Source organism: Streptococcus sp. HMSC034B03 (assembly GCF_001838575.1).
Classification (GTDB): Bacteria; Bacillota; Bacilli; order Lactobacillales; family Streptococcaceae; genus Streptococcus; species Streptococcus anginosus.
In genome coordinates, this window is sequence record NZ_KV837637.1 from 59,928 (window position 1) to 109,946 (window position 50,019).

The following is a 50,019-nucleotide window of genomic DNA, read 5'->3' on the forward strand; positions in this document are numbered from 1 at the left end:
AAACCTAATTTTTCCCGACGGAAGCTCGAAGCCTGACTGTTTTTGATTGTCGCGGTGTCGGTGCCATTAAGAAAGACACGTCCTTCGGTTGGCTTGTCTAGCATGGCAAGAATATTGAGCAGAGTGGATTTCCCAGACCCCGACTCACCCATGATAGCGACATAATCACCTTTGTCCACCGTAAAATGAATGTCTTTCAGTGCTTCTACTTGGTTGCCTTGAAAGCGGGTTTTGTAAATTTTCTTCACATGTTGTACATCTAATAGTGTCATCATTTTCTCCTTTTTTAAAATCTAAAATATAACTGTTGCGCTGATTGACTCACTTCATAGCCAAATTGTGCTTTTTCAATATCTTTTACGTTTGGCTGAAGCAATTGCCTGTCTTGTTTCAATAAAATTTTACCATATTTCATCTTGTTCTCCTTTTTTGATACTACTTTGCAGCGAATTGCTCGCTGCAAGACTATGATTTACTCATTTTTGAACGAGGTAAGCAATGCAAGTAATCAACCATAAGTGAGCTGGATAAAAGATATAAAAGAAATACTTGCTCCACTTGGTCACAGGACCGCGTTCGCCATTATAGAGTGAAATGAAAGGCAGTACTGTGATAAAAAGCCAATCGGAATTATAAAACATCATTAACAGCGTATCGCTCCATGTCGGGTAAATCTGAATACTCATACAAAATAGGACAACCGCTAAAATACCATACAGAAGATTGCGGAGATTTCTCTTTTCTCTACAAGTATAGGTGATCAACATAAATGGAATAATGACCATGCCACCTTCTGTCACAAAACCAGCAAGCAAGCAAACAACAATTCCTAAGATAAAGCGAATGGGCTGGCGTTTAATATCAACTGGATTGCTTGTTTGTTTTATGCCAAAAAAGATATTGAGGACAAGTACACCGCAAGCCAAAGTTAAGAAAATATTATTATATATCTGAACTCCTTTAGACTGAAACAGCAAATTGAGAATCGTATTTCCAGCAAACATGATAGCTGACCAGAAAAAGAGACGTACATTATAAAGCAAGCGGCTCCGTGTATATCGAAAACCTTCCACTGCTGCAAAAGCAAACCAAACTGCTACACAGCGTGTTAAAGCATGAAAAATGCTCGCCCATTCACCTGACAGTAAGCCTGGTATTTTTTCAAGGTGATCAAAGACCATTAAAACAGCCATTAAGAGCTTGAGCTGAAAAGCGTTCAATCCTTTTGTTTTCATAACTGCCTCCTCTATGAAACATCATTCATTTTCTAATCTTATGATACAAAAAAAGAAAGGCTGCTACCATAACATAACCTTTCATTTTTAGAGGCGAACCTTACAATTTTGTAAGATTACATTTATTCAAACAATAATTTCTTTTCTTTAAAAGTAATCATAACGGTTGTGCCTTCTCCGACCACCGACTGCAAATGCAATTCATGCCCCAGTTCATCCGCAATTTTCTTAGATAAATAGAGCCCCAATCCTGATGACTGATGCGTTAGGCGCCCGTTGTAGCCAGAAAAGCCTCGCTCAAACACGCGCAGAAGATCGGCATCTTGAATCCCCAAACCAGTATCCTTCATATACAAGGTATCTTCCTTAAAGAAAATCTCAATGCCTCCTTGCTTCGTATATTTAAGACTATTAGAAAGCACTTGCTCTAAAATAACAAGAAACCACTTTTTATCTGTGATAATGGTGTGATTCAAATTATGCAAATTTAGACTCAATCCTTGCTGAATAAAGAAAATTGCATACTTTTTGACAACATCTTTGACCAAGTCTTCTATATTTTCTTTTTTCACGACTAAATCATCATGAAAACTTTCCAACCGCAAATATTGCAAGACTAAGTTGGTATAAGAGTCGATCTTAAACAACTCCTGCTCCAATTGATTTTTGAGCGTCTGCTCTTGTAAATCCTGCACCAAGAGCTTGCTCGCAGCAATCGGTGTCTTAATCTGATGCACCCAAAGTGTGTAATAATCCAGTAAATCACTCTGCTTTTCTTGATGTTGTAATTGCAGCTCTTTTTTGTCCTTTTCTAAAGTTTCGATTTTGGAGAAGAGCAATGCTTCTAAAGGAGTTTGTGCCTGACCTTCCCCATAAAAGACAAGATGACGAAAATTTTGGTACTGCTTTACGATATCCAACAGGAAACCCGCCAGACTAATCAGCAATAAAATCAATAAGACATACTGTAAGACTGCTCGTTCATCTTCAAAAAGATAACAAAAGGAAAATAATAGTGTATAAAAAATAAGTAATAGTAAAAATAAAAACTGGCGCGAGCGAAAATAATAGCTAAGAAACAAACGCTTATTCTGATGATCCATTGGTCAATCCGTAGCCTATACCTTTCTTTGTTTCAATGAAATTTTTGAGCCCTGCTTCTTCTAATTTTTTCCGCAACCGTGCCACATTAACTGACAAGGTATTGTCATCAATAAAGAAATCACTATTCCAGAGCTCTTTCATCAAATCATCACGCGCAACAATGCTACCAGAATGCTCAAACAGCACGCGTAAAATCTGAAATTCATTTTTTGTCAGTGTAATCACTTCTCCCTCATACATCATATCCATAGATTTTAGGTTGAGAATCACACCATGATACTCTAGCAGACTTTGATCCGTACCAAACTCGTAAGACCGCCGCAACAGCCCTTGCACTTTAGCGAGGAGAACATTGTTATCAAACGGTTTTGTGACAAAGTCATCACCACCCATATTGATTGCCATAACGATATCCATTGCTTGGTCTCTTGATGACAAAAACATAATGGGCACTTTAGAAATCTTGCGAATTTCTTGACACCAGTGGTATCCATTAAAGAGAGGTAAACCGATGTCCATTAGCACTAGATGCGGCTCTTCCTTGACAAAAATCGTCAAAACCTGCATGAAATCCTCTACTGAAACCACTTCAAATCCCCATTGCTCCAGCATTTTTTTGACTTGTTGGCGAATGACAGCATCGTCTTCTACTAATAATATCTTGTGCATGCTATCCCTCTTTTCTATTTTCTTTTTCTATTATAACAAAGACTTGGGAAAATATGCTATACTAACAATAGATTTTCAGAAAAGAGAACCTTTATGGGAAATATTTTTAACTATTTAGAAGATGTACAATACGACAGTATCTACAATCAGCCTTTTACAGAGCTAGATATTCTGCTTTTGACTGAAATGACCTATCTGAACTTTGATGACATTGTTACAGATAGTTTGACCTTACAACAAGCCCATCGCTTAGTTGATATACCACAATACATGACCCAAGAAATTTCCATGATGAATACCAAACACCGCTTGGCACTTTTGGAACAAGCCGCTAAGGTGAAGCGCTATAAGAACATCAAACTCTTGGGTTATGTAAATGATATTGATCTTGATGTGCAAAAACAATTTGCTGCTATGACTTATAAAATCAGCTTAAACACCTATGTTATCACTTTTCGCGGAACAGATGATTCCATTATCGGTTGGAAAGAAGATTTTCACATGACTTATATGGAGCATGTCCCTGCACAACGAACAGCTGTCCATTATGTCCAAAAAGTCATGCAGGCATTTCCAAAAGCCACTTTTATATTGACAGGACATTCCAAAGGTGGCAATTTAGCGACTTACGCTGGCAGCCAAGTAGAGCCTGCTTTACAAGCAAGAATTTCTCAAATCTATAGCTTTGACGCTCCGGGCTTGAATCATACAGTAATTGAAACAGACGGCTATCAGGAAATGGCTCCAAAAATCAAACGCTACATTCCGCAAGGCTCTATTGTCGGGATGATGCTAGAAACACCTAAGCAAGCGCACATTGTAAAGAGTGTGGCTATCGGTGGTATTGCCCAGCACGATACCTTCTCTTGGCAAATCGAAAATGAGCACTTTGTCTTACTTGACACGCTCAACCCAGACAGCATTCAGACAGACAAAACTCTCAAAGAATGGGTGGAGACGGTTCCCGATGACGAACTTAAAGATTTTTTTGATGTCTTTTTCGGCCTCATTTTAGACGCTCAAATTACGTCCATTGATGAATTTTTCCAACCCAACAGTATCAAGAAATTGCTGACTATCGTCCAAAATGCCCAAGCCCTTACCGAGCAAGAAAAAGAAATGCTCAGCCGCCTAACACGCCTGCTCATCTCTATCCGTTACCAAGCCTGGATTGATGATTTTAAAACACCTAGTCCAATGGCCTTTATGACCGATGTACGAGAAAGCTGGACTAGTCTGGCGGAGAGGTTTTCGTTTTTAAATAAAGATGAATAGTGCATCATCATGTTTTATACTACAAAAGGGAGTCCTGTCTCACTCCTTTTTTTAACTACTACTCAAATAGGTCGTCCGAGCCTCAGACAGAGTGAACCATTTTTCCATCTTGCCCGACCCTCGAACGAAGTGAACTACTTTTTAGGAACATTATCCGACCCTCAGACGTGGGGAAACAATTCTTAGATAAGCCGTTGATGTAGGTATAGACTACCAATTTCTTTTATTCCATTGACCGGAACGATAAACAAAGCGAGGCTGAGACATTATTGTCTCAGCCTCATTTTTAATTCTAATCTTCCTGTGGACTCACCCAATCAAACTACCATTTGGTACATTTTGATCTACCGTGAGCAGAGTTAGTTGATCACCATATTCTGCTGAGAGGATCATGCCTTGGCTGATACGTCCCATCATCTTGCGTGGTTTGAGGTTCGCTACGATTTGGACTTTCTTGCCAACCAATTCTTGCTCATTTGGATAGAATTTGGCGATCCCAGAGAGGATTTGACGATTTTCTGCATCTCCAGCATCCAAGCGGAATTGGAGTAATTTATCACTCCCTTCCACTTTAGAAACTTCTTTAACCTCTGCGACACGGATTTCTACTTTGTCAAAATCGTCAAACTTGATTTCCTTGCGGTTGAGTTTGAGTTCTACTTCTTCTGGCTCCCATTCCTTTTCAATGGCTGGCTTATTGGCTTCCATTTGCTCCTTGATATAAGCAATTTCTTCTTCCATATCTAGACGTGGGAAGATAGGTGTACCTTTAGCAACAACAGTCAAGCCTGTTGGCAGTTCTGCCAAATCTAGATTTTCAAGGTCAAAATCTGTACCTAAACCAAGTTGCTCCATGATAGCATTTGATGTCGTCATCATGAACGGTTGAATAAGATGAGCTACCACACGTAGACTAGCTACCAAATGTGCCATAACTGCCGCTAATTCATCACGTTTGGCTTCATCTTTAGCCAACACCCAAGGTGCTGTTTCGTCAATATACTTGTTAGTACGAGAAATGATATTCCACACTGCTTCCAAGGCTCGTGGATAGTCCACGGCATCCATCTGTTTGTGGTAGATTGCGATATTTTCTGCTACCACTGCTGCCAAGTCCGCATCAAATTCTGTCACATTCTCTTTATAAATCGGCACTTGACCGTCAAAATACTTGTTAATCATAGCAACCGTACGGTTGAGGAGATTTCCAAGGTCATTTGCCAGCTCATAATTGATACGACCCACGTAGTCTTCTGGCGTGAAAGTGCCGTCAGAACCAACTGGAAGGCTACGCATGAGGTAATAACGAAGCGGATCCAGCCCAAAGCGTTCCACCAGCATTTCTGGGTAGACGACATTGCCCTTAGATTTAGACATCTTACCGTCCTTCATGACAAACCAACCGTGGGCAATCAAGCGATCTGGCAATTTCATATCCAGCATCATGAGCATGATTGGCCAATAAATAGAGTGGAAGCGCAGAATGTCTTTCCCAACCATGTGGAAGACTGTACCATTCCAGAACTTATCAAAGTTGGCATGGTCATCTTGAGCATAACCAAGAGCTGTTGCATAGTTGAGAAGGGCATCAATCCATACGTAAACCACATGCTTAGGATTTGAAGGTACTTTAACGCCCCACGTAAATGAGGTACGCGAAACTGCTAAATCTTCCAAACCGGGCTCAATAAAGTTCTTGATAATTTCATTCATACGACCATCAGGCTGAATAAAGTCTGGATGTGCATGGAAAAATTCTACCAAACGGTCAGCGTACTTACCCAAACGCAAGAAGTAAGATTCTTCTGACACCCATTCAACTTCGTGACCTGATGGGGCAATTCCTCCGATAACCTTGCCAGATTCATCACGAAAAACTTCTGCTAACTGACTTTCAGTGAAAAATTCTTCGTCAGAAACAGAGTACCAGCCTGAATACTCACCCAAGTAAATATCATCTTGCGCCAGAAGACGTTCAAAAACATCTGCTACTACTTTTTCATGATAATCATCTGTTGTGCGGATGAATTTATCATAAGAAATGTCCAGCAGTTGCCAGAGTTCCTTAACTCCTTTCGCCATCCCGTCCACATATTTCTGAGGAGTTATACCCGCTTCTTCTGCTTTCTGTTGAACCTTTTGCCCATGCTCGTCCAGACCAGTTAAGTAAAAGACATCATAACCCATAAGACGCTTGTAACGAGCAAGGACGTCACAAGCAATAGTCGTATAGGCTGATCCGATATGCAACTTGCCGCTTGGATAGTAGATTGGTGTTGTAATATAAAAATTCTTTTCAGTCATAGTTTTTCCTTTCAAGGCGAATGAAACCTTTTTTGATAACACTTTATTATAACATATTACACAGCTTTTTAAATGAAAAATAGAGTTGAGTCACGTTGTACTCATAATCATTAGTATATTATTCTTGCTTAAATCTTATGCTTAGTATAAAATAATAATATTGAATGAGGCTTGTTTTATATGAACTTAGTATGTTATAAATGAGTTTTCGTTCTCTACACTACGTTTTATGAGGAGTTATGGAAATGAACGAAAAACGAATGAAAATGATAGGTTGGGTGGCGACATTCATGTCTGTTATGATGTATGTATCTTATATCCCACAAATTATGGACAATTTAGCTGGACATAAGGGAAACTTTATCCAACCTCTGGTAGCTGCAATTAACTGTAGCCTTTGGGTTTATTATGGTTTATTTAAAAAAGAGCGTGATTTGCCACTCGCTGCCGCAAACGCTCCAGGTATTGTCTTTGGGCTTATTACTGTGCTAACAGCAATATTCTAACCCTGATTTAATTGTCTTACTGTCCTATCTGACAGTAAGGATTTTTGTTGACAGTTCTTACAAGAATAGAATTACAAACAAAAATTCTGATTTACTCAAAAGCAAAAGCTCTATCTGGATGGACTAGTCAGATAGAGCTTTATTTTTTATATTTGTACCATTTTAGAAAAAGATTTTTTAATATTCCTTTGCTATCTTTAATGCTATCTGTCTTTTAACTATAATTTCAACAGCAGCTTCATTTTTCACCTTTTTATTTCAAATAAGCTTCACAGCTCCTTTATCTTGATTTCTCTGCAAGATTCCTAGCAAGATCTCCTTTTCTATTTTTTGCTTTTATCTATTCAAAAAGGAAAATACTCTTAATACGTCACAACGCTCAAGTTACCACTTTCATATTCTGCGATGAAGATATTAGAAATATCAGTATAGCCTTCCTTAGCGAGCCTCTCGATTAACCATTCTTCTGTTTTGTCAATAGAATCTAAAATATCAATCTGGACAACACCGTCTGTGATAATGGGGTATTTCGGATTTTCCTCACCTGCCTGTACGACAATAAGCTGACCGTTTTGTTCCATGACTGCTCGTTTAACTTGCTTTAGTTGAAAAATTCCTTGGCTACGCAACTTCAGAGCCACATCAGCCGCTGAAAGGCCAACGGAGCGGCAGGCTTCAGGGCTCAACTTCCCGTGCTGAATCAGGGTAGTCGGTTTACCATCCATCAAATGCTTGACTGTCCGAATATTGTTATTGAGCCATTTTAGAGTCAAGACCAAAATCGTCCACATAATGAGGATGATCGCATACTGGATAATGTTAATAGAACTATTGTAAATCACCCCACCAATAATACCACCTAGAACATAATTTTGAATCTGGTCGATCGCGGAATTAGGTGCCAGATTTCCTTTTCCTGTCACATTGATAACAAACACGAGTGAAAACAGTCCCAACGCTAGTTTAATCAGGATTTCAAGAAAATTCAATGTCATTTTTTAACCTCCACTAATTTGATATCTGTTGTCTTATGCAATTTAATTTTTTCCAGTAAATACTTATCTGGCTCACTGCCACTCATAGCTCGATAAAAATCTTTTCCAACTTTTAAAATCGCTCCATCCGTCGCAGCTGAAGTGTTGACATAAACCTCTGACTTATCTACTCCCAAATCTTTTGAAATAACTTCAATAAAATGAAGAGAGGTTTGGAACTGGTTATTAGAGGCTTGATTGGTCTGAAAAGTACTAATCCCAATCAGAACGATAGCAATCAAAGACAAAATGGAGATAATCGCCAATTCACGAAATTTAGAATCGCGCTTATTTCGATAGGCCTTAAAAGCAAAAAAACCTGTCACAAGTAACAACAAAATAGAAAGTCCAATCGTCACCCAGTTTTGCTGGCTGATTTGACTCAAAACATAATCATAAGAATAAAATTTCATTTTTTCTCCCTCTATTTTCTCGGCCTATTATAGAAAATTTTTCAATATTTTTCAATATTTCTAGAAATCGTATTTTAACAAGATAATAGGAGCGAGACAAAAATCAGTCACTCAAAGAGTTCAATTTTGTCGTCCCGCTCCCACAACGATAATTAGACTAAAAAAGTTTCAAGCTAAACAGCAACTGTGTCGTACAAGTCGCATCATAAACATCTGAAATAAGGGGTTTTCTTTTCAAATCCAATCTAGCAATGAATCAGTGTATCCTTTTAGATAACCAGTAAGAATAAATCATTGGCACTACAATCATAATGATTAGAGCAAAAACAAGTACGAACGTAACTGCAATCTGAACGAAACCATTAAAGAAAATGATAATACCACCAATCACCCAAATTTTACCAGCCAGACGATGTGTCTTTATCCAATTATCATCATTATCCAAAGTCCATGGGAAACGTATACCAACCGTATAATTGCAACGAGTTTTTGGCATGTAATTCCCAATAGCAATAAATAGAACTCCTAAAAACTTACCATTCATCAGAGCATGATTAACTGCATAACCCAAGGCTTGCGAGTAAATAACTGTCATGACTAAACAAGATGTCAAAGGAATAATTCAATAAACCAGATGCCACATTTTCAAGCTAATATTCTTAGATTTAGGATCCTTGCTAGTCACAAATAAACAAAACCAATGTATAAGCAGCAGAAAACTAGGAATACCAAAAACTGTTACCCATCGACTACTGAATCCATTTACTTGATTCGAAAAATCAAAATGCGTTGCCATCGTTTCTGGTAGCCGATCCCAAAAGAAACAACCCACAAGCACAGGCAACAGAATCATAACAGTTGTTAGTCCTAATATTTTTTTATTCATTTTCATCTCTTTTACTTTCCTTCAAGTCTGCCAACCACACCATCATATCCTCCAACACAGACGTATTGAGTTCATAGTAAATAAAGTTTTTCTCCCGTGTTTCCACAACCAAATCCGCCTGCTTCAAGACATTGAGGTGATGCGAAATGGTAGCTCCTGTCAATTCAAACTGGTCTGCTATTTCCCCAGCAGACATCTTGCCCATTTTTAACAAATCTAAAATCTCTCGTCTCACAGGATGAGATAGGGCCTTGAAGGTATTAGTAAAACTCATGTTTACTCTTCCTTTCCTTTTGTAAAATAGCTAGCGCAAGAAACAATAAAGGCGAAGATACTACTCTTTTTTGACATCTTCATCACTTCCATCTTCTATTTAGATATTCTCCTAAATAGAATTATACGCTTTATTTTTAAAAAATACAATAGATATTTACTTAACTTTCTAAATAAAAAAGAAGGTTCTACACCTTCAAATGATTTCTACAAAAAGAAAGAGACTATCAAGGCAGAAAGAACAATCAGGACCGAAAGTGTCACAGCCAGACTTACCCAAAAACCAGCTGTATTCCTTGGATTGACCCCAACTCCAACACCAATTTTCTTCGGTACCCAAAATGGCTCAGAAGATGTTTGTTTTCCCCTCAAACGAAGTAACTTAATAAGGTACCAAAGAAAGAATATGAATAAGACGACTTTCAATAATAATAATAGTAATAATAATTCACCCATTTTATCCCCTTTGACTAATATTATACACCTTACTATCCTTTTTACAACCTCAAACTCGCTTAGCCAGTCATTTTTTGATACAATAGAAAAAATAAATCTAGAAAAGGTATCTATATGAAACTCATTTCTTGGAATATTGACTCTCTCAACGCGGCTTTGACCAGCGATTCTGCACGCGCGCAATTGTCACAAGCTGTTTTACAGACTTTAGTAGGATTAGACGCTGATATTATCGCCATTCAGGAAACTAAATTATCTGCTAACGGACCAACTAAAAAACATCTAAAAGTTTTGGATGAATTATTCCCACATTATGAAACTACATGGCGCTCTTCTATAGAACCTGCACGTAAAGGTTATGCCGGAACTATGTTTTTATACAAAGAGAATCTATCTCCAAAAATAACCTTCCCAGAAATTGGTGCACCTTCTACTATGGATGCCGAGGGGCGCATCATTACGTTGGAATTTGACAATTTTTTCGTTACACAAGTTTATACGCCAAATGCCGGTGATGGACTTAAACGCCTAGTAGAACGCCAAGTGTGGGATCAAAAATATGCTGACTATCTAACAACTTTAGACAAAGAAAAACCTGTCCTTGCAACAGGAGACTACAATGTAGCCCACAATGAGATTGACCTCGCTCATCCTTCTAGCAACCGTCGCTCACCTGGATTTACAGATGAAGAACGATCCGGATTTACCAATCTGTTAAATCGTGGTTTTACTGATACTTTCCGTTACATTCACGGCGATATTCCAAATGTTTATAGCTGGTGGGCACAACGCAGCAAGACCAGCAAAATCAATAACAGTGGCTGGAGAATTGATTACTGGCTGACCAGCAATCGAATTGCAGATAAAGTAACCAAGTCAGAAATGATTGACTCAGGTACAAGGCAAGACCACACACCAATTGTATTGGAAATTGAGTTATAAAAAAAGAGGTTTCTCCTCTTTTTTTTCAATCAAAATAGTACAACTGCGGATATTGATCGCATTTAGGATTTCTAGGATGGCAAATTTCGCGTCCAAAGCAAATCATAGCCTGATGCGCAGGCAACCATTCACTTTTTGGTAAAACTTCCATCACTCGTTGTTCAACTTCAAGCGGGGTAGCTGACTTTTTGACAATATCATGGTGTTTGCAGATTCGCTCCACATGGGTATCCACTGCAAAAGCAGGAATACCAAATCCAACACTCATGACCACATTCGCTGTTTTACGCCCCACACCCGCAAGACTTTCCAATTCCTGTCGTGTATGAGGTACCTGACCGTCAAAGCTATCCAGCAATTGCTGAGCACATTTTTTCAAAAACTTAGCCTTATTGCGATAAAGCCCCAGACGAGCAATATACTTGGCAATCTCGCTTTCTGAAGCCGCCGCCATTTCCTGTGGAGTTGGATAGGCTTTAAAAAGGGCTGGTGTGACTGTGTTGACTGCTGCATCGGTTGTTTGAGCCGACAGCATGACTGCGACTAACAATTCAAAATGATTGGTAAAATTCAAGCTAGGTTTTGCATCTGGAAATAGGGCAATGATTTCCTCAATTACCTTTCGCGCACATTTTTTTGATAAAACCATTTTTTCTCTTTTCGTTTTTTACTAATATTCAATGAAAATCAAACAGTCTCACAGACTGTTTAGCAACCTTGCAAGGTGAGACTATACAAAATATCTGACGGAATATGTTGTATCGGATGATTAAATCAAAAGAGCGATGATTAACATTTTCAAATTTTAGTTCTATCTCACTCCCAAGCTAACAAGGTTTGAAGAGATTTTCTCAGGATATAAAAACATTATAACACGGATACCAATTATACCAAAATAGAGAGCTTAAAAAGAAGTGAGACGACAAAATGGATTTCTTTAAAATCGCAATTGTTGCCTCACTTCTTTTTTATTTACAAATCTAATATCGCATACTCTGTGCGATAGCCTATTTGTAGGATTTTTCCATCTTTTTCTAAGATTGGACGCTTGATAAGCATGCCGTCTGTTGCTAGAAGCTCTGCGGCTTCCTCCTCTGATAATCCTGATAGTTTATCTTTCAAACCTAGCTCACGATATTTGAGTCCGCTAGTGTTGAAGAAAGATTTGATGTTTAAATTAGAATTTTTCATCCAAGTTAGAATTTCCTCTTTACTCGGTGTTTCCTTGACAATATCTACTGCTTCAAAGTCCAAACCCAACTGGCTTAATTCAGCCTTGGCTTTGCGACAGGTCGAACATTTTGGATATTCAATAAATCGTAACATATCATTTTCTCCATTTGTATCATTTATCTAAAGCTTTCTCGCTAAGCTCTACGCCTTCATGCTTCAGCAACCACATTTTCTTGTCTAATCCCCCAGCATAACCGGTTAATTGCCCTTGACTTCCCAGCACTCGATGACAGGGAACGATGATAGAAAAGGGATTTCTACCCACAGCGCCACCAACAGCCTGCGCCGAGTGAATATCTAACTCCTTTGCTATCTGACCATACGTGACCGTTCTCCCATAAGGAATAGTTTGCAGATAAGTCCAGACCCGTTGTTGAAAATCCGTCCCAACAGGAGCCAAAACAAGACTCGAAAAGTCTGGATACTTTCCGCTAAAATAATCATCTAGCAAAAGACGAGTTCTTTTCAGAATATCATTTTCTACTGGCATCGTGGCTTTCTCTAAACCACGCTCAAAATATTTCTGCTTGAAAAACCAAGCTCCAACAAGCCCTGTCTCATCAGCAACCAAAGACATTTCTCCTAAAGGGGAAATATAAATTTGTTTATAAAAAGTCATTTTTACTCACTGACTTGCTCATGATAACGAGCATATAATTCATTCTTATTCCAGCCGTATTTTTTCGCTACTTCTTTGATAGCTTGATTTTTCTTTGCTCCTGCTGCTACTAGAAGATCAACCTCTGCCAACAAATCCGCTTCTGACTGTTCAACAACTTCTTCGCTCGCTCCTTCTACAATCAGCAAACATTCGCCCTTGAGCGGATTTTCCGAAATAGACTCTATCACTTCTGAAATCAAGCCGCGCTGGTATTCTTCATAAATCTTAGTTAATTCCCGTACTAGTACTACAGAACGATCCCCATAGATACTGAGCATATTTTCTAAAGTGGCTTTGACCCGATGAGGAGATTCGTAAAAAATCTGTGTCTCTGGATAGGCTTTTTTATTAGAAAAAAACTCTTTTTGCTGACCAGCCTTGCGTGGCAAAAATCCATAAAAAATATGAGGTTGTGGAGCTAAGCCACTAGCTATCAAAGCTGAAATGCCTGCGCTGGGACCAGGCACAGTCACTACTGCGATTTCCTCATCAATAGCAGCCTTGACTAAATCATGCCCTGGGTCCGAAATGCTAGGCAAGCCGGCATCCGAAACCTGCGCAATATCCTGACCATTTTTCAGCAAACGAATCAAATCAGGAATTTTTTCTTTGGCATTATGCTCGTGAAAGCTAATCTGCTTCGTAGTAATACCAAAATGCTTGAGCAACAAACCAGTATTTCTGGTATCTTCTGCTGCAATGAAATCGACTTCTTTCAGAGTATTCACCATACGGATGCTCATATCGTCCATATTCCCAATCGGAGTAGCCACCAGATAGAGCTTCCCATAAGGAGACTGACCTTTAAAACTTTTTTGAATCTGCATGCTTACTCCCTAAACAGCAACTCGTCACAAAACATGCATTCTGCATCATTTTCACGGCGTTGACCATAAAAATCCGTACAGACATGAAAACCGTCTTCGTATAATTTACGCAGATTATCGCGATTTCTTTTTGTTTTTGGTGTTGTTGTATGCTCCACTTGGCCCAATCGCTCTCGTAATTTATCGTTTTCCAAACGAAGCGCTACGTTTTCTTCTACTACGCCTTTCAGATTTTTCTTAATTGCCTCTACTTCTGCCAAAGTCACAAGCAGATTTTGAGAAAATTCATCAAGAGCATCAAATAATTCTTTTTTATTCATCCTCACTACCATTTTCCTGTGCCAACGTAGCACATCATTCTCTTTCTTGTAACACCATATATTCTAGTGCATTTTGAAAACTAACATTGGCTCGCCACATTTTTCTTGCTGTAAATATACCTTCTAAATAGAAGCGTCCACATGTTGTTTGCATTTCTTTTGCAAAGAGAAGCTCCAAGAGTTTCAAAGCCTGTTCTTGCTTTTCCTTATCATCTGCCAGACTAGCCAACTTCGCAACCTGCAAATAAGCAGTCTCTTTTCGGTTTAAGCAAAGCGATGCAAAACAATCACATTCTGCTGCCAAGTCAAAAAAAGCTGGACTAGCTGCCAAACGCATGGCTTCTTCTTCTGTTTGACTATAAGCAGTTAACAATTCTGCTTGTGTCTTTATCAGCCCAGTCTGCTCCAATTTTTCAAGCAAATAGGCTTGATTTTTTGGAAAATGAAATAGCTGCGCTCGGCTTTTAATCGTGGGCAAAATAAGATTTTCATCCGCTGTCAACAAGAAAATATACACTTCACTTTGCGGCTCTTCAATGACCTTTAACAGCGAATTAGCTGCATTGACATGCATCTTGTCCGCATCACAAATGATAAACACTTGCTTGTTGCTCTCAAATCCAGACTGCGAAAAATTGCGTACCAATTCTCTGACTCGCTCTGTCTTTATGATATTATTGATTGGTCGAACAACCGTCACATCTGAAAAATCCTCTTCCTCAATCAAACGACAATTTCGGCATTCTCCACAAGGCAAGACACCATTTTTATTAGTGCAAAACAAACTCTGAGCTAAACATTGAGCCATCTCAAAACTACCGAAAGCTCCTGTAAACAGATAAGCATGATTCAGACGATTCTGCTGTAAAATTTGTTCAAAACGCTCAAACAAGACTGGCTGTAACCGAGCTAATTCTTCTATTTTCATCTTAAACTCTCAACTCGTTCTGCCAATACTGCTAAAGTATCTGCGACGACCTTTTCTAATGGCTGACTGGCATCAATCTTTCTCACACGATTTGGCTCTTTTTCAAGAATAGACAAATATCCCTCACGCACGCGCTGATGCCATTCCACACTTTCACGATCCAAACGGTCCGCACCACGCTCTTTGCTCTTAGCAATACGAGCCAAGCCTTCCTCTGCTTCAATATCAAAATAAAGGGTCAAATCTGGCTTCAAACCGTCGGTCGCAAAATCATTCAGCCAATCAATATCAGCCACCTTCAGACCTCGACCAAAACCTTGATACGCCACCGAACTATCAATAAAGCGATCCACCAGCACCATTTCACCACGATCTAAAGCAGGCAAAATACGTTCCACCAAATGTTGCCTGCGACTGGCAATATAAAGGAGCAATTCCGTTTTTTCATCGATTTCCGTATGCTTCGGATCTAAAACAACATCACGAATCTTCTCCGCAACTGCCACTCCACCAGGCTCACGCGTTGTGACAAACGCCTGCCCTTTTGCTTCTAAAATGGGAATCAAGGCTTCTAAAACACTTGTTTTTCCTGCACCGTCTGGTCCCTCTAAAGAGATGAATATTCCTTTTGACATACTAACTCATTTCTTCCTTTTTCTCCTTTCTATTTTAACAAAAAACTCCAGAAAAATCATTGCCAGAAAAAGTTTAAAAAAATTTTTTCAAAATGATACATAAGTTTTCAAGATTTGATACAATAGAATGTACAGAAATTATTAGGAGGTTATCATGTCTAAGTTTAAAAACTATCTAACGATTATTCTAGGAGCTGGAATTTTTGCTTTTGCAATCAATTATCTGATTATTCCGAATCATTTGTATGAGGGAGGCGCAACTGGTGTGACACTCATTACATACTATCTTTTTAAGATTCCTGTTTCACTGATGAATCTCATCATCAACATTCCTCTTTTCATTATTGCTTGGAGAATTTTTGGAACGCGGCTTTTGTACTCTAGTATTTTAGGGACTTTTGCCGTTTCTGCTTGGCTGGCGATATTTGAAAAAATTCCTTTCGTGATTAACCTTGAAGGCGACCTCGTGATTGTGACGCTTCTGACAGGGATTATTGCTGGCGTTGGACTAGGAATTGTTTTCAATGCCGGTGGTACGACTGGTGGTACCGATATTATTGCTCGAATCGCTAACAAGTATACGAATATCTCCATGGGAAAATTGATGTTTACTGTAGACTTCTGCGTCCTTATTTTCGTTATACTTGTTTTTAAAGATGTTCGCCTAGTGATTTATACCTTGATTTTTGTCTTTATCGCTTCACGAGTGATTGACTTGATTGGTGAAGGCGGTTATGCCGGCAAGGGCTTCATGGTTATTACTAGCCGTCCAGAAGAATTGGCAAAGAAAATTGATGAAGATCTCGGTCGTGGAATTACTTTCATCAATGGGCAAGGCTACTACAGCGAGAATGATTTGAAACTCATTTACTGCGTCGTTGGACGAAACGAAATGCAATCCATGAAAAAAGTTATTCATAGCGTCGATCCACATGCCTTTATTACCATTACAGATGCCCATGAAATCCTTGGTGAAGGCTTTACCTTAGATGTCAATAAGCAACCGATTCAGAAATAATCTTGCTCCCATTATAAAAAAACGCATGAACACAGTTAAATGAACTGCTCTCATGCGTTTTTTGTTGTCTTATAATGCTTTTGCTGAAGTACGGGTAATGTCTTCTACCTGAATGCCTTTGTCTTCAAATTTCGCTTTTAAAGCCGGCAAATCCACATTACCATCAATTTGAACTTCAATGATAACTTTGCCATCTTTGCGTGGAATATTAACAGCGTTAGAGATATTGAGATTTTCTTCGACAATCAAATGCACAATCTTCTCCAACACGCCGACTTCATCTTCTGTAATGAAACGCACGCGAATGCCTTCTTCACCATAGCCAGCAATTTCAAGAAAGGCTCTGAAAACATCACGATCTGTAATGACGCCGTATACTTGCTGATTGTCCACCACTGGCAAAATGCCAATTTTATTTTTCAACATCAAGTAAGTAGCATCTTCCAAACTAGCAAATTGTGACACCGTCACCACATCACGAATCATGACGTCTTTAATCTTTGTCTTGTTTAGCAAATAATTCATCTCGTAAATGGATAAGCTCGTTGCTTTTGAAGGGCTTGCTTCGGCAATCGTTCCTTCAGTCACCAGACCAACCAATTGGTCATTTTCAATAACAGGAAGCCGGTGCAATCCCTGCTCACGCATAATATCCGCCGCATGCGCTACTGTCGTGTCTGGGCTAATATACACCACTTTTCGCGTCATAAAATCTTTAACTGCCATGGAAATCTCCTTTATCTCTGATTTTTCAGTTCTATTATACTGTATTTTCTAGTTTATTTCAAACGCTTTCAAGGTACTTGCTTATGTTTTCAAGAATACTATTAGTGAATAAAAAAGAAGTAGAAAACCACTTCTTTCTCCTTTTTCACCCACCAAGATAAGCCTTGCGGACTTCATCGGAAGCGAGCAATTCTTTTCCTGTGCCAGACAACACGATGTTTCCTGTTTCTAAAACGTAGCCACGGTCGGCAATTGAGAGGGCTTTATTGGCATTTTGCTCAATCAATAGAACAGTTGTGCCTTGTTTTTGAATATCTTGAATAATATCAAAAATTTCTTGAATGAAGAGAGGAGCCAGTCCCATTGAAGGCTCATCTAAAAGCAGAAGTTTTGGAGTAGACATAAGAGCTCGTCCCATAGCAAGCATCTGCTGCTCACCTCCAGAAAGAGTTGCAGCATCTTGATTTTTACGTTCTTCTAAACGCGGAAAGCGTGAGAAGACTTTTTTTAGATTTGCTTGATTTTCATCGCGATTTGTTTTTAAGAAAGCACCCATTTCTAGGTTTTCCAAAACAGTCAGGCCTGGGAAAACATGGCGTCCTTCGGGTACCTGAGAAAGCCCTGCTGCTACAATTTTCTGAGCAGGAACTTTTTGAATTTCATTTCCTAGAAACTCAATTTTTCCTGCACTTGGACGAACCAGTCCTGAAATGGTCCGAAGAATCGTGGTTTTTCCGGCACCATTGGCACCGATGAGAGAAACAACTTCGCCCTCGTTGACTTCAAAGCTGACATCTCGGACAGCCTGAATCATGCCATAATGGACGGAAAGATTTTCAACTTTTAGCATAGACATTAGGCTTCACCTCCTAGATAGGCTTCGATAACACGCTTATCATTTTTGATCTCGTCAGGAGTTCCGTGTGCGATCAAACGACCATACTCCAATACATAAATTCGTTCCGTCACTTCCATGACTAAACTCATGTCATGCTCAATCAGCATGATTGTGATTTGGAATTCATTTTTTATGCGACGAATTAACTCTGTCAATTCTGCTGTTTCCTGTGGATTCATTCCCGCAGCAGGCTCATCAAGAAAGAGAATTTTGGGTTCTGTTGCTAGAGCACGCACAATTTCCAAACGACGTTGTTGTCCATAAGCTAAATTCTTAGCAAGCGTTTCTGCTTCACCGTCTAGGTCAAAGATTTTTAGTAATTCCAATGCTTTCTCACGCAATGCTGCTTCACTTTTATAAAAAGCTGGCAAACGAAAGAAGCTAGCAAAAACATGTGCTTTGTGGTGATTTCCAAAAGAAATCAAGACATTCTCTAGGACTGTCAAATCTTTAAACAAGCGAATATTTTGGAATGTCCGACTGAGTCCTAAGGAAGCAATCTTATAAGGAGCCTTGCCATTGAGCAAATGCCCATCCAAGGTTACGCTTCCTTCACTTGGCTCATAAACACCCGTCAGTAAGTTAAACAAAGTTGTTTTTCCAGCACCGTTTGGACCAATGAGACCGACTAATTCGCCCTCATTCAGCTCCAAGGTCACATCGCCAACAGCAGTCAGCCCGCCGAAATTTTTTGTTAGATTTTTTACATCAAGAAGCGCCATTAGTTGACCTCCTTATCTTTTTTAAAGAAGCGTGAGAGGCTTAATTCCCATGTACCAAGAAGTCCTCCTGGACGAAAAATCATCACCAAAATTAAAGCAAGAGAATAGATAATCATCCGAATACTTGCTACGTTTTGAAGTACCATGTTTAAAATTCCCAAGACAATCGCTGCAACAACGGTTCCCGTCATAGAACCAAGACCACCAAAGACCACGATAATCAAGACATTGATACTATTGATGAAGGTATAATCTTTCGGCACAACAGAGCCGATAAATCCCGCCTGAAGTGAGCCTGCAATACTAGCTGTTATAGCTCCGAAGACAAACGCAACCACTTTAATTTTAGTAGTGTTGACTCCTACAGACCCTGCTGCAATTTCATCTTCACGAACTGATAAGGTTGCTCGTCCAATTGGGCTCCGCAAAAAATTGATGGTCAAAATAGTTGTAATAACTACAAAGAAATATACCATTTGCCAATTGGTAAAGGCAGGAATACCCAAGATACCCGCAGCTCCATTGGTCAAATCACCACCGTTAATGATTAAAATGCGAATGATTTCAGAGACCCCAAGCGTTGCAATCGCTAAATAATCGCCTTTCAAGCGAAGAGTAGGAATCCCAACAATCAAAGCCACTGCCCCTGCAATCAACGCCCCTAACACCATAGCCGTAAAAAAGGCAGGATAGGTGGCAGATCTCGAACCAATAATTGCAGCCGCATAAGCACCAATTGCCATGAAACCTGCATGTCCCAGAGAAAATTGACCTGAGAAACCGACAATCAAATTCAAACCTACTGCTAAAATAATGTTAATGCCAATTTGTTGTAAGATTTGTAGATAAAAATCATTCAAAACTCCAGCGCTGACAAGTAAGGCAATCAAACCATACCCTGCAAGAAGGAGCACAAACCATAAAATATTTACTTTTACATTCTTTTTCATAGCCTATACCTTCTCTTTCACATTCTTACCAAGAATACCTGCAGGACGAACAAGCAAGATTAAGATTAAAATACCATACACAATCGCATCACGGAAATCTGACATACCAAAAGCTGTTGCAAAGGTTTCTAACAAACCAATGACAAAACCTCCCAATGCTGCTCCAGGGATAATGCCAATCCCACCAAGAACTGCAGCAACAAACGATTTCAGCCCTGGAGTCATTCCCATCAATGGTTCAAGGGAATTATAATAAAGCGCAATGAGCACACCTGCCGCTCCTGCCAAAGCCGAACCCAAAGCAAAAGTGAAACTAATCGTACGATTGACATTAATTCCCATTAGTTGCGCCGCATCGCTATCGACCGAAACTGCCCGCATCGCTTTTCCCATTTTGGTCTTTTGAACAATGACTTGCAATAACACCATCAAGATTAAGGAAATGACCAAAATCATCAATTGGATATTTGTGAGACTAATCGGACCAAAATTATAACGAACCGTTTCAATCACTTGTGGGAACGAACGAGTATTGGCCCCCACAAAATAGACCATCACATATTCCAAGAAAAATGAAACACCAATCGCAGTAATCAAAGCTGCAATCCGAGTTGAATTTCTCAATGGACGATAAGCCAAAAACTCGACCAGCACGCCTAAAGCTGCTGTCCCAACCATCGCCAAAATCAAGGCAAGGAAAAAATTAAGATGAAGAGAGTTAATCAGGAAATAGCCCATAAAAGCGCCCATCATATAAATGTCTCCATGAGCGAAGTTGATGAGTTTGATAATTCCATAAACCATGGTATAGCCGAGAGCGAGCAAAGCATAGACACTCCCTAAAATTAGACCATTAACAAGTTGTTGGAGCATGGCCACCACACTTTCTAATTATAGTATAGAAGAAAGAACTATGTGATTGTTCACATTTTCTTATCTATCGTGAAAAAAGAGCGAGTCAAGTCATCATTTCAAAAAAATGATTTTTCTCACTCATCTATTCTAAGTTTGAGCAAAAGAGACCGTCAAGCCTTGTAGCTCTTACTTCACAGTTGATTACTTTTCAACAGCTTAAAACATATCTAACAATCAATCACTATGTCTTACAAACCTTAATGAAACATATTTTTAAGACTAAGACTTTTGTCCCGCCTCTTTTCTTTTAACCCGTATAAAGAGAAGTAACTATCTACGATGCTTACCATAAATAGTTACTCTTTTATACACTATAAAATATATTTTAAGCAATCCTGCAAATGATTATGGCTTAACCGTTTCAGCTGCTGTGACCTTCCCATTGTTCATGGCCATCATAAAGGCTGTTTTAACAGTGTTATGATTCTTATCAAAGCTGGTATCACCTGTTACACCTTCAAAATTCTTTGTCTTAGCAAGATTGTCTTTGATGTCAACAGATGTTTTCGCACCCTTGGCAGCATTAGCAACAAGATAAACTGAATCGTATGCTAGTGCTGCAAATGTTGAAGGTTCTTCATTGTTGTATTTAGCTTTGTAAGCTTCAAGGAATTTCTTTGCTTTATCTGAGACATCAACTGTTGAAGAGAAGCCTGAGATATAGTAGATATTTGAAGCTTTAGCTGGTGTTGCTTGTTGGACAAATTCTTCGCCATTAAAGCCGTCACCACCAACGATTGGCTTATCAATGCCCATACCACGCGCTTGGTTTACAATTTTACCAGCTTCTGTATAATATCCAGGTACGATAATGGCATCAAAATCTTTGCCTTTCATTTTGGTAAGAGCTGCTTGGAAATCAGTATCACCAGCGACAAACTTTTCATCTGCAACAATCTCACCTTTGTAGGCATTACGGAAAGCTTTTGCAACACCTTTAGCATAGTCACTTGAGTTATCTGTATAAAGTACAACTTTTTTCGCTTTTAACTTTTCTGTAACATATTTAGAAATGATTTTCCCTTGGAAACTGTCTTGGAAAGTTCCGATGAATAAGTATTCTTGATTTTTCGTCAAACCGTCTTGTGTCGCACTAGGAGAAATCAAAGGGACACCTGCTTTTGTCGCATTGGGAACTGCCGCTGCTGTTGCACCAGAAGTTGCAGGTCCTACGACTGCATTTACTTTTGATTGGGTTACCAAGTTAGTCGTGACAGAAGCTGCTTCTGCTGTTTCAGATTTATTATCCTTGTCAACAACTTCAAGTTTCTTGCCGTCAATACCACCGGCTTTGTTGATTTCATCAACAGCCAGTTGGGCACCTTTTTGTTCAGCTGTCCCGTATGCTGCTGTTGCACCAGTTTCTTCAAAGTTGAATCCAATTTTAATGGTCTTGTCAGCAACTTTTGTACCAGTTGCATTGGAACCACCTGACTTTACTTCCCCACAAGCGGCAAGAAGGGCAACGCTTGCAAGAGCAACAAATGATAGAGCAAATTTTTTCTTCATATTCTTATCTCCTCGTTCCGAAATGATATGTTAAGAATATACCGAATTATCTGACAATTGTCAAGTGGTAAATGAGATTTTTTTATATGTTTACGTTTTCTTTATCTCTAAACAGACTTCCAACAAAGTCTGTGTCTAATTCTTGAATATGGCAGACTCGTACTTGTTTGACATATTTTTCTTTAGATAGTTTCTCAACAATACGATCTACTTGCACAGTATCTACATACAGCTGGAGGTAACGATGCTTTTTAGAATGATAGACAATGTCCCCAATAGCTTCTATTTTTTTCACATCTCGATTATAATATAAATACACAATTATCCCTGTGCGTTCTTCTTTTTTAAACATGAATTTTCTTTCTAATTTATTTTTATCATTTATAAGTATATCAAAAAAATGCCCATCAGAGGACATTTTTCATACAGTAATAAACAAATGACTAGTTTAAATTATTATTTGCCATAATTTCATCAATGAAACCATAATCCAAGGTTTCTTGAGCGCTCATCCAATAATCGCGTTCTGCGTCTTTATGTACTTGCTTAATGGTTTTCCCTGAATTATCCGCAAGGATTTTCTCCAAGTTATTCCGAGTTTTCAGCAAATGCTCAGCTGCAATCGCCATATCGGTTTGTTGCGTACCGCTACCAGTTCCACCCATTGGTTGGTGAATCAAGTATTCTGCATTCGGCAACATGAAGCGTTTGCCTTTAGCACCGCTTGAAGCAATAATAGTTCCCATGGAAGCAGCCATCCCCATGACAATTGTTTGAACATCTGATTTGATGAAGTTCATGGTATCGACAATCGCTAGACCCGCCGATACAGAACCTCCTGGCGTATTGATGTAAAGATAAATATCTTTAGTATTATCTTGTGCATCAAGGAAAAGCAATTGCGCAATAATAGAATTAGCCATATTGTCCTCAACAGGACCTGTCAGCATAATAATGCGATCTTTTAATAAGCGTGAGTAAATATCGTAGGAACGTTCCCCACGACTTGTTTGTTCAATAACTACAGGAATCATTGTATTCTCCTTTTCATCTGATATTTAATCTGACTAACAATTTTTAGTGAGATTTTTCAAATATGAGACTATTATAGTCTTTTGGTCAAAAAAGGTCAAACATAAAACTCATTATTTTGTACCGAAAAGACGATCTCCTGCATCTCCCAATCCTGGAACGATATAGCCGTTTTCATTCAAGTGATCATCAAGGGCCGCTGTAAAGATTTCTACGTCTGGGTGAGCTTCTTGTAAAGCTTTCACACCTTCTGGCGCTGAAACAAGGCAGACAAATTTAATATTGTGCGCTCCGCGCTTTTTCAATGAATCAATGGCTAAAATGGCAGATCCACCTGTCGCCAGCATTGGATCCACCACAAAGATTTGACGTTGGCTAATGTCTTCTGGTAACTTCACGAGGTACTCAACTGGTTTTAGGGTTTCTTCGTCGCGATACATACCAATATGTCCAACTTTAGCAGCTGGCACAAGGCTCAAAAGACCATCCACCATACCGATACCTGCACGTAAGATTGGAACAATGGCTAATTTTTTACCAGCCAATTGTTTTTGAACCGTCTTTGTAATCGGCGTTTCAATTTCCACATCTTCTAATGGTAAGTCACGTAAAACTTCATAGCCCATCAGCATAGCAATTTCATTTACTAACTCACGAAAAGCCTTAGTAGAGGTATCCGTACGACGTAAGATAGACAATTTATGCTGAATGAGCGGATGTGCGATCACTTGAAATTTTTCCATGATTGGTTTTCCTTCTTTCAATTTATTCTTCTTATTATATCAAAAAAACATAAAAAAGGCTCGTGACAAACAAGCCTTTTCAAAGATTGTCAATTGCTTACAACCATTCATGGTATTTCTTAATATAAAGATGCTTCACAAACGTAACACTTGCCATATATAAAATCATGACAAGGATTAAGAATAAGAAATAAGTACCGTTTAATGGAGCCACTTTTAAAAGTGCTGAAAAAGGACCGTAGGGCAATAAGGTTACAAAGAACACGGCTGCTAGCGTTGTCATAACTACAGACAAAGCCGGTCTGCTTTGAATAAATGGCAGTTTAGGTGAGCGCAGCATATAGATAACCATGGTTTGCGTCCACATGGACTCAATAAACCAACCTGTTTGGAAAATGGTGATGAATTCGCTAGACATCCCATGATGATAAACAGAACCTGTCATCATCGGTGCAACGATAAAGAACAAAATCAAGAAGGTCATACAGTCAAAAATAGAACTGATTGGACCAATCCAAGCCATGAAACGAGTAATGGATTTTGCACTCCAAATGCGCGGTTTTTGTAAAAATTCACAGTCGACATTGTCAAACGGCAAAGCGATACAAGAAATATCATAGACCAAATTCAACACAATCAAATGAATCGGTGCCATAGGCAAAAATGGTAGGAAAATACTTGAAATCAACAAGGAAAAGATATTCCCGAAGTTGGAACTGACTGTCATCTTGATATATTTGGTCATATTAGCATAGACTTTGCGACCTTCCACCAAGCCTTTTTCAAGCACCAACAAGTCCTTATCTAACAGGATAACATCAGCTGTTTCTTTAGCAATATCGACAGCTGTATCAACTGAAATCCCTACATCAGCTACTTTCATAGAAGGTGCATCATTGATGCCGTCTCCCATATAGCCAACCTTATGCCCATTTGCTTTCAGCTGCAAAATGATACGCGCTTTTTGGTCAGGAGATAATTTTGCAAAAACAGTTGTGGTTTCAACCACCTTACTCAATTCGTCATCTGACATCGTTTCAATCACAGAGCCAAGTAGGATATGTTCTGCATCTAAACCAACTTTCTCACAGACCGCTTCTGTGACTTTTTCATTGTCCCCTGTCAAAATTTTGGTGGCAACACCATATTCTGTTAAAGCCTTGATAGCAGGCGCTGCAGAAGGTTTTGGCGGGTCAAGGAAAGCAAGATAACCCGTCAAAATCATATCAGACTCATCTTCTACTGTGTATTCATAGTCAGCATCTAAGTCTGAGCGATAGCTGACGCCCAGCACACGCAGTCCTTGTTCATTTAACTGTGCAACTTCTGCTAAAATTTCTTGACGAATTTCTTCCGTCAAAGGAAGGATTTCCCCTTTGTCTTCGACATAATTTGAAATGGCTAACATTTCTTCCAAAGCACCTTTTGTTACCATGCTAACGACATTTTCATCATCTCGAACCAGCACACTCATGCGGCGGCGTTCAAAATCAAAAGGCAATTCATCAATTTTCTTAAAAGTTTGGTCCAAGTTCCGAACGATTTCATGCTTTTCAGCTTCTTTTTCTGTCCGATTGATAATAGCACGATCCATTAGGTTTTTTAGCCCTGTTTGGTAATACGAATTAAGATAAGCCCTGCGAAGAACGGCTAAATCAAGCTCTCCATGAATATCCAGCGGATATTCCAAGACAATCTCATCTTGCGTCAATGTACCTGTTTTATCCGTGCAAAGGATATCAATCGCTCCCAAATCTTGAATGGCATTGAGTTTCTTGATGACAACTTTTTCTTTTGCCATAAGAATAGAACCCTTAGCCAAGCTTGCAGTGATGACCATAGGCAGCATTTCTGGTGTCAAACCAACACCGACACTAAGTGCAAATACACCAGCCTCCAACCAATCTCCGTCTGTCAGACCATTGATGAAAAAGACAACGGGCACAAGTACCAGCATGAGACGAATGAGCAGCCACGAAATACTGTTCATTTCCCGCTCAAATGAAGTTGGTTCGTCATACGTATTGAGCGTTTGCTCAATAGCACCCATCTTGGTATCGTCTCCAACGACCAGAACAAGAGCAATGGCACGACCAGAGATTACATTGGTTCCCATAAAGGCAAGTGCTTCAGACTCAAGCAAGCTATCTGTTTCTTTTGTCTCACATTTATCCAGCGCCATTTTTTCAACAGCATCACTTTCACCTGTCAAACCTGACTGTTGCACAAAGAAGTCGCGCGAATCTAAGATTAGCACATCTGCTGGTAGCATATCTCCTGCACTCAAGCGGATAATGTCTCCTACTACTAATTCTGTAATCGGAATTTCTTGCTCTTTTCCCTCACGGACGACTGTCACTGTATTGACAATCATACGTGAAAGATTGCTGGCTGCTTTGTCGCTCCGCAATTCTTGCACAAAGCGAATACTACCAGACAACAAGACAAGGACAACGATGATGATAAATGTCGTCGGGTCTTCTTGCCCTGGCTTTGCCAGCCAAACATTGGTCACCAAAGACACCAATGCAATGAGTAAGAGAATAACGGTAAAGGGATTGATAATGGACTCATAAATCTTTTTAAAAATTGAATCTTCTTGCCCTTTTGTCAATTCATTTTCGCCATATAAGTCGCGATTTTCTTCAACTTGCTCTTCTGTCAGTCCTGCTCTGGAAGTGTTGAAAAAGGTCATCGTGTCCCCTACAGACATACGAAGAGCATCTGTTAATCTTTCTTTTGCTGTTTTCACTGATTTTCTCCTCTATCTAAGACTATCTGAGCTGTAATATTTCTATTGATCTCAGATTCCTTCATTTGCTAGAGTCGATTCCAAAGGGAGCATGAGGAATGCTCAGATATGGCAATCGACTGGTTTTCTGTTGACTCGGGTGATCATCATTTGGCATATTCCTCACTCCTTTCCCTTGCGGTTTTCCTTTTAAAAAATCAGTTCAAAACACTAAAATCCTACCATGAAAAAACATGGCAGGACTGTATGTCTTGTGTTACCGTTCAAGCTTTAACTCCGTAGGGCGATGAAATGACATTAGTCGAAACCTTAGCGATCTCAACTGCTAACCAACGCGTAGTGTCTCCACTACTTTGCGGTAGTCATCCGTATCCCTATGGTAGCCTCACCTACCGATTTTTCATACTAACTATACTCCACTTAAGAATGATTGTCAACCCCAAATGGCTGTTTCTGGAAATTTCTTTTCATTCTTATTGTGGCAAACAATGCACGATTCTCTTGCAAATCTCTTCTACTAAGGGTTTTGGTGTTGCAATATTTAATCTTGCATGCAACTCCCCCTCTTTTCCATAATCACTTCCTCGATTGAGAATGACTTTGGCTTGGTCATGCAACAAAGCAAAAAGTTCATCATCTGTCAAACCATAGGCACTGAAATCAAGCCATATCAGATAGGTCCCTTGTGGTTTCATTACTTTTAAACGCGGAGCTTCTTTGGCAAAATAATCCACCGCAAATTGAATATTTTCTTCTAAAACAGCTTTTAGTGCCACTAACCAAGGCTTGCCATAACGATAGGCCGTTTCTGTCGCAATGTACCCTAAACTTGACACTTCATGGTGGTTATTGGCAAGCTGCTGACGTTTAAACCGTGCACGCAATGCAGGATTTTCAATAACAGCATAGGAATTTTTAGTGCCTGCAATATTAAAGGTCTTGGTAGCACTAGACAGTATGATGGCAAATTCTTTAAAATCAGGTGAAATGGTATTAAAGGAAACATGCTCATGACCAAACAAGGTCAAATCTTGATGAATCTCATCTGATGCCAAGATAACCTGGTGTTCTTGACAAAGATGACCGATTCTTTCCAAAACCTCTCTTTCCCAAACACGTCCTCCGGGATTGTGCGGACTGCAAAGAAGATACAATTTCACATTATTTTCGACAATCTCTTTTTCCAATTGCTCAAAGTCAATTTGAAACAAACCGTTTTCTTCTTTGAGAGAATTAGATACTAATTTTCGATTGTTTAAGCGAACGCTACGAGCAAAAGGTGGATAAACAGGAGAATTGATTAAAACAGCGTCTCCCTCTTTGGTAAAGGCTTGAATCGCAAGAGAAATAGCTGGCACAACACCTTCTACAAAAACGATATCTTCCTTATCAAACGAATACCGATGTTCGCTCTTTTCCCAATCCAACACCGCTTGGAGTAGCTCATCACTCGCATAAGTATAGCCATAAACCAACTGCTCTGCATAGTCATGAATCGCATTTTTTACTTCCGGCATGACCTCAAAGTCCATATCTGCAATCCACGCCGGCAGTAATTGAGGGTCTGTCTCTGTCTCTTTCCACTTATAAGTGTGGTGAGATAAGCGATTCGGTGCTGTTTGAAAATTGTATTTGCTCATATTATACCTCCAAAGCAAATTTTAAATCTGTGATTAAGTCTTGGCTGTCTTCGATTCCAATGGATAAACGCAATAAGTCATCTGTTAAACCGTAGGATTTCCGCACGTCAGCTGGAATATCTGCATGTGTTTGTGTCGCAGGATAAGTAATCAAGCTTTCTACTCCCCCCAAGCTTTCTGCAAAGGTAAAGACTTTTAGCGTATTTAGCAAATGTGGAATAACTGCTTCATCCTTTACTTTAAAGGAAATCATGCCACCCTTTCCCGGATAGAGAACCTCTTTTACTGCTGGCGAATCTTTCAAAAAAGCTGCTACAGCTTGTGCATTTTTTGTTGAACGCTCCATACGTAGAGACAAAGTTTTCAAACCTCGAAGCAAGAGATAACTATCAAATGGAGATAAGACAGCTCCTGTCGTATTGAGATTGTAGAATAGATTCTTATAAAGCTCTTTGTCACTCGTCATAAGAGCACCAGCCAGAACATCATTATGTCCTCCTAAGTACTTAGTTGCTGAATGTAGCACAAGATCCGCTCCATTTTCCAAAGGACGTTGATAGATTGGAGTATAAAATGTGTTATCTACAATAACCTTTGCACCTTTTGCATGAGCTTTTTCTGCAATAGCCGCAATATCAAACTCAAGCATTAACGGATTCGTCGGGGTTTCTAGATACACCACATCTATATCCTCTGTTAAAGCCGCAAGTAATTCTTCTTCCGTATTTGCATATGTAAAGTGAAAGCGCCCTTCTTGCTCCACTTGATGAAACCAGCGAAAAGAACCGCCATAAAGGTCACGAACTGCTAGAACCTTGCTTCCAACTGGAAAAACACTAAAAGCCAAAACAATGGCGCTCATTCCTGAGCTCGTAGCTAATGCATAATCCGCATGCTCAATGGCTGCTAACGTCTTTTCCAAGCTGCTTCGCGTTGGGTTTTTCGTGCGCGTATAGTCATATCCAGTGGATTTTCCAAATTCTGGATGCTGATAGGTCGTTGAAAAATGCAAAGGTGTTGTCAAGGCACCTGTTGCTTCATCTGTTTTAATACCAGCATGAGCTAAAATCGTGTCTAATTGTAACTTTTTATCCATAATAAATAACCTCCATAAGATCGAAATAGAATCAATCAACCTTTATTATTCTAAGTGATTCTATTGTAACATCTTACGAAAATACTGTGTTTTGTTCTTTTCAAGAGCTAGATATAATTTTAAACTATACTGACTATTCAAAAAATTATAGAACTTGATTGCAAGAATAGCTATTTTCATTATAGCTTAATTTTTATAATTTTTCTACAATATTAAAAAGCCTTTCGGCCTTTTAATGAATATGAAATTTTTGACGTAAGGTTTGAGCTTTCTCACCAATAAAGCGGTCTAACAAACGGACTCGCAAAGCCATTGCTCCATAAATAGCCATGCCCAAGCCACCAATGATAACCAAATAAAGCATACTCGAAATGCGTCCACTTGGATGAAAGACAAAGCCAAGTACGACTTCCACAATGGCAATCAAAAGAGCCATAACTGCCGTTAAAATTCCAATCAACAAACTCCGTTTGAAGAGAATGGTTTGATTGAGCCCAGTTACTTGACGAATGTGTTGGTACATCAGAATGATTGGAACGATGAGTCCAATTGTCGTTGCCAGAAGCGGTCCATAGGCCCTAAACAGATAAATAAATGGAATTTGCAAAATGAGCTTAACAAGAACTCCGTAACCAAAATAGATAATTGCTTTACGATTTTGAAAAAGCGCCTGAATCATTGGCGACAAGACAGTATAGACACCAAGAATAAGCGTCTGTAACATAGCAAAAATGAAGAGCCCCAAAGCTAAACTATCTGGTTGTCCGTAGAAAATCGTATACAAAGGACGGGCTACTAAGACGGAACCAATCGTTGCTGGTAAAAGAAACAGCAGTAACATACTCAAATTATCTTGAATCAAGCGCGCAGCCGCCTTTAAATCACCTTTGACATAGTTTTCTGTCAGCAAAGGAATCCCCACACCGCCGATCGAAGTTGCTACTGCAATCAAAATCATGGTAATCTTATTTGGATTAGCAGAGAAATAACTGAACATAACCACCAGCTGAGAATTGCTATAATTGGTGAACCATTTCATCGTATTGATAAATGTCATCTGGTCAATGATTTGGAAAAGCTGAATAGCAGAACCCGTGATGATAAAAGGAATGGCTTCACGAATCGTATCCACCAGCAAAGCACGGCTGTTGATTTCAGCACTATTAGCCGGTTTGTGTAAGATAGATGTCAAGAGATTGGTTTTCCAAAGAAAATAAACCAAAACCGCCATACTGGCAAACATACCGACAAAGGCTGCAAAAGTAGATTGGGTCACTGCAGCAACATAATCTTTAGAGCCCAATTTCATAATGAAAAATGTTGCAAGCAGCATCCAAATCACACGAATGACCTGCTCGGCAATCTGGCTCATGGCATACGGTTTCAAATTGTTAAAACCTTGGAAAAATCCACGAATAACACTCATGGCTGGAAATACTAGCACAGCCCACGACAGACTCTGCATAACTGGAATCAGCTCTTTCCCAACTCCTGACACACGCGCAAAGAACGGTGATAAGAGATACATGATCACTGCAAAAATGACTCCCAACAAGAGCATGAATTTCAAAAATTCACGAATGAGAGTAAAACTATGATCTTTTTGCTCAATTGTATTGTATTTAGCAACTTGCTTGGCGACTGCGACAGGTACACCTGCCGTGGAAATCAGAAGAAACCAAGCATAAATATTGTATCCCATGGTAAACAAACCATTGGCCTCTGCACCATGCTTTCCCATCCAGATATACCAAGGAATGATATAAATTGCCCCTAAAAAACGGCTGATAAAGTTACTAGCTGTCAGCCAAGCTGTCCCTAGAAGCATTTGCTTTTGTTGATTTGTTGTTTGTTGGTCCATACATAACCTCTAAAAATAGTCTCATCTTATTATAAACTTTTCCTTTCCGCTTGTAAAACTTCGCCATTAAGTTTACAATAGAAATATGATAACAATTGAAAACGCATTAAACATTTTAAAAAACGATTACAATTTCCGCGAGATTATCGACAAGGGACATTTCCTTTATAGAGCTACTGATTTCACATTTGATAATATCAGCTACGACAGCCGTGAAGTGGATGCTTCCACTCTTTTCTTTGTCAAAGGTGACAATTTTAAAAAAGAATTTTTGGAAAAAGCTGTTGAATCAGGCTTACAGTTCTATGTCAGTGAGACGGATTTTGAAGTAACTATTCCGGTGATTCTAGTCAACGACGTAAAGCAAGCCATGAGCCTTCTTGCCATGGAATTTTATGGAAATCCACAAGATAAACTCAAACTGCTCGCATTTACAGGAACTAAGGGAAAGACAACGTCTGCTTATTTTGCCTATCATATCCTCCAACAAAGTCATAAGCCAGCTCTCTTGTCTACCATGAACACGACGCTTGATGGAGAACATTTCTTCAAATCTGCTTTGACAACACCGGAAAGCTTGGATTTGTTCAAAATGATGGCGACAGCTGTTGAAAATGGACGGACTCATCTCATCATGGAAGTTTCCAGTCAGGCTTATCTGAAAAAGCGGGTTTATGGTTTGACCTTTGACGTTGGTGTTTTCCTTAATATCAGCCCTGATCATATCGGACCAATTGAACATCCGACATTTGAAGATTATTTTTATCATAAGCGACTCCTCATGGAAAATAGCCGAGCTGTTGTCGTTAATAGCGAAATGGACCATTTTGAAGTTTTGGCTGAGCAAGTTGCTTCCATGGAGCATGATTTCTACGGACAGCATTCAGACAATCAAATTCATCATTCGCAAGCCTTTTCTTTTGAAACAAGCGGAATCCTCACAGAAAAATTTGACATTCAGCTAATCGGACGTTTTAACCAAGAAAATGCACTTGCTGCTAGCCTTGCCTGTCTACGCTTAGGTGCCACTATTTCTGATATAAAAAAAGGCATTGCTGCTACGCGTGTCCCTGGACGTATGGAAGTGCTGACCCAACAAAATGGTGCCAAAGTGTTTGTGGATTACGCACACAATGGTGTCAGTCTCGCCAATCTCCTATCGGTTGTGCAAGAGCATCAAAAAGGTAGGATTGTTTTGGTGCTCGGTGCAACTGGAAATAAGGGCGAAAGTCGCCGCAAAGATTTTGGTCTACTAATCAATCAACATCCAGAATTAATGGTGATTTTAACCGCAGATGATCCAAATTACGAGGATCCAATTGCCATTGCCAAAGAAATTGCTTCTTACATATCCTTTGATGTTGATATGATTACTGACCGCGAAGAAGCTATTAAAAAAGCCCTTGGCTTAACTAGTAAAAAAGGCGATGCTGTCATTCTAGCAGGCAAAGGCGCTGATTGCTACCAAATTATAAATGGTAAAAAAGCTAACTATCCAGGTGATTATGCGATTGCAGAAAAATATTTATAGAAACTAATAAAGGTCGAGACAAACGTTTTCGACCTTTAATTATTGAAGAAAAATTACAAATTTATACTAACAAATAGAAATGCACAATTCTTTAGAAATCAAAATCTTGCTTTATGATTTTATTTTCTCCAACTAATCAAAACATACATTAGACTTGATCCATACATATCCGCAAGAGCATGTACGAGGAAGAAAGGCAAGAGATTTTTAACCTTGTATTTGTAAAGGAAATAATAGAGAAGTCCAAAACCAACACCAATCGTCAGCGCCCAGAGCATCCCCTGATAGGTATGGAAAGAGACACGAATAATTGTCGAATAAAGAAGAACCCACCACTTATATTTGTCTTTTACTGAGGTCAATAGCCCCAAGAAGAAAAATTCTTCGTAAAAGCCGTTGAGCAAAGCATAGAGAATCAGCATCGGTGTCAAATCAGTAAATTTACGGAAAATTTCTAACAGATCAATGTATTTCCATAATTGCGGATTAAAATAATTATATTCTCCGCTAAGGGTTGTCACCGTGTCTGCCAAAATCCCCATCACCGCAAAGATAAAGGGAACCCAAAAGAGTACCGACCACGATAGACGAATCGGCAACTGCTTAAAATCAAAACGGCGAAGTATTAAGTAAGCTATCGTCAAAGCTAACATAAGGAGCTGCCATTCTAGGTTGCTAACATAAGCTGCTCCGTCACTTGCTGTTTTACTAGCTGTACCTGTTACTGCTGCCGTAGTGGACGGTGACAAGCTCGCAAGATAAAGTTCCGTTGAGCGATAGATAAATTGTCCAAATAGCAGAGCTGTCACAATGACAATATCAAACCATTTCAAATACTTCAACGGCTGAGACGGACGAATTTTTTCTAAAAGATTCACGATACCTTCCTTTCATGCAACGAAACGATTTAGTGATTACCAAATCTTGCTAAATTTAACTCTTATACCTATAAATTTATCAAAAAAATCTTAAAATTTTATTATTCTATAATTTATCTAATGCTTCCTTTACACGAAAGGTCAATGTTTCCTTATCAAAATCCAATTTTAATTCATATTTCCCTGCTTCGTTAGGCGCAATATAACCTAAAATCACTAGAGCATCTACAAAAATATCACGCCGTTTCTGCATCAGCTCAGTTTTGCGACCATATTTTAAGAGGAAGGTCGTCATATATTTTAGAGCATACTCAGGATTTACATCTCCTACCAAATCATAGAGTTTTTGTTGCTGATTGATCAATGGATATTGTTGTTTCAACCTATAAAAATAATTGGAAAGCGTCAACTGCTCTCTGAGAAAATCCGTTTTTTCTACTAAAATAGCTTGGTTTGTTTGATTGGTTAAATGCGTCTCAAAACGCATATTCAGCAATTCTTGATAAAGAGGACTGTCATCTCGCACAAAGACTTCCTGATCCAAAGACAAAGCCGTCACATTTTCCAACAGAGGAACGCTTTGATGATAGCGTTTATTTTCCCGAAGCACATAGCCTGCCTTGATATAATCCTCTATAGAGCGATCAATATTGGGAAAATTTGCAAACTCACGCTTTATCTCTCGCAAAGTAACATCGTCATGTTGATCTAAGTAATTTATCAATTCATGAAAAAAGGGCTGATGTGTCAAACGACTGGGATTGATTACTTTAATCATCTAATCTTCCTTTGTAAACTAATTTTTCGGATTGAGCCAATTGGCTAGGATTGGTTCCCGGCTGATGAAGAGGAACAGCTAGCCCCAATTCCTTGTAATACTGCTGCCAAAAAGGAGCAACTTCCTCATCTTCATCACCGAACTGCATAGCAATGGTTTCAAAAATGGGGAGGACTTCCGCAATATATTCAGAACAGTAAAAACCTGTCGTATTTGGATAAAAGCTATTGTTATAAGGCTTGTAAAGGTGTTGTTCTGCTCTTTTCCAGACAGCTTTCACATCTATATCAGGGAAAACATAGACATCATAGCATTCATCGTCCTGTAAAAATACCTCTATCGGCTGCTTCATGACACCCTGTTCACTTGTCGCATGGTACATCCAGCCGTCAAAAAAGATTGCCACATGGTTATACCGCCCAGTTGATCGCTGAATAGCTTCTGCTATATCAGATTGGCTGGACACAAAAAGCAAATCCCCATTTTGTAAATCTTGAATTTTCATAGAACTATTGTATCAAAAAAGGAGCCGAAACTCCCTTTTTATTCTATTCTTAAGCATTAAAACTTTCTGTTAATTGCGGAACGACTTGTTTCTTACGAGAAACAGCGCCAGCAAGGAAAGAGTGGTTATTTTCAAGAACAAAATTGAAAGCTGCTTCTACCTTGTCCATATTGCGACCGATTGCCAGGATTTCCGAGTTTGAATTGACAATGTCAGTAATCATTAAAACAAAGTCAGAATAACCATTGGCTGCGTTTGTTTTTTCAATAGCTGCTTCCAGTTCAGCTTGGCGTTCCAAGACTTCTGCAATATCAACTGTGTTGACCTGTGCCACACGAACTTGATTTCCGTTTAATTCAAATGTTTTAGCATCAATATCAATCAATTCTTCGGCAGATTTACTTGCTAAGTTCGTTCCAGCTTTAAGCATAGCCAAACCGTATTCTTCCAAATTCACACCAGCCAATTCAGCTAATTCTGGAGCAATGACTTTATCACTTGGATGTGTAGTAGGTGATTTCAAAAGAAGAGTATCCGAAATCAAACCTGAGAGCATTAGTCCTGCGAGTTCTTTTGGTACAGCTACGCCAGATTCTTTAAACATGCGATAAACGATAGAAGAAGCTGAACCGACAGGCTCCAAACGCATATAAAGTGGACTAGCTGTTTCAAAATTTGCCACACGATGGTGATCCACAACGCCATACACTTCTACCTCTGCAATGTCAGAAATAGATTGTTGAAATTCATTGTGGTCTGTTAAAATAACTTGCTCAACTCCCTCTGCCTTTGCAGATGTCACCACACGCGGTGCTTTTACACCAAAAGTATCCAAGACAAACGCTGTTTCTTCATTTGGTTCTCCCAAAGCAACCGCTTCTGTATCCAATCCATAAGCCTCACGTGCAAGGTAAGCAAAGGCTACAGCTGAACCAATCGCATCTGAATCTGGATTTTGATGACCGAAAACTAAAATTTTAGACATGATAGTACCTCATAAACTTTTTATACATCCTATTTTAGCACAATTTTAAGATTTTCACAAAGAGAGTGATAGAAAAGCACCCAATTGTCAGCTTTTCTAGCTAACTCCTTGAGTGCTCATCAACCTCTCACTTTTTTGTATCAACTATTGTGCACGCGATTCATATACTCTGTATAGGATTCGGTTTTCATGAGTTCTTTGGCATTTTTTATTCGGTCAGCAGTTGGTGGTTTAATACCTTCTAATGGATAAGGAATTCCTAATTCACGCCATTTAAATTCTCCCATTGTATGATAAGGTAGCACTTCAAATTTATCAACTGTTTTTAACGTTTTGACAAACTCACCTAATTCTTTTAAGTCGTCATCACGGTCTGTCAACGTTGGAACCAAAACATGGCGAATCCACATTGGAACACCTTTATCAGACAGATATTTTGCACATTCCAAAATATTCTTATTGGTGTGCCCTGTCACAAATTTATGCTGGGCATCATTGATTTCTTTAATATCCAGCAACACTAAATCTGTCACTTCAAGCAGGCGATCAAAAACTTTGAGATACTCTGGTGTATTGCGGAACGGCATCGCACAAGTATCTAAAGTGCAATGAATTCCCAATTCTTTAGCTTTGGTAAAAAGTGCAGTCACAAAATTAATCTGCAAAAGAGCTTCACCACCACTTACTGTAATCCCACCTTTTTTACCCCAAAAGCCACGATAACGAAGCGCTTCTTGCAAAACGTCTTCAACCGTTCGCTCTCTTGAATTATTGGTTTCCATTGCCCATGTATCTGGATTGTGGCAATATTGGCAACGCATTTTACAACCCTGTAAAAAGACAATGAAACGGATACCAGGCCCATCAACAGCTCCAAAACTTTCAGTTGAATGGACCATACCTGTTACTTTTCCATAATCAATGACTTCTTTTTCCATCGTCTTATCCTCTTGAAAACGTTTTATAATACTATTATAACACTTCTTTTCTAGATAGAGGGACAATTTGTCTATTTTTTAGAAAATAATCTGTTTTTCAGTTTCATTTTCAATATTTTTCAAAAAAACGAGAGAATCTTAAAACTCTCTCGTTCATCTATTCCTTTTAATCCGTCACTTTCTTTCGCCAAAGGAGGGTTGCACTTAGGATGACAAGCCCTACAACAGCTACTTCAGCACCTGTTGTTCCTGTAGATGGTAAAATTCTCTTTTTAGTTGGTTTATCATCTCTATTTGGTGAAGTTGTGCTGTCACCAGAAGGTTTTGGCTCAGTTGGTTGAGTCGGCGTCGTGTCATCTTTTTTCTGACTAAAGTCAAGCTGTGCAATGACGGGATCATGGTCTGATGCCCGACCGTGTTCTTCCATGAAAGAAGCATTAATGTGAACTGGTGAGAACACTGTTTTATCAGCAATATTTTTTGAAACAAAGATATTGTCTAAACTTTGATTGCTGCCACGGTAAAAATAAGAATAGCGGTCTGCTGCGTCGTGATTCAGCATCATATTGACTAATTCATTACCAGCCACTGCTTTGGCAGTTTCTGAAAATTCAAAGTCATTAAAGTCACCAGTTAAGACAAACTTCAAATTTGGATTTTGCTTCAAACCTTCTTTTACAAAAGCATTCAACAACTTCCCTTGCTCAATCCGTTGTGCCAATGTATTTTGTACTGCTGGTTGTTTAGAACCATATACTGCATCATCACCGAGTTTGGATTTCAAATGATTGGCAATCACGACAATCCGTTCACCTTTAAATTCAAACTCTGCTGCTAAAGATTTTCTAACTTTCGTAAAGGCTGGATTGGTCGGATCGATCCTTGCAGGATTTTTCACCAAATGCCCATCTTTGAAGGCAGCTGCTTCTGTGCTACTTCCTGCTTCACGCTCAACTAACTTCACTCGTTGAGGATTATACAAGTAAGCCACACGAATATTGGAGCCCGGCTTTCCACCATCTGCTCCATCAACAGGGGCGACTTCGGTATATTTATATTCTTTGCCACCTAATTGTTTAATTTTAGCAGCCAGTTTTTCACCGCTTTGCACACCGCTGACAGTACCATCATTAACGCTTCCATTATTGTCTTGAACTTCTATGAGTGTGATAATATCTGGACTATGGATTTCATTGATAAAGGATTTGGCAATTTTCTCCACTTTTGCGTCAGGTGTTTCACCCGCTGCATTGTTTGCTGAGAAGTTTTCAATATTATAAGAAGCAATCGTCAATTTATCTTCACTTGGGTAAAGTTTAGAAACTTCTCTTTGCAGACCGCCATCTTGCAGATCTGGCAACTTCGTTGGCTCCAACTTATAAACCTTGCTGCGATAAGTTACAACACCAGAAACATCTTCATTAAAGTAATCTTTGGCTTTGGCAATAAACTTATTTCCTACATAAACCGGAATGGTTGCCGTATTTTGCGCATTCGGACGTAAATTGACACCACCGATATTATTTAGCGGCAATTCTTGATATCCAGCAGGTAACAGGTAGATATCCCCGCGATATTGCGGACCAAGCACACGAGGTTTTTTCACTGTTGTCAACATACCCTCCAGACTTTCCCAATAATCCAATGCATCATGTTCTGGATCATAAGTAGTCGGAGTATTATCCACGATATCTTTTGGCATACGATCTGAAATATTAACTGGTTCTGGTAGTGCGGCTGTACCGTTTTTCGTTACCTTAGAAGCAAACAATTGCGTGACAGTTAAGCTATCAGCTGGTTTTTTAAATTGTTGCCCCGGACGGACGCTGAGCGACTCCATGTAACCTTCTTTAACTTCACCTTCAATCGTCAATCGGTCTCCAACGGCTACTTTTTCCTTTGAAACTACATAGATAGCATCTGAAGTCTTTGTGTTCCCGTCAGCTTTGATGTCTTGTGCATAAAAGCCATATCGATCCGTTTTAGTGACGACTACACTTGACACGCGCACCTTTTTCCCATTATAAGGCGATTCATGTGCTTCGCCTTGAATTTGACCAATATTGGCTACCTCGGTAAATTCAGAAGTAGTAGCTCTTGCTTCACTGCTTGAAGCTTCTGTCTTAGGTGTTTCTTCGCTTGTGCTACTTGGCTCATTCGTACTACTCGTACTGCTTGCCGAACTTTCAGAAGTTGTTTCTGATGATTGCGACTGAGTTGTTGAAGCAACAGAACTAGACTCTGAAGTCGTTGTTACAGAAGTTTCTGAACTTGAAGAGCTCGCCTCATTTGCCTGAACAACAGGACTTAGAACGCTACTAGCTAACAAAATAGTTGTCGCAAACAATACAGGCAATTGTTTTGAAGTTTTTTTCATATATTCTCCTTTACATCATAATTTGGAAATCAAATTTCCTTGAGATGTATTTCTACCGTAATTATTATAAATAAAACAAAAGGACAATGCAAGCGCTTTCTCTTGGATTTAAAAAAATCGGCTGAACAATTCAGTCGATTTTAGGATTTATTACTGCATTTAGTGTTTATTTACAATAATTGCCAAACTTTCATAAGGTCTTAATGTTACAACTTCTGCTGTTTGAGCTTCTTCATAATTAGAAAGGAGCACTTCGCCATTTTGATACTCTGGTAAAATATCTATCGTAATCGGATCTAGATAAAAGTTATTGAGTACCAAAAGTTTTTCGTCACCTAATTGACGCTCAAAAGCATAAACTTGCTGACTGTCTTCATAAGCTGGTTGATAGCTGCCTTCGGCAATGATAGGAAGCTCCTTGCGAAGAGTAATCAGTTTTTGATAGAAAGTGAAAATCGGGCCCTGCATCTCATTTTCAACATTGATTTCAGGATAAGATTTCCCTGCTTTGAGCCAAGGGGTGCCTGTCGTAAAGCCAGCATTCGCTGAATCATCCCACTGCATAGGAGTGCGAGAATTATCGCGAGATTTAGCCTGAATAATTGCAAAAGCTTCTTCTGGTGTTTTTCCTTGCTCCAGCAGCATCTGATAGGCATTGATAGACTCCACATCCACATAATCTGCCATAGAGTCATAGTCTGGATTCACCATGCCGATTTCTTCTCCCATATAAATATATGGCATCCCGCGAGACAGATGAATGCTGGCCGCAAGCATAGTTGCTCCTTCATTGCGGAAATGCTGAACATCAACAAAACGATTTAAGGCACGTGGCTGATCATGATTGTTCCAAAATAGAGCACTCCAGCCATCATGGTCACTCATTTCCTTGCCCCACGTATGAAAAAGACGGTTGAGCTCCTCGAAATCAAATTTTTTCAAGCTCCATTTTTGACCATTTTCATAATCCACCTTCAAATGATGGAAATTAAAGGCCATAGACAATTCGTGACGTGCCGGATCTGTATAGAGAATGCAGTTTTCAATAGTAGTCGCACTCATTTCTCCAACCGTCATAAATGAATCATCCTGACCGAATGTAGCCTCGTTCATCATGTGTAGGTATTCATGTACAATGGGCTTATCCGTATAGGCAGGCTTACCATCATTTTCCGAACAGTTTTCCAACACCTCATCTTTTCCAATCAGATTGATGACGTCAAAGCGAAAACCCCTGACACCCTTGTTCCGCCAAAAATTGACAACTTTGAAAAGTTCTTCGCGAACATGAGGATTGCGCCAGTTGAGATCAGCCTGCGTCCACATCAAAGAGATGCAGGTAGTACTTGCCAGTGTCGCCAAAAGGTGCCCAGGCGCTGCCGCCAAACTTAGACAACCAATCTGTCGGCTCATCACGCAGAAAAAAAAATCTTGGTAGTACGGATCGCCAGCTAAAGCTTTTTGAAACCATTCATGCTCGGTCGAGCAATGATTTAAGACCATATCCAGCATAAAGTCAATGCCGTATTCTTTCCCAACTTGGACCATCTCTTCAAAGTCAGACATCGTCCCAAAAAGAGGGTTGACAGCCGTGTAGTCTGAAATATCATAACCATTATCACGCTGCGGGCTGGGATAGAAAGGATTGAGCCAGACCATATCCACTCCTAATTCTTTGAGGTAAGGAATTTTCTCAATAACGCCTTGAAAATCTCCTATCCCATTGCCGGTCGTGTCTTTAAATGATTTTGGATAAATTTGATAGACGACTTTTGTCTTATCTAATGCCATTTGTCTTCCTTTTCTATTTTCTAAAAGAAAGAGGCGGGGCTTAAGCTCCTCCCCTTTATCGTTACTTTTATTCTTTGTACGAGCTTTTTTGCCTCTCGTTAAGAGATTGCTGCTTGGATTTCCAGCAGTGAGGCAAATGGATTACTGAGATAAATTTGTCCATTCGTTAGATAAAATCCTGCTCATCATAGCTCGTATCAAACATTTTACCCGATTCGAGTAGCTGTCATCAGCTTATCTCCACGTTCGACAGTCCGCGGTAATGTTCTCTGTTCATCAGCCTGAAATTGCTCTTGATTTGTGATAATCACAGGTGTTTCAGTCACTAAGCCAGCTTCCTGAATAGCTGCTATATCAAAACTAACCAGTTTCTGACCTACGCTCACTCTGTCTCCTTGAGCCACATGAGCTTCAAAACCTTTGCCGTCGAGATTAACTGTGTCCATACCGATATGCATGAGTAATTCGACACCTTCATCTGACACGATTCCAACAGCATGATTGGTTGGGAAAAGCACTGATACCGTCCCGTTCACAGGGGCCACCAGTTCTCCCTCACTTGGAAGGATGACAACTCCTTGTCCCATCACGCCTTGAGCAAAGACAGGGTCGGTTGCTTAGCTTAATTCTTTGACTTCCCCAGCCAGTGGGCTAGCAATTTCTGCAAAATCTACTTTTGGAGCGGCTTCTTTTGCTTCGTCAATGGCTTCAATTTGCGGTGATTTGACACTTTCATCTTCTGTCTTTGTAAACATGCCTGTCTTGCGGAAGAAGAAAGTCAAAATCATCGGTACTGCAATAGCTACTAACATAATAAGGAAGAATGGAAGCATGTATTTAGCTTGGATAGATAAGATACCTGGAATTCCACCGATTCCGATAGCATTGGCTGTTACGTTAAAGGTTACGGATAAGAGACCTGCGATAGAAGAACCAATCATCCCTGCCACAAATGGGTAGACGTACTTCACGTTGACCCCAAAAAGGGCTGGTTCTGTAACACCTAGATAAGCAGAAATCGTTGCTGGCAGAGAAATCTGTGCTTCACGTTCATTATGACGGTTCATCAGATAGTAAGCAAATACAGCTGAACCTTGAGCGATATTGGACAAGGCAATCATTGGCCATAGCGCCGTACCGCCTGTATCTGCAACCAGCTGTGTATCAATGGCATTGGTCATGTGGTGCAGACCAGTGATAACAAACGGAGCATAGAGGGCACCAAATATCGCACCAAAGAGCCATTTAACAGGACCAGTCAGACCAGCAAGCACCGCTGTTGACAGCCATTGTCCAAGTGTCCAACCAATTGGACCAAGGACTGTATGCGCTAGAATCAAAGCTGGAATCAAGGATAAGAATGGCACAAAAATCATGGACACAACTTCTGGAATGCGTTTGCGCCAGAAGATTTCAAGATAAGATAGCGACAATCCTGCAAGCAGAGCTGGAATAACTTGTGCTTGGTATCCAATTTTTCTAACTGTGAAGAAACCAAAATCCCATACCCAGTTTTTAGCAATTTCTGAAGCTGGCGTACCAGCTACTGCATAAGCGTTAAGTAACTGAGGAGACACCAGACAGATTCCCAAAACGATACCGAGGATTTGGCTGGTTCCCATTTTACGAGAAACAGACCAGACAATACCAACTGGCAAGAAGTGGAAAATCGCTTCACCCGGCAGCCACAAGAATGAGTTTACCCCGCTCCAGAACTGTGATACATCCACAATTGTATTGTAAATCGGAGTACCGTCTTTAGCAAACTGAGCAACACCGTCAACCATTTTTTGACCGAGCGCCTGAATCTGCACACCTTCCAGAATATTGCGGAAACCGAGAATCAGCCCCCCCAACGATAATGGCTGGAATAATTGGAGTGAAAATTTCCGCCAGCATTGTCATGACACGCTGTACTGGATTCTGATTGCTTTTGGCAGCGGCTTTGGCTGCTTCTTTTGATACTCCTTCAATCCCTGAAACAGCTGTAAAATCATTGTAGAAAATCGGCACATCATTTCCGATAATGACCTGAAACTGCCCTGCATTTGTAAAAGTTCCCTTTACAGCTGGAATGGCTTCAATTGCTTTTACGTCTGCCTTCTTTTCATCTGCCAATACAAAGCGCATCCGAGTTGCACAATGGCTGACAGCTGAGACATTCGCCTTGCCGCCGATAGCATCTAATAGCGTCTTGGCGTCTTTCTCAAATTTTCCCATTTTCTGTTTGGCTAGGCTTAACCTAACACTCTCCTTCTTTTTTCATCATTGTACAATTGATTGATACATTTATTGTAAACGATACCAAAGATGTCTGCAAGATGTTTGTAGTAAAAAAGGCTCTTTTTTGGTAAAATTTATTTAGTTGTATGCTAAAAAGAAAACAAGTGAGGATATCATGAAAAAATATAAACAAATTTTTAAACTCTTAGAACAAGATATTCTAAACGAGAAATATCAGATAAATGATTATCTTCCTAGCGAACACGAACTTGTCCAGACCTACAAGGTCAGCCGTGACACGATTCGTAAATCGCTTGATTTGCTTCAAAAAGCTGGTCTCATTCAAAAAAGGAGAGGTAAAGGCTCTAAAGTCATCCAACAAGAACAGATTGACTTTCCCGTTTCCAACCTAACTAGTTACCAAGAACTTGTCCGGCAACATGGAATGAATTCTAAAACCAATGTCATACAGTTAGAAAAAATTACAGTTGATAAAAAATTATCCAGTCTTACTGGTTTTCCTGAATACCGTCTGGTGTGGCGGATTATTCGCCAAAGGGTCGTTGACGGGATTGCCTCCGTCTTGGATATTGATTACCTTGATAAGAGTTTTGTCCCTTCTATTAACCGTGAAATTGCAGAGCATTCAATTTATGCTTATTTAGAAGATGAACTGGGACTACACATTTCTTACGCCCAAAAAGAAATCACAATTGATCCAGCCACTAATCGCGATAAAATATTGATGAACATTGGAAATGACCACCATGTCGTCTCTGTCAAATCAAAAGTCTATCTTGCAGACGGACAGCAATTTCAGTTTACAGATAGTCGTCATAAACTCGAAAAATTCCGTTTCGTTGACTTCTCCAAACGGCAAAAATGATCATGACCCTTCACAAAATTCACTCTTCAATATTAAAAATAAAGGAAGAATGTCGTTGTCATCAATCTGCTTCCTTTATTTTTAATGTCATTCACATATTTATAAAAAGTAAAGTAAACTTATCAATTTTTGAAAAACGAAAGAAGCTGAGACTATTTCTCAACTTCTTCCTCTTCTTCTACTATTTCAGAAACTTCTACTTTGAGCTTTGTCACACGTCCATTTTTTACCTTATCATTGGTTAAAATGAGCTTTTTGCCCTGACTTTCCACTTCATAACTCAAACGCTCTTTCACGTCGGGTATCGAACCTACGCCCGTCAAATAATAACCCGCAATGGTATCAACGTCATCACTTTCCAGTTCAACTTCAAAATACTCGTTAAAGTCATTCAAACTCATGGTTCCAAGGACGAAATAAATATGGTCAGAAACCTGATACACCTCTACTTCAGCCTTATCTGTTTCATCATCTATCTCACCGACAATTTCTTCCAGTAGGTCTTCCAACGTTACCAGACCAGACATACCACCATATTCATCTAACAATATCGCCATTTGATTTTGCGTATTCCGCAACTCTGTCAGCAAATCATCCACGAAAATCGTTTCTGGCACAAAGAGCGGTTCCTGCAAAATTTTTCGTAGTACAATATTATCAAAACCATTAGTAAACGCCTCATTTAACAGACGTTTGGTGTGAATAAGTCCAATAACATTGTCTTTATCATCATCATAAACCGGAATCCGTGAAAAGTTCTGCTTCAAAATGCTTTCAATAATTTCCTTGGTATCATCATTGATGTCCACCATAAAAGCATCTGTACGAGGAACCATCACTTCACGCGCCATCATCTCATCTAGTGAAAAAATCCCCTGCAGCATTTCAATTTCATCTGCATCCAATGTTTCTTCACTATTGGTCAGCATATACTCAATCTCATCACGTGTCATTTTCTCATCTGCATCATCAAAAGTCATGGGAGTGATTCGACTGAGCAGATTGGTAGAGGCTGATAAAAGCCAAACAAAGGGACTGACAATTTTTCCCAAAAAGATGATAACTGGCGCTGTACGAACCGCTAGGGAATCTTTGAGGTTCAGAGCGATTCTCTTTGGATATAATTCCCCAAAAACAATAGAAACATAAGTCAAAATAGCAACAGATAAGAAGCTTGCAATCGCTCTTGCTGTCTCAGAATTTCCCATCCAAGAAGCAATTTCCCGACCGAGTGTATTAGCCAAACTAGCTCCTGATAAAATTGTAATCAAAGTAATTCCAACTTGAATGGTGGATAAAAAGTGATTAGGTTTTTCCAAGACTTTCAATAAGCGAATATATTTTGCATCGCCTTCGTCAGCCTTTTGTTCCACACGAGCACGGTTTAAGGATACCATCGCCATCTCAGCTGCTGAAAAAAAGGCGTTTAATAGTGTTAAAACCAATAATAGTAAAGCTTGCAGTAACAAGGTCTGACTGCTAGGGTCTTCCATGAATGTTCTCTCCTCATATATAAGTAATCTTAATTATAGCATACTTTTTGACTTCTTGCACAGGGAGTGTTAAAAAGAAAGTTTAAAGGAGGATTGCAAAGAAGAAAATCGATTGTTTAGGCTTCTAAATTTTGCAGAACTGTTTCCAAGCGTGAAATTGCATCAACAGGAAGTGCCGTTTTAGGGTATTTTTGATTAAAGGCAAGCAAGAAGTTCAGCCGTACTTGCATTCTTTCTCTAAGTAATTGTTTGTAGCGAGCATCAAAATTCGGAATCGGATACCCTTCACATTCCATGTATTCAAAACCCTCCAATGACCCAAATGGTTTAAATTCTACTTCTTCATCAACAATTTTTTCAATAATATTCAAGCTAACTTCTTTTGAAATTCCCTTGCCCATATAAAATCCAGTATTGATGATATAGCAGTCGACACCAGATTCAAAGAGACTACGGAATTTCCGATAATCTTCCACCAAGGGATACACTCTAAATGGATTGGCATAAGGTTCAATCACCAAATCATCATGCTTGCCAATCACATTTTCAGCATTGGAACGCTTGGTCATCAAGGTACAGCCCATAGTAGAAGCCATCAGCGGATCGTTGATTTTGATCAAAGGTGGAAGAGAATCATCTTTCATAATCCAGAAAATGGCTTGGATAGGTTCATCAATTCGATCGACCCGATTTGGCGTTGCAAAACGAGACTTAACTGTCCGACCATTTCCATTTCGAATATCCTCTGTTACCAATTTTTTTAGACCATTGTCATCCAGTGTCACACCACAATTCTGAACTGTTACAAAAAAGTCCTGCTCCCTATGTCCAATGGAATAGTCATTCGTTTTATCAAAATAGGACGGTTCCAGAGCAATGGAAGAGCCATCTTTGACAGAAATAATAAAGGCATCATCATGCAAAACCTTAATATCATATTTTCCATTATGTTTGGCATGCGTCAGCGTGGATTTTCCTGAACCAGATAAACCAAAGAAGGAGGCTACATAGTCTTGCTTTTCAGCCTCTTTTTGTTTAAAGATTTTCAAGCCGCCGTGACAAGCTACATATCCATTTCTAGCAGCGGTTGCCCAAGCTAAGGTTAAAGTCGCTTTTTTTAACTCACCAAAGTAATTTAAACCCAAAATAATGACACAATTGTGCTGAGTATCAAAATATACCAATCCTTCAGGATAATCTGGATGCTTCCATTTGGGATCGAAAAAAACAAATATGTCATTTTCATCGTACTTTTTAGAAACTCTCAAACGATTTTTAAACTCTTCATCCAAAATTTGAAAGTTTAAAAGCCAAGAATAAAGATTGTTGATTTCATCTTCAGGAACCATGAGATGAGCACAAGCCATAAAGGCTTCATCTAGCCCTACAACTGCATCTGCCTTATAAAATTTTCGATGATGAGCCTGATAGATTGCACTGCGTACTATCGAAAGCAGCTTCTCATCTTCCTCACTGTCTCTACCAAAAATCCGTCGAGCTTTAGCCGTTCGACCAACAACTGCGCCAGAATTCGTTAATAAAACACGAGCATAAGAAGGTAAGCCCAGTTCCTTCGTATGAATCACGGGCATATCTAAAACAATTGTCCCAGCAGCTGCGGAAGCCAATTGATAAGCTTCTTCTACGGTTTTTATTGCAACAACCTGATTTTCATAAAAAGCTGTTTCAATGATTGCCTTCAAAGGAGAGAAATAAGAAGAATTTTTTCTTATTTCCTGCGGAGAATATTTACGACGTGTTACCATAAGTGTACCTCCTCTATCTTATTAGTTCTATTTTAGCATAATAATTTTATTATATCGACTTAATAGCGGAATAGTTGTTAATCGCTTATATAATAAGGATTTCGAGAGATAATATACACTAAATAATACAGTCATAAACGAAAATAAACGTAGTCAAAACGTAGCCAGTCTTGCCCGCATAGTTGAGAAAGTGATAAGTCTAAAAAGGCTTTATTTTTTTGCAGCAAAAAAAGCCCCTAGGATTTCTCCTAAGAGCTTAATTTATCTTATTTCACTCTATAAGTTACGCCTGCATAGATGAGGTCGCTTGACAATCCATTGAGTGCTTGGATACTTTCTACTGTTGTACCATATTGAGCAGCCATGCCAGAAAGGGTGTCTCCCCATTGCGCCGTATGATAAGACACATTTTGAGGAGCTGATTGTCCTTGTCCTATCAGTTTTAGAACTTGTCCTACATAGATATAGTTTGGATTGCTAATGCCGTTCAGAGCTGCTAACTGTTGATAAGTCGTGCCGTATTGAGCGGCAATTCCAGAAAGGGTATCACCCGGCTGTACCGTGTATGAGCCGGACTGTTGAACGGTTGGAGATGGTGCAGGTTGACTATTAGTAGTAGAGATAATCTCTGCATTTCGTTTGTAAATCCAAGAGTTAATACCTGCTAACAGCACCTTGTCACCGCTCACCTCTGCTACTTGATAAGACCGACCTTTAACCCAATCAGGGATTACTTCTCCTGTCGCCCAGTTGGTAGCCGAGAAATTAACCTTGACTGTGTCGCCGACTTTAATATCACTTTTCGGTGTGTTATCAGCTTTTTCGCCTTCTTTAATCGCTGGTGTTTGTGTTATAGGCGCATTCTTGCGACTATAACCGTTATCTGTGATACCAGTCAAGTCCACATTACCATCAAGTCCACCTGCTATGTAAGTTGAGGTGAATTGGAAGATTGCAATTCCCGGAAGAGATGGGAAAAAGTTATAATTTGGTGATGGCGTCACATTGTAATCTGGATAAGCTCCAATCCACAAAGAATTTGGAAATTCGGCTAAAATCCGATTATAATCAACGTGATCAAGCGTGTAAGGCTTGTAGGAGTAGTACATAGGCGTGTAACCCGCCGCCTTAATCATACGCATCCCATGCAAAATTGCGTTTGTGTTGGCTTCTTTGTCAGCGCTCGCTCCGCTCTCATAGTCCAGAGCTACAATTGACCCTTTCGGTGTTTGTACCTGCGGCAAGAAGGTTTTAAGCACTTGCTCACCCAAAGCAGCATTGCCGCCCACCTCGTACCAAACATAAGTGTGAGCACGTTTACCCTGTGCGATAGCACTTGCTACTTGCGTTTCATACGTTGATTGGCCGTACATACCATAGGCATTGATACCGCCAATTTGGATAATAGCAAACTTGTCATGCCCGTATCCAAAGATACCACTTGTCCCTTGATAGACAGACCAGTCCACGCCTTGATCTCCTACCGCTGCTTGTGCAGCAGTAGGAAGCATGAAACCAAGTACGATTGTAACAAGAGCTAAAAGCTGCTTCATTTTATTTTTCTGTGTCATCCGCTGTGTCTCCTTTTTTATTTTTAAAAGCCAATTCGTAATAACCGATGGCAGACAAGCCAGCAATTAGCCCACCCCAACCATACGCAGCATAATCACCATGTGTAATTGTTGCGGCGTACGCAAGACCTACAATAATCCCTAAAACCAGAGCTAACGTAGATACTTGCTTTCCGTTTAGATTGAATTGCGTCTTAACGACATTTACAATCGCTGAAATAATCGGGGCAATAATGCCTGCTGTGATTAAAATTTGTTGCATCTTATTTCTCCTTTTCGATTTTGCTTTCGAGCTTGTCAATTTGCTCATCAAGATAGTTTGTTCTTTCTTCTAAGCGATAAGTTCGCTCTACTACACTATTGTGCTTCTCCACTTTCTTTTCCAACTCCTGAATCCGAAAAGTGGTTATCTTAGCACTAGTAATAATCCCGCCGAATGTGCCAATCAACGAAGCGCTAATCGTCACGACCGCATTTATGACGTCTGGTGCCATATACTACTCCTTCTTAGTAGGAGCATCCCAGATTGGTTCACCCGCTTCGTCAAATTTCATAATGTAAAATGCTTTATCAAACATATTTGTAAAGCGAAAAGTCGTAATTGAATTGTTATATCGGTCAAACGCCCACACAAGCGGAACTTCTACCAACTTACGCTTGCCACCTACAATCGCAGGACGCTTTTGCGTTTCCTTATAGATATAGTAGTCATCCGTATCATTTTTAAAACGAAT

Annotated in this window: 49 protein-coding genes, 3 pseudogenes and 1 riboswitch; of the genes and pseudogenes, 6 read left to right on the forward strand and 46 right to left on the reverse strand. The window is 39.5% G+C overall.

Annotated features, from left to right (window positions below; genetic code table 11):
* The 5 genes from HMPREF2634_RS08145 to HMPREF2634_RS08160 form a co-directional block, all read right to left on the reverse strand.
* Positions 1–272, reverse strand: a 272-nt coding sequence (locus HMPREF2634_RS08145; RefSeq protein WP_142350304.1) for an ATP-binding cassette domain-containing protein, incomplete at its 3' end; no start/stop codon positions are given.
* A gap of 14 nt (positions 273–286) precedes the next feature.
* Positions 287–415, reverse strand: coding sequence for a hypothetical protein (locus HMPREF2634_RS10280; protein WP_003031478.1), 129 nt, complete (start codon positions 413–415; stop codon positions 287–289).
* 61 nt (positions 416–476) lie between these two features.
* Positions 477–1,235 carry a TraX family protein gene (locus HMPREF2634_RS08150; protein WP_021001416.1) on the reverse strand — a complete coding sequence of 253 codons (759 nt, stop codon included), beginning with the start codon at positions 1,233–1,235 and terminating at the stop codon, positions 477–479.
* A gap of 122 nt (positions 1,236–1,357) precedes the next feature.
* Positions 1,358–2,338, reverse strand: a complete 981-nt coding sequence (locus HMPREF2634_RS08155) for a sensor histidine kinase (RefSeq protein ID WP_021001415.1) — start codon at positions 2,336–2,338, stop codon at positions 1,358–1,360.
* A complete protein-coding gene (locus tag HMPREF2634_RS08160) occupies positions 2,322–3,008 on the reverse strand; it encodes a response regulator transcription factor (RefSeq protein WP_021001414.1) in 687 nt (228 codons plus the stop codon). The genes HMPREF2634_RS08155 and HMPREF2634_RS08160 overlap by 17 nt, the downstream gene beginning before the upstream one ends.
* Before the next feature lie 93 nt (positions 3,009–3,101).
* Here HMPREF2634_RS08160 and HMPREF2634_RS08165 point away from each other — a divergent pair, with 93 nt between their 5' ends.
* Entirely contained in the window at positions 3,102–4,283 is a 1,182-nt protein-coding gene (locus tag HMPREF2634_RS08165; RefSeq protein ID WP_021001413.1) for a DUF2974 domain-containing protein, read from the forward strand.
* Positions 4,284–4,592: 309 nt separating this feature from the next.
* Here HMPREF2634_RS08165 and metG read toward each other — a convergent pair whose 3' ends face one another.
* Positions 4,593–6,587, reverse strand: a complete 1,995-nt coding sequence (gene metG, locus HMPREF2634_RS08170) for a methionine--tRNA ligase (protein ID WP_021001412.1) — start codon at positions 6,585–6,587, stop codon at positions 4,593–4,595.
* A gap of 245 nt (positions 6,588–6,832) precedes the next feature.
* On the opposite strand from metG, the gene HMPREF2634_RS08175 reads away from it, so the two are divergent.
* Positions 6,833–7,093, forward strand: a complete 261-nt coding sequence (locus HMPREF2634_RS08175; protein ID WP_021001411.1) for a SemiSWEET family transporter — start codon at positions 6,833–6,835, stop codon at positions 7,091–7,093.
* A 362-nt stretch (positions 7,094–7,455) separates the two neighbouring features.
* Here the strand turns inward: HMPREF2634_RS08175 and HMPREF2634_RS08180 are convergent, their stop codons facing one another.
* The 5 genes and pseudogenes from HMPREF2634_RS08180 to HMPREF2634_RS08200 form a co-directional block, all read right to left on the reverse strand.
* Entirely contained in the window at positions 7,456–8,088 is a 633-nt protein-coding gene (locus tag HMPREF2634_RS08180; RefSeq protein ID WP_003031480.1) for a DUF421 domain-containing protein, read from the reverse strand.
* Positions 8,085–8,540, reverse strand: coding sequence for a DUF3290 family protein (locus HMPREF2634_RS08185; protein WP_003031485.1), 456 nt, complete (start codon positions 8,538–8,540; stop codon positions 8,085–8,087). The genes HMPREF2634_RS08180 and HMPREF2634_RS08185 overlap by 4 nt, the downstream gene beginning before the upstream one ends.
* A 256-nt stretch (positions 8,541–8,796) precedes the next feature.
* Positions 8,797–9,432 (reverse strand): annotated as a pseudogene (locus HMPREF2634_RS08190) (SdpI family protein).
* Positions 9,419–9,700, reverse strand: coding sequence for an autorepressor SdpR family transcription factor (locus HMPREF2634_RS08195; RefSeq protein WP_003025585.1), 282 nt, complete (start codon positions 9,698–9,700; stop codon positions 9,419–9,421). Before HMPREF2634_RS08195 ends, HMPREF2634_RS08190 begins: the two are co-directional and overlap by 14 nt.
* Before the next feature lie 206 nt (positions 9,701–9,906).
* Positions 9,907–10,155, reverse strand: coding sequence for a hypothetical protein (locus HMPREF2634_RS08200; protein ID WP_021001410.1), 249 nt, complete (start codon positions 10,153–10,155; stop codon positions 9,907–9,909).
* Positions 10,156–10,269: 114 nt separating this feature from the next.
* On the opposite strand from HMPREF2634_RS08200, the gene HMPREF2634_RS08205 reads away from it, so the two are divergent.
* Entirely contained in the window at positions 10,270–11,097 is an 828-nt protein-coding gene (locus tag HMPREF2634_RS08205) for an exodeoxyribonuclease III (RefSeq protein ID WP_021001409.1), read from the forward strand.
* A 25-nt stretch (positions 11,098–11,122) separates the two neighbouring features.
* Here HMPREF2634_RS08205 and nth read toward each other — a convergent pair whose 3' ends face one another.
* From nth to tmk, 7 genes are all read right to left on the reverse strand, one after another.
* The gene (gene nth / locus HMPREF2634_RS08210; protein ID WP_021001408.1) at positions 11,123–11,746 is read right to left on the reverse strand and encodes an endonuclease III; all 624 of its coding nucleotides are present in this window, start codon (positions 11,744–11,746) and stop codon (positions 11,123–11,125) included.
* 323 nt (positions 11,747–12,069) lie between these two features.
* On the reverse strand, positions 12,070–12,423 hold the full coding sequence (locus tag HMPREF2634_RS08215) for an arsenate reductase family protein (protein ID WP_021001407.1): 354 nt from the start codon (positions 12,421–12,423) through the stop codon (positions 12,070–12,072).
* Between the two features lie 19 nt (positions 12,424–12,442).
* Positions 12,443–12,949, reverse strand: a complete 507-nt coding sequence (locus tag HMPREF2634_RS08220) for a methylated-DNA--[protein]-cysteine S-methyltransferase (RefSeq protein ID WP_021001406.1) — start codon at positions 12,947–12,949, stop codon at positions 12,443–12,445.
* Positions 12,950–12,951: 2 nt separating this feature from the next.
* Positions 12,952–13,818 (reverse strand): 16S rRNA (cytidine(1402)-2'-O)-methyltransferase, encoded by an 867-nt coding sequence (rsmI, locus tag HMPREF2634_RS08225; protein WP_021001405.1) that lies wholly within the window; start codon positions 13,816–13,818, stop codon positions 12,952–12,954.
* Between the two features lie 2 nt (positions 13,819–13,820).
* Positions 13,821–14,138, reverse strand: a complete 318-nt coding sequence (gene yabA, locus HMPREF2634_RS08230; RefSeq protein ID WP_003025601.1) for a DNA replication initiation control protein YabA — start codon at positions 14,136–14,138, stop codon at positions 13,821–13,823.
* Between the two features lie 34 nt (positions 14,139–14,172).
* Complete coding sequence (locus HMPREF2634_RS08235; RefSeq protein ID WP_021001404.1) at positions 14,173–15,066, reverse strand: DNA polymerase III subunit delta'; 894 nt, start codon at positions 15,064–15,066, stop codon at positions 14,173–14,175.
* On the reverse strand, positions 15,063–15,701 hold the full coding sequence (gene tmk / locus HMPREF2634_RS08240; RefSeq protein ID WP_057489585.1) for a dTMP kinase: 639 nt from the start codon (positions 15,699–15,701) through the stop codon (positions 15,063–15,065). Before tmk ends, HMPREF2634_RS08235 begins: the two co-directional genes overlap by 4 nt.
* Before the next feature lie 154 nt (positions 15,702–15,855).
* On the opposite strand from tmk, the gene HMPREF2634_RS08245 reads away from it, so the two are divergent.
* A complete protein-coding gene (locus HMPREF2634_RS08245) occupies positions 15,856–16,719 on the forward strand; it encodes a YitT family protein (RefSeq protein ID WP_003025610.1) in 864 nt (287 codons plus the stop codon).
* A 69-nt stretch (positions 16,720–16,788) separates the two neighbouring features.
* Here HMPREF2634_RS08245 and HMPREF2634_RS08250 read toward each other — a convergent pair whose 3' ends face one another.
* From HMPREF2634_RS08250 to HMPREF2634_RS08310, 13 genes are all read right to left on the reverse strand, one after another.
* Positions 16,789–17,445: a CBS domain-containing protein gene (locus HMPREF2634_RS08250; protein WP_003025613.1), complete on the reverse strand. Its 657-nt coding sequence runs from the start codon at positions 17,443–17,445 to the stop codon at positions 16,789–16,791.
* A 145-nt stretch (positions 17,446–17,590) separates the two neighbouring features.
* Positions 17,591–18,301, reverse strand: coding sequence for an ABC transporter ATP-binding protein (locus HMPREF2634_RS08255; RefSeq protein WP_003032369.1), 711 nt, complete (start codon positions 18,299–18,301; stop codon positions 17,591–17,593).
* Positions 18,301–19,065 carry an ABC transporter ATP-binding protein gene (locus HMPREF2634_RS08260; protein WP_021001402.1) on the reverse strand — a complete coding sequence of 255 codons (765 nt, stop codon included), beginning with the start codon at positions 19,063–19,065 and terminating at the stop codon, positions 18,301–18,303. Before HMPREF2634_RS08260 ends, HMPREF2634_RS08255 begins: the two co-directional genes overlap by 1 nt.
* Positions 19,065–20,015: a branched-chain amino acid ABC transporter permease gene (locus HMPREF2634_RS08265; RefSeq protein ID WP_021001401.1), complete on the reverse strand. Its 951-nt coding sequence runs from the start codon at positions 20,013–20,015 to the stop codon at positions 19,065–19,067. The genes HMPREF2634_RS08260 and HMPREF2634_RS08265 overlap by 1 nt, the downstream gene beginning before the upstream one ends.
* Positions 20,016–20,018: 3 nt before the next feature.
* Entirely contained in the window at positions 20,019–20,888 is an 870-nt protein-coding gene (locus HMPREF2634_RS08270) for a branched-chain amino acid ABC transporter permease (protein WP_024052038.1), read from the reverse strand.
* A gap of 387 nt (positions 20,889–21,275) precedes the next feature.
* A complete protein-coding gene (locus HMPREF2634_RS08275) occupies positions 21,276–22,439 on the reverse strand; it encodes an ABC transporter substrate-binding protein (protein WP_003025628.1) in 1,164 nt (387 codons plus the stop codon).
* 82 nt (positions 22,440–22,521) lie between these two features.
* Positions 22,522–22,791 (reverse strand): DUF2129 domain-containing protein, encoded by a 270-nt coding sequence (locus HMPREF2634_RS08280; RefSeq protein ID WP_003025630.1) that lies wholly within the window; start codon positions 22,789–22,791, stop codon positions 22,522–22,524.
* A gap of 91 nt (positions 22,792–22,882) precedes the next feature.
* Positions 22,883–23,497, reverse strand: a complete 615-nt coding sequence (locus HMPREF2634_RS08285; RefSeq protein WP_223349572.1) for an ATP-dependent Clp protease proteolytic subunit — start codon at positions 23,495–23,497, stop codon at positions 22,883–22,885.
* A gap of 87 nt (positions 23,498–23,584) precedes the next feature.
* Positions 23,585–24,214 (reverse strand): uracil phosphoribosyltransferase, encoded by a 630-nt coding sequence (upp, locus tag HMPREF2634_RS08290; protein WP_003025639.1) that lies wholly within the window; start codon positions 24,212–24,214, stop codon positions 23,585–23,587.
* A 97-nt stretch (positions 24,215–24,311) separates the two neighbouring features.
* A complete protein-coding gene (mgtA, locus tag HMPREF2634_RS08295) occupies positions 24,312–26,966 on the reverse strand; it encodes a magnesium-translocating P-type ATPase (RefSeq protein ID WP_003025641.1) in 2,655 nt (884 codons plus the stop codon).
* Positions 26,967–27,217: 251 nt separating this feature from the next.
* Positions 27,218–27,370: riboswitch (M-box (ykoK) riboswitch) on the reverse strand.
* Positions 27,371–27,439: 69 nt separating this feature from the next.
* Positions 27,440–28,606 (reverse strand): MalY/PatB family protein, encoded by a 1,167-nt coding sequence (locus HMPREF2634_RS08300; RefSeq protein WP_021001397.1) that lies wholly within the window; start codon positions 28,604–28,606, stop codon positions 27,440–27,442.
* A 1-nt stretch (position 28,607) separates the two neighbouring features.
* Positions 28,608–29,702, reverse strand: coding sequence for a cystathionine gamma-synthase (locus HMPREF2634_RS08305; RefSeq protein ID WP_021001396.1), 1,095 nt, complete (start codon positions 29,700–29,702; stop codon positions 28,608–28,610).
* 232 nt (positions 29,703–29,934) lie between these two features.
* Complete coding sequence (locus tag HMPREF2634_RS08310; RefSeq protein WP_021001395.1) at positions 29,935–31,563, reverse strand: putative polysaccharide biosynthesis protein; 1,629 nt, start codon at positions 31,561–31,563, stop codon at positions 29,935–29,937.
* Positions 31,564–31,648: 85 nt separating this feature from the next.
* Here HMPREF2634_RS08310 and HMPREF2634_RS08315 point away from each other — a divergent pair, with 85 nt between their 5' ends.
* Complete coding sequence (locus HMPREF2634_RS08315; protein ID WP_021001394.1) at positions 31,649–33,094, forward strand: UDP-N-acetylmuramoyl-L-alanyl-D-glutamate--L-lysine ligase; 1,446 nt, start codon at positions 31,649–31,651, stop codon at positions 33,092–33,094.
* Between the two features lie 119 nt (positions 33,095–33,213).
* On the opposite strand, the gene HMPREF2634_RS08320 is transcribed toward HMPREF2634_RS08315, so the two are convergent.
* From HMPREF2634_RS08320 to treP, 9 genes and pseudogenes are all read right to left on the reverse strand, one after another.
* A complete protein-coding gene (locus HMPREF2634_RS08320) occupies positions 33,214–33,972 on the reverse strand; it encodes a CPBP family intramembrane glutamic endopeptidase (RefSeq protein WP_003025656.1) in 759 nt (252 codons plus the stop codon).
* A gap of 106 nt (positions 33,973–34,078) precedes the next feature.
* On the reverse strand, positions 34,079–34,750 hold the full coding sequence (locus tag HMPREF2634_RS08325) for a DUF1803 domain-containing protein (protein ID WP_003025659.1): 672 nt from the start codon (positions 34,748–34,750) through the stop codon (positions 34,079–34,081).
* Positions 34,743–35,255, reverse strand: a complete 513-nt coding sequence (locus HMPREF2634_RS08330; protein ID WP_021001393.1) for a YiiX/YebB-like N1pC/P60 family cysteine hydrolase — start codon at positions 35,253–35,255, stop codon at positions 34,743–34,745. The genes HMPREF2634_RS08325 and HMPREF2634_RS08330 overlap by 8 nt, the downstream gene beginning before the upstream one ends.
* A gap of 49 nt (positions 35,256–35,304) precedes the next feature.
* Positions 35,305–36,240, reverse strand: coding sequence for a manganese-dependent inorganic pyrophosphatase (locus HMPREF2634_RS08335; RefSeq protein WP_021001392.1), 936 nt, complete (start codon positions 36,238–36,240; stop codon positions 35,305–35,307).
* Between the two features lie 140 nt (positions 36,241–36,380).
* A complete protein-coding gene (gene pflA, locus HMPREF2634_RS08340; RefSeq protein WP_021001391.1) occupies positions 36,381–37,178 on the reverse strand; it encodes a pyruvate formate-lyase-activating protein in 798 nt (265 codons plus the stop codon).
* Between the two features lie 166 nt (positions 37,179–37,344).
* The gene (locus tag HMPREF2634_RS08345; protein WP_021001390.1) at positions 37,345–39,555 is read right to left on the reverse strand and encodes an endonuclease/exonuclease/phosphatase family protein; all 2,211 of its coding nucleotides are present in this window, start codon (positions 39,553–39,555) and stop codon (positions 37,345–37,347) included.
* A gap of 159 nt (positions 39,556–39,714) precedes the next feature.
* Entirely contained in the window at positions 39,715–41,346 is a 1,632-nt protein-coding gene (locus HMPREF2634_RS08350) for an alpha,alpha-phosphotrehalase (protein ID WP_081026659.1), read from the reverse strand.
* A 206-nt stretch (positions 41,347–41,552) separates the two neighbouring features.
* Positions 41,553–42,008 (reverse strand): annotated as a pseudogene (locus HMPREF2634_RS10315) (PTS glucose transporter subunit IIA); the annotation flags it as partial.
* A gap of 66 nt (positions 42,009–42,074) precedes the next feature.
* A pseudogene (gene treP / locus HMPREF2634_RS08355) lies at positions 42,075–43,566 on the reverse strand (PTS system trehalose-specific EIIBC component); the annotation flags it as partial.
* A gap of 178 nt (positions 43,567–43,744) precedes the next feature.
* On the opposite strand from treP, the gene treR reads away from it, so the two are divergent.
* The gene (treR, locus tag HMPREF2634_RS08360) at positions 43,745–44,455 is read left to right on the forward strand and encodes a trehalose operon repressor (RefSeq protein WP_021001389.1); all 711 of its coding nucleotides are present in this window, start codon (positions 43,745–43,747) and stop codon (positions 44,453–44,455) included.
* Between the two features lie 152 nt (positions 44,456–44,607).
* Here the strand turns inward: treR and HMPREF2634_RS08365 are convergent, their stop codons facing one another.
* From HMPREF2634_RS08365 to HMPREF2634_RS10020, 6 genes are all read right to left on the reverse strand, one after another.
* The gene (locus HMPREF2634_RS08365) at positions 44,608–45,948 is read right to left on the reverse strand and encodes a hemolysin family protein (protein WP_021001388.1); all 1,341 of its coding nucleotides are present in this window, start codon (positions 45,946–45,948) and stop codon (positions 44,608–44,610) included.
* 116 nt (positions 45,949–46,064) lie between these two features.
* Positions 46,065–47,714, reverse strand: a complete 1,650-nt coding sequence (locus HMPREF2634_RS08370) for a phosphoenolpyruvate carboxykinase (ATP) (RefSeq protein WP_021001387.1) — start codon at positions 47,712–47,714, stop codon at positions 46,065–46,067.
* A 266-nt stretch (positions 47,715–47,980) separates the two neighbouring features.
* Positions 47,981–49,267 carry a LysM peptidoglycan-binding domain-containing protein gene (locus HMPREF2634_RS08375; protein ID WP_070836505.1) on the reverse strand — a complete coding sequence of 429 codons (1,287 nt, stop codon included), beginning with the start codon at positions 49,265–49,267 and terminating at the stop codon, positions 47,981–47,983.
* A gap of 1 nt (position 49,268) precedes the next feature.
* Positions 49,269–49,547, reverse strand: a complete 279-nt coding sequence (locus HMPREF2634_RS08380) for a hypothetical protein (RefSeq protein WP_070836448.1) — start codon at positions 49,545–49,547, stop codon at positions 49,269–49,271.
* Position 49,548: 1 nt separating this feature from the next.
* Positions 49,549–49,779 (reverse strand): hypothetical protein, encoded by a 231-nt coding sequence (locus HMPREF2634_RS08385; protein ID WP_022524853.1) that lies wholly within the window; start codon positions 49,777–49,779, stop codon positions 49,549–49,551.
* A 3-nt stretch (positions 49,780–49,782) separates the two neighbouring features.
* The coding region (locus tag HMPREF2634_RS10020; protein WP_070836449.1) for a hypothetical protein at positions 49,783–50,019 on the reverse strand (237 nt) is incomplete at its 5' end.

Excerpts from the sequence above, each read along its gene's own strand:
- HMPREF2634_RS10280 (WP_003031478.1), bottom strand. The coding sequence starts at position 415 with ATGAAATATGGTAAAATTTTATTGAAACAAGACAGGCAATTGCTTCAG.
- HMPREF2634_RS08175 (WP_021001411.1), top strand. The coding sequence starts at position 6,833 with ATGAACGAAAAACGAATGAAAATGATAGGTTGGGTGGCGACATTCATG.
- treR (WP_021001389.1), top strand. The coding sequence starts at position 43,745 with ATGAAAAAATATAAACAAATTTTTAAACTCTTAGAACAAGATATTCTA.
- HMPREF2634_RS08385 (WP_022524853.1), bottom strand. The coding sequence starts at position 49,779 with ATGGCACCAGACGTCATAAATGCGGTCGTGACGATTAGCGCTTCGTTG.
- HMPREF2634_RS08375 (WP_070836505.1), bottom strand. The coding sequence starts at position 49,267 with ATGAAGCAGCTTTTAGCTCTTGTTACAATCGTACTTGGTTTCATGCTT.
- HMPREF2634_RS08255 (WP_003032369.1), bottom strand. The coding sequence starts at position 18,301 with ATGTCTATGCTAAAAGTTGAAAATCTTTCCGTCCATTATGGCATGATT.
- tmk (WP_057489585.1), bottom strand. The coding sequence starts at position 15,701 with ATGTCAAAAGGAATATTCATCTCTTTAGAGGGACCAGACGGTGCAGGA.
- pflA (WP_021001391.1), bottom strand. The coding sequence starts at position 37,178 with ATGGAAAAAGAAGTCATTGATTATGGAAAAGTAACAGGTATGGTCCAT.
- metG (WP_021001412.1), bottom strand. The coding sequence starts at position 6,587 with ATGACTGAAAAGAATTTTTATATTACAACACCAATCTACTATCCAAGC.
- HMPREF2634_RS08305 (WP_021001396.1), bottom strand. The coding sequence starts at position 29,702 with ATGGATAAAAAGTTACAATTAGACACGATTTTAGCTCATGCTGGTATT.
- yabA (WP_003025601.1), bottom strand. The coding sequence starts at position 14,138 with ATGAATAAAAAAGAATTATTTGATGCTCTTGATGAATTTTCTCAAAAT.
- HMPREF2634_RS08235 (WP_021001404.1), bottom strand. The coding sequence starts at position 15,066 with ATGAAAATAGAAGAATTAGCTCGGTTACAGCCAGTCTTGTTTGAGCGT.
- HMPREF2634_RS08270 (WP_024052038.1), bottom strand. The coding sequence starts at position 20,888 with ATGCTCCAACAACTTGTTAATGGTCTAATTTTAGGGAGTGTCTATGCT.
- HMPREF2634_RS08275 (WP_003025628.1), bottom strand. The coding sequence starts at position 22,439 with ATGAAGAAAAAATTTGCTCTATCATTTGTTGCTCTTGCAAGCGTTGCC.
- HMPREF2634_RS08310 (WP_021001395.1), bottom strand. The coding sequence starts at position 31,563 with ATGGACCAACAAACAACAAATCAACAAAAGCAAATGCTTCTAGGGACA.
- HMPREF2634_RS08380 (WP_070836448.1), bottom strand. The coding sequence starts at position 49,547 with ATGCAACAAATTTTAATCACAGCAGGCATTATTGCCCCGATTATTTCA.
- HMPREF2634_RS08250 (WP_003025613.1), bottom strand. The coding sequence starts at position 17,445 with ATGGCAGTTAAAGATTTTATGACGCGAAAAGTGGTGTATATTAGCCCA.
- HMPREF2634_RS08330 (WP_021001393.1), bottom strand. The coding sequence starts at position 35,255 with ATGAAAATTCAAGATTTACAAAATGGGGATTTGCTTTTTGTGTCCAGC.
- HMPREF2634_RS08215 (WP_021001407.1), bottom strand. The coding sequence starts at position 12,423 with ATGTTACGATTTATTGAATATCCAAAATGTTCGACCTGTCGCAAAGCC.
- HMPREF2634_RS08195 (WP_003025585.1), bottom strand. The coding sequence starts at position 9,700 with ATGAGTTTTACTAATACCTTCAAGGCCCTATCTCATCCTGTGAGACGA.
- HMPREF2634_RS08205 (WP_021001409.1), top strand. The coding sequence starts at position 10,270 with ATGAAACTCATTTCTTGGAATATTGACTCTCTCAACGCGGCTTTGACC.
- HMPREF2634_RS08165 (WP_021001413.1), top strand. The coding sequence starts at position 3,102 with ATGGGAAATATTTTTAACTATTTAGAAGATGTACAATACGACAGTATC.
- upp (WP_003025639.1), bottom strand. The coding sequence starts at position 24,214 with ATGGAAAAATTTCAAGTGATCGCACATCCGCTCATTCAGCATAAATTG.
- HMPREF2634_RS08150 (WP_021001416.1), bottom strand. The coding sequence starts at position 1,235 with ATGAAAACAAAAGGATTGAACGCTTTTCAGCTCAAGCTCTTAATGGCT.
- HMPREF2634_RS08265 (WP_021001401.1), bottom strand. The coding sequence starts at position 20,015 with ATGAAAAAGAATGTAAAAGTAAATATTTTATGGTTTGTGCTCCTTCTT.
- HMPREF2634_RS08200 (WP_021001410.1), bottom strand. The coding sequence starts at position 10,155 with ATGGGTGAATTATTATTACTATTATTATTATTGAAAGTCGTCTTATTC.
- HMPREF2634_RS08335 (WP_021001392.1), bottom strand. The coding sequence starts at position 36,240 with ATGTCTAAAATTTTAGTTTTCGGTCATCAAAATCCAGATTCAGATGCG.
- HMPREF2634_RS08245 (WP_003025610.1), top strand. The coding sequence starts at position 15,856 with ATGTCTAAGTTTAAAAACTATCTAACGATTATTCTAGGAGCTGGAATT.
- HMPREF2634_RS08220 (WP_021001406.1), bottom strand. The coding sequence starts at position 12,949 with ATGACTTTTTATAAACAAATTTATATTTCCCCTTTAGGAGAAATGTCT.
- HMPREF2634_RS08180 (WP_003031480.1), bottom strand. The coding sequence starts at position 8,088 with ATGACATTGAATTTTCTTGAAATCCTGATTAAACTAGCGTTGGGACTG.
- HMPREF2634_RS08315 (WP_021001394.1), top strand. The coding sequence starts at position 31,649 with ATGATAACAATTGAAAACGCATTAAACATTTTAAAAAACGATTACAAT.
- HMPREF2634_RS08160 (WP_021001414.1), bottom strand. The coding sequence starts at position 3,008 with ATGCACAAGATATTATTAGTAGAAGACGATGCTGTCATTCGCCAACAA.
- HMPREF2634_RS08325 (WP_003025659.1), bottom strand. The coding sequence starts at position 34,750 with ATGATTAAAGTAATCAATCCCAGTCGTTTGACACATCAGCCCTTTTTT.
- HMPREF2634_RS08260 (WP_021001402.1), bottom strand. The coding sequence starts at position 19,065 with ATGGCGCTTCTTGATGTAAAAAATCTAACAAAAAATTTCGGCGGGCTG.
- HMPREF2634_RS08345 (WP_021001390.1), bottom strand. The coding sequence starts at position 39,555 with ATGAAAAAAACTTCAAAACAATTGCCTGTATTGTTTGCGACAACTATT.
- HMPREF2634_RS08365 (WP_021001388.1), bottom strand. The coding sequence starts at position 45,948 with ATGGAAGACCCTAGCAGTCAGACCTTGTTACTGCAAGCTTTACTATTA.
- HMPREF2634_RS08350 (WP_081026659.1), bottom strand. The coding sequence starts at position 41,346 with ATGGCATTAGATAAGACAAAAGTCGTCTATCAAATTTATCCAAAATCA.
- HMPREF2634_RS08300 (WP_021001397.1), bottom strand. The coding sequence starts at position 28,606 with ATGAGCAAATACAATTTTCAAACAGCACCGAATCGCTTATCTCACCAC.
- HMPREF2634_RS08155 (WP_021001415.1), bottom strand. The coding sequence starts at position 2,338 with ATGGATCATCAGAATAAGCGTTTGTTTCTTAGCTATTATTTTCGCTCG.
- HMPREF2634_RS08185 (WP_003031485.1), bottom strand. The coding sequence starts at position 8,540 with ATGAAATTTTATTCTTATGATTATGTTTTGAGTCAAATCAGCCAGCAA.
- HMPREF2634_RS08370 (WP_021001387.1), bottom strand. The coding sequence starts at position 47,714 with ATGGTAACACGTCGTAAATATTCTCCGCAGGAAATAAGAAAAAATTCT.
- HMPREF2634_RS08280 (WP_003025630.1), bottom strand. The coding sequence starts at position 22,791 with ATGTTTAAAAAAGAAGAACGCACAGGGATAATTGTGTATTTATATTAT.
- rsmI (WP_021001405.1), bottom strand. The coding sequence starts at position 13,818 with ATGCAGATTCAAAAAAGTTTTAAAGGTCAGTCTCCTTATGGGAAGCTC.
- nth (WP_021001408.1), bottom strand. The coding sequence starts at position 11,746 with ATGGTTTTATCAAAAAAATGTGCGCGAAAGGTAATTGAGGAAATCATT.